Source organism: Paenibacillus alba (genome assembly GCF_013204855.1).
GTDB lineage: Bacteria > Bacillota > Bacilli > Paenibacillales > NBRC-103111 > Paenibacillus_E > Paenibacillus_E alba.
This window is the reverse complement of the sequence record NZ_JABMKZ010000027.1, coordinates 57672-112079: the sequence shown is the minus strand read 5'-3', so window position 1 is coordinate 112079 and position 54408 is coordinate 57672. Positions and strand designations below refer to the sequence as shown.

General features: G+C 44.4%; 38 protein-coding genes and 3 pseudogenes (1 of these 41 cut by a window edge). 8 read left to right on the top strand and 33 right to left on the bottom strand.

From position 1 onward, the window contains the following. The 6 genes from HQN90_RS26725 to HQN90_RS26700 form a co-directional block, all read right to left on the bottom strand. The coding region (locus HQN90_RS26725; RefSeq protein WP_173224380.1) for a fibronectin type III domain-containing protein at nt 1-1004 on the bottom strand (1004 nt) is incomplete at its 3' end. A 234-nt stretch (nt 1005-1238) separates the two neighbouring features. Beyond that, a complete protein-coding gene (locus tag HQN90_RS26720) occupies nt 1239-2222 on the bottom strand; it encodes an NAD-dependent epimerase/dehydratase family protein (protein ID WP_173224378.1) in 984 nt (327 codons plus the stop codon). Between the two features lie 476 nt (nt 2223-2698). Further along, nucleotides 2699-6061: an S-layer homology domain-containing protein gene (locus tag HQN90_RS26715; RefSeq protein WP_173224376.1), complete on the bottom strand. Its 3363-nt coding sequence runs from the start codon at nt 6059-6061 to the stop codon at nt 2699-2701. 349 nt (nt 6062-6410) lie between these two features. Next, nucleotides 6411-6815 carry a hypothetical protein gene (locus HQN90_RS26710; protein ID WP_173224375.1) on the bottom strand — a complete coding sequence of 135 codons (405 nt, stop codon included), beginning with the start codon at nt 6813-6815 and terminating at the stop codon, nt 6411-6413. A 286-nt stretch (nt 6816-7101) separates the two neighbouring features. Beyond that, the gene (locus tag HQN90_RS26705; RefSeq protein WP_173224373.1) at nt 7102-7449 is read right to left on the bottom strand and encodes a VOC family protein; all 348 of its coding nucleotides are present in this window, start codon (nt 7447-7449) and stop codon (nt 7102-7104) included. A gap of 192 nt (nt 7450-7641) precedes the next feature. Further along, entirely contained in the window at nt 7642-8226 is a 585-nt protein-coding gene (locus HQN90_RS26700) for a TetR/AcrR family transcriptional regulator (protein WP_173224371.1), read from the bottom strand. 400 nt (nt 8227-8626) lie between these two features. Here HQN90_RS26700 and HQN90_RS26695 point away from each other — a divergent pair, with 400 nt between their 5' ends. The 3 genes from HQN90_RS26695 to HQN90_RS26685 all read left to right on the top strand — a co-directional run bounded on the left by HQN90_RS26695 (nt 8627) and on the right by HQN90_RS26685 (nt 11458). Then, the gene (locus HQN90_RS26695; protein WP_173224369.1) at nt 8627-9532 is read left to right on the top strand and encodes an SDR family oxidoreductase; all 906 of its coding nucleotides are present in this window, start codon (nt 8627-8629) and stop codon (nt 9530-9532) included. Beyond that, nucleotides 9529-11037 carry an MFS transporter gene (locus HQN90_RS26690; RefSeq protein ID WP_173224367.1) on the top strand — a complete coding sequence of 503 codons (1509 nt, stop codon included), beginning with the start codon at nt 9529-9531 and terminating at the stop codon, nt 11035-11037. Before HQN90_RS26695 ends, HQN90_RS26690 begins: the two co-directional genes overlap by 4 nt. Nucleotides 11038-11260: 223 nt before the next feature. Next, complete coding sequence (locus HQN90_RS26685) at nt 11261-11458, top strand: hypothetical protein (RefSeq protein ID WP_173224365.1); 198 nt, start codon at nt 11261-11263, stop codon at nt 11456-11458. A 112-nt stretch (nt 11459-11570) separates the two neighbouring features. Here the strand turns inward: HQN90_RS26685 and HQN90_RS26680 are convergent, their stop codons facing one another. From HQN90_RS26680 to HQN90_RS26670, 3 genes are all read right to left on the bottom strand, one after another. Beyond that, nucleotides 11571-15419, bottom strand: coding sequence for an RCC1 domain-containing protein (locus HQN90_RS26680; protein ID WP_173224363.1), 3849 nt, complete (start codon nt 15417-15419; stop codon nt 11571-11573). 162 nt (nt 15420-15581) lie between these two features. Beyond that, on the bottom strand, nt 15582-19094 hold the full coding sequence (locus HQN90_RS26675; protein ID WP_173224361.1) for an S-layer homology domain-containing protein: 3513 nt from the start codon (nt 19092-19094) through the stop codon (nt 15582-15584). 205 nt (nt 19095-19299) lie between these two features. Further along, a complete protein-coding gene (locus HQN90_RS26670; RefSeq protein WP_173224359.1) occupies nt 19300-21858 on the bottom strand; it encodes a winged helix-turn-helix domain-containing protein in 2559 nt (852 codons plus the stop codon). 221 nt (nt 21859-22079) lie between these two features. On the opposite strand from HQN90_RS26670, the gene HQN90_RS26665 reads away from it, so the two are divergent. The 3 genes from HQN90_RS26665 (at nt 22080) to HQN90_RS26655 (ending at nt 23982) form a co-directional block, all read left to right on the top strand. Continuing rightward, complete coding sequence (locus tag HQN90_RS26665; protein ID WP_173224357.1) at nt 22080-22385, top strand: copper amine oxidase N-terminal domain-containing protein; 306 nt, start codon at nt 22080-22082, stop codon at nt 22383-22385. A 104-nt stretch (nt 22386-22489) separates the two neighbouring features. Then, nucleotides 22490-22786, top strand: a complete 297-nt coding sequence (locus HQN90_RS26660; RefSeq protein ID WP_173224355.1) for a sensor histidine kinase — start codon at nt 22490-22492, stop codon at nt 22784-22786. Between the two features lie 638 nt (nt 22787-23424). Further along, entirely contained in the window at nt 23425-23982 is a 558-nt protein-coding gene (locus HQN90_RS26655; protein WP_173224353.1) for a hypothetical protein, read from the top strand. A 181-nt stretch (nt 23983-24163) separates the two neighbouring features. On the opposite strand, the pseudogene HQN90_RS26650 reads toward HQN90_RS26655, so the two are convergent. The 15 genes and pseudogenes from HQN90_RS26650 to HQN90_RS26585 form a co-directional block, all read right to left on the bottom strand. Further along, nucleotides 24164-24548, bottom strand: a pseudogene (locus tag HQN90_RS26650) (beta/alpha barrel domain-containing protein); the annotation flags it as partial. A gap of 35 nt (nt 24549-24583) precedes the next feature. Beyond that, on the bottom strand, nt 24584-25060 hold the full coding sequence (locus HQN90_RS40040; protein WP_173224351.1) for an ABC transporter permease subunit: 477 nt from the start codon (nt 25058-25060) through the stop codon (nt 24584-24586). Between the two features lie 233 nt (nt 25061-25293). Further along, the gene (locus HQN90_RS26640) at nt 25294-26265 is read right to left on the bottom strand and encodes a metal-dependent hydrolase (RefSeq protein ID WP_173224349.1); all 972 of its coding nucleotides are present in this window, start codon (nt 26263-26265) and stop codon (nt 25294-25296) included. Between the two features lie 113 nt (nt 26266-26378). Continuing rightward, nucleotides 26379-27671 (bottom strand): ABC transporter substrate-binding protein, encoded by a 1293-nt coding sequence (locus tag HQN90_RS26635; protein ID WP_173224347.1) that lies wholly within the window; start codon nt 27669-27671, stop codon nt 26379-26381. Continuing rightward, nucleotides 27643-28080 carry a DUF6941 family protein gene (locus tag HQN90_RS26630; protein ID WP_173224345.1) on the bottom strand — a complete coding sequence of 146 codons (438 nt, stop codon included), beginning with the start codon at nt 28078-28080 and terminating at the stop codon, nt 27643-27645. Before HQN90_RS26630 ends, HQN90_RS26635 begins: the two co-directional genes overlap by 29 nt. 5 nt (nt 28081-28085) lie before the next feature. Further along, nucleotides 28086-28511: a hypothetical protein gene (locus HQN90_RS26625; RefSeq protein WP_173224343.1), complete on the bottom strand. Its 426-nt coding sequence runs from the start codon at nt 28509-28511 to the stop codon at nt 28086-28088. Continuing rightward, the gene (locus tag HQN90_RS40035) at nt 28508-29047 is read right to left on the bottom strand and encodes a MauE/DoxX family redox-associated membrane protein (protein ID WP_173224342.1); all 540 of its coding nucleotides are present in this window, start codon (nt 29045-29047) and stop codon (nt 28508-28510) included. Before HQN90_RS40035 ends, HQN90_RS26625 begins: the two co-directional genes overlap by 4 nt. Further along, the gene (locus HQN90_RS26615) at nt 29048-29482 is read right to left on the bottom strand and encodes a thioredoxin domain-containing protein (protein ID WP_173224340.1); all 435 of its coding nucleotides are present in this window, start codon (nt 29480-29482) and stop codon (nt 29048-29050) included. A 226-nt stretch (nt 29483-29708) separates the two neighbouring features. Then, a pseudogene (locus HQN90_RS40030) lies at nt 29709-29813 on the bottom strand (ATP-binding cassette domain-containing protein); the annotation flags it as partial. Continuing rightward, a pseudogene (locus HQN90_RS40025) lies at nt 29787-30239 on the bottom strand (ATP-binding cassette domain-containing protein); the annotation flags it as partial. The pseudogenes HQN90_RS40030 and HQN90_RS40025, both read right to left, overlap by 27 nt. A 1074-nt stretch (nt 30240-31313) precedes the next feature. Next, nucleotides 31314-31808: a hypothetical protein gene (locus tag HQN90_RS26605; RefSeq protein WP_173224338.1), complete on the bottom strand. Its 495-nt coding sequence runs from the start codon at nt 31806-31808 to the stop codon at nt 31314-31316. Between the two features lie 101 nt (nt 31809-31909). Further along, complete coding sequence (locus HQN90_RS40020; RefSeq protein ID WP_173224336.1) at nt 31910-32077, bottom strand: laterosporulin family class IId bacteriocin; 168 nt, start codon at nt 32075-32077, stop codon at nt 31910-31912. A 507-nt stretch (nt 32078-32584) separates the two neighbouring features. Then, a complete protein-coding gene (locus HQN90_RS40015) occupies nt 32585-33016 on the bottom strand; it encodes a transposase (RefSeq protein ID WP_173224334.1) in 432 nt (143 codons plus the stop codon). A 164-nt stretch (nt 33017-33180) separates the two neighbouring features. Beyond that, entirely contained in the window at nt 33181-33609 is a 429-nt protein-coding gene (locus tag HQN90_RS26590) for a hypothetical protein (protein ID WP_173224332.1), read from the bottom strand. A 143-nt stretch (nt 33610-33752) separates the two neighbouring features. After that, complete coding sequence (locus tag HQN90_RS26585; RefSeq protein WP_173224330.1) at nt 33753-34364, bottom strand: helix-turn-helix transcriptional regulator; 612 nt, start codon at nt 34362-34364, stop codon at nt 33753-33755. 1457 nt (nt 34365-35821) lie between these two features. Here HQN90_RS26585 and HQN90_RS26580 point away from each other — a divergent pair. Together HQN90_RS26580 and HQN90_RS26575 are read left to right on the top strand one after the other, a co-directional pair. Next, nucleotides 35822-36340: a hypothetical protein gene (locus tag HQN90_RS26580; RefSeq protein WP_173224328.1), complete on the top strand. Its 519-nt coding sequence runs from the start codon at nt 35822-35824 to the stop codon at nt 36338-36340. 69 nt (nt 36341-36409) lie between these two features. Next, nucleotides 36410-36910 carry a hypothetical protein gene (locus tag HQN90_RS26575; protein WP_173224326.1) on the top strand — a complete coding sequence of 167 codons (501 nt, stop codon included), beginning with the start codon at nt 36410-36412 and terminating at the stop codon, nt 36908-36910. A 775-nt stretch (nt 36911-37685) separates the two neighbouring features. Here HQN90_RS26575 and HQN90_RS38980 read toward each other — a convergent pair. The 9 genes from HQN90_RS38980 to HQN90_RS26530 form a co-directional block, all read right to left on the bottom strand. Beyond that, nucleotides 37686-42725 carry a golvesin C-terminal-like domain-containing protein gene (locus HQN90_RS38980; RefSeq protein ID WP_246362855.1) on the bottom strand — a complete coding sequence of 1680 codons (5040 nt, stop codon included), beginning with the start codon at nt 42723-42725 and terminating at the stop codon, nt 37686-37688. A 271-nt stretch (nt 42726-42996) separates the two neighbouring features. Beyond that, nucleotides 42997-44208 carry an SGNH/GDSL hydrolase family protein gene (locus HQN90_RS26565; RefSeq protein WP_173224324.1) on the bottom strand — a complete coding sequence of 404 codons (1212 nt, stop codon included), beginning with the start codon at nt 44206-44208 and terminating at the stop codon, nt 42997-42999. Beyond that, nucleotides 44205-46442 carry an FAD-dependent oxidoreductase gene (locus HQN90_RS26560; RefSeq protein ID WP_246362854.1) on the bottom strand — a complete coding sequence of 746 codons (2238 nt, stop codon included), beginning with the start codon at nt 46440-46442 and terminating at the stop codon, nt 44205-44207. Before HQN90_RS26560 ends, HQN90_RS26565 begins: the two co-directional genes overlap by 4 nt. 100 nt (nt 46443-46542) lie before the next feature. Continuing rightward, a complete protein-coding gene (locus HQN90_RS26555) occupies nt 46543-48168 on the bottom strand; it encodes a response regulator transcription factor (RefSeq protein WP_246362853.1) in 1626 nt (541 codons plus the stop codon). Next, a complete protein-coding gene (locus HQN90_RS26550) occupies nt 48165-49904 on the bottom strand; it encodes a sensor histidine kinase (RefSeq protein WP_173224322.1) in 1740 nt (579 codons plus the stop codon). Before HQN90_RS26550 ends, HQN90_RS26555 begins: the two co-directional genes overlap by 4 nt. A gap of 89 nt (nt 49905-49993) precedes the next feature. Further along, nucleotides 49994-51580, bottom strand: coding sequence for an extracellular solute-binding protein (locus HQN90_RS26545; protein ID WP_173224320.1), 1587 nt, complete (start codon nt 51578-51580; stop codon nt 49994-49996). Between the two features lie 76 nt (nt 51581-51656). After that, nucleotides 51657-52526 carry a carbohydrate ABC transporter permease gene (locus HQN90_RS26540; protein ID WP_173224318.1) on the bottom strand — a complete coding sequence of 290 codons (870 nt, stop codon included), beginning with the start codon at nt 52524-52526 and terminating at the stop codon, nt 51657-51659. A 12-nt stretch (nt 52527-52538) separates the two neighbouring features. Continuing rightward, a complete protein-coding gene (locus tag HQN90_RS26535; protein ID WP_173224316.1) occupies nt 52539-53486 on the bottom strand; it encodes an ABC transporter permease in 948 nt (315 codons plus the stop codon). Nucleotides 53487-53816: 330 nt separating this feature from the next. Next, on the bottom strand, nt 53817-54408 hold the 3' end of the coding sequence (locus HQN90_RS26530; RefSeq protein WP_173224314.1) for a purine/pyrimidine permease. Its footprint extends 704 nt past the window's final position; the window shows 592 of its 1296 coding nt (coding positions 705-1296); its start codon lies off the right edge, out of view — the gene reads right to left on this strand; the stop codon is at nt 53817-53819.

Here is a 54408-nt window from a genome sequence, read left to right as displayed (position 1 = left end):
CAGTTCAATGTTACTCCTGTGCCTGTGATGCCTGAGGTGCTGAGCGTGCCAACAGACACTACGGGTGCTGTGACGTCTAGAGTGACAACCTGCTTCGTTGTATAGGCCGTCTTATTGCCGGTTTCATCCTTCACGATTACGTTGAAGTAATAGGTCGTGCCTTCCGTTAGTCCCGTCACACTATATGTGCCGATATCCGCTGCGTAGCTGCCGATTGCCGTTCCGTTCGTTTCGATATTCGCTACCGTGCCTAGATTATTACTGCTGGAGCGGTACACTTGGTACTGCAGGGCGCTTTGCGCGCTGACCGCATCTGTGGCTTTCGCCCAGTTCAGCGTTACTCCAGTTGCGGTAATGCCTGACGTGCTAATCGTACCGTCAGATACCGTCGGTGGGGTGACATCCGCGCCAACCACATTGGCAATCGTAATATGATCAAAGTTTAAATTCGAAGGTGCCAAGGTGTTTGCGAATTTCCAGGTTATCGTTATTGAGGCTACATTGTTGTAATTATAAGTTGACTCTCCAAGCAAACTGCTCAATTGAGAAGCAGTAGTTGTAAGGTTTACAGTCCCCGACTTTGAAAGCGTAGCAATTGTAGCACCTCCCAAATCTTTTAAGACAACAGAAAGAGAGGTAAGATTCCCTGAAGTACCATAAGCGCTTATCCCCAAATCCTTAAAGGTAAATGTCTTGCACGTACTCGTACCCGCTGCCTTAATAACAAGGGTCCCTGTTGTGTCAGGAGCTTGCTGATTCTCCGACCATAACTGCGTTCCTGTAATGGCAAAACCATTGCTCACAACGAATTTATCAGCAAAGATCGCATATCCTGCACCTCCACTATTATTCACTTTCAAAGGACCGCTGAAGTCGTAAGTGCCGTCCGCTGTACCACTGGCTGCTGCATACACATTTGAAGAATTTATACTAAAAACAATTACAAATGCGAACGAGATAACAATCAATGACAGCAGGCTGAATTTCTTAAACTGTTTTTGCATGACCCTCTTACCTCCAAAACTTGATTTTTCTAATCATCTCTATTCTAGATCCCTGAGACTGACTCTGATTCGATTGGAGACTTCAACTCATGGATGGAATGATAAGACTTCATAATTTAAGTTTATAATAGTCAAATGAAAGAATAATGAAAGACTTGGCTGCTTCTCTTTTGAAACGCAAAAAACCAGCAAACTCAAGAGTTTGCTAGTTCCTTAACTTCATTTATTAATTGATCAATTACTTTTCACTGTTAAAATAGCACCATTTCTCCTCTGCAACGCGTGAACCGTAGCCGTGATTCCCTTTTCGAAGGTTGTTGCCCGCAACGGTCCAATCAGCCGCTCGTATTTGTCCCCGCTCAAAACAAGAGGCTCTTGCGTCAAATAAAGCATCTCCACAACTTCCTTCATAACGGGCACAGCCATACCTAGCAAAGACAACCCCACTCTTCCAAGTGGAATAACCAGCTTGGCGCTTCCGCTTGCCTGCTGGGCTAGTTGCACGATCTCGCTGCCAGCGATCAAGCCTGCGCCAGGAATATGCCAGTTCTGCCCATACGCATCATCCCTGTCAGCGAGCTCCACGATCATGAAAGCTGCGTCTGGTAAATAAATGAACTCACGGGGGACACGCATATTGCCAACGAAAAATGTCATCTTGCCAGCCGCAATTGCTTCAAGTGTAGAACCCAGATAAGAAGCCTCATTGGCCGTCGGGCCATAATAATCCGGCAAGCGGACGATCATAACCTTAGCCCGGCTCCACCGTGCATCGAACAGCATTTTCTCATAAGCGAGCCTGACTTTCCCCTTCCTCGTATGCGGCTGCTTAGGATGTTCCTCGGTCGCCCGAGCCATCTGTCTTCTTCCATAGGGATAAATCCCGTCAATGACTATTATTTTGATACTTAGCCGATCCGCAGCCTCCATCACCGATTCACCAAGAGGAACCAGCTTGTTTACCATCTCGTGATAAGGCACGTTCGCGCAATGGAACAGGACATCCGCACCCTCCGAAGCAGAAACAATATCGTCTGGCCGAAATGCATCACCTACGGCAATCATCAAATGCTCAGGATGACCCAGATTAGCTCTAAGATCCTCCAGTTTTTGGCGAGATCGCCCAAAGGCTACCGTCCGAATCCCTCGCTTGACTAGCTCTTCCACAACGGATGCACCTGTACCTCCTGTTGCTCCAACTACAATTGCTTTTTCCACAGGAATCACCTCTTTTTAATTTTGTGATTGATCAATCACTTACATAAAACCAATATAGCATCCAATAATTGATTGGTCAATCACTTTTTTTTGAACAGTGTCTTCCCTCACTGTAGCTATTACAGGTTCCGATAGTCTCTTGATGAGCCTCCTACTTTCTTTGAGCTCTAGCTCCAGTTGCTTTCTCTAAACCTGCAATTATACATCTTTTTTGCTCTTGAAATAGCCTCAACTAGTAAATTCCTGCGTTTGTGCAGGTTTTTGAGGCTTATTCTGGATGAGCGGCTGAAAAAGATAAAAATGCCTGCACAATTGCAGGCATTTCCACTTTTTAACCGAATTCGCCCGGAAATTCCTGTATTTACGCAGGCTTTTACACTTGGGTGAACTGATCTCAACTCAACTGTTCTGGAAACCCCATCATCTATCGACACTTATCTACCAAATTCGGCTTATTGGGTAGCCTCTATCCTACATTACTTAATAGTACCCAGAAGAGCATTCAAATCCGGATTTGCTTGCAAAACATGCAGCACAATAGTCAAAGCCTCTGCTCGAGTAGACTGTTTGTTTGGAGAGAACAAGCCGTTACCTTCTCCACTAATCAGGCCTGCGGAAGCTGCCGCTTCAATTTGTTCTTTGTTCCACGCGCCATTGATGTCCGTAAACACAGTCGTAGCTGGCGTGCTTCCCGCTTTAATCGTTATCAATTTGCTAATCATAGAAATAATTTCAGCACGTGTTATTTCTTTATTTGGTTTAAAAGTGCCGTCTTCGTAACCAGAAATAATTCCGCTTGCTGTTAACGCATTAATGGAAGATTCTGCCCAATGCCCCGAAGTATCCTTCAGCTTATTGCCAGATCCAGTGGCAGATAAGTCAAATACTTTGGCAATGATGGTCGCAAATTCAGCACGTGTAATACTTGCATTAGGATGGAAAGTGCCATCCGCGTAGCCGTTAACAACTCCAAGCTTCACGAAAATAGAAACCGTCGCATCTGCCCAATGAGAATTTGTGTCTTTAAATGTAACACTAGGAGCAACCTTAGCTTCTTCAATTTTTTGATTGAGCTTCGCTAAGACATTTGAAAAATTAACAACCTTATCGTTAAATTTCACTTCGGTTTTATTCTCTGGTTTATTTTCAGGTTTTGTTTCTGGTTTAGGATCGACTGAAGGAGGAGTAACTGAACCTGAACCTGAGCCCGAACCTGAACCTGAAGTAGTATCATCTGGCTTTTTGGCTACAGTAACAACTACACTACCCTTTATAGCCGCATTCTCAACAGACGTTGCAGTAACCGTAACCGTGCCTGCTGTTAAACCTGTCAGCACTCCTTCAGCAGAAATGCTAGCATTTCCGCTTCCTTGACTAACGGTCCAAGTAACACCAGTGTTTGTCGCATTACTAGGTGCTACAACGGCATTCAATTGCAGCTTCTCCCCTACGTATACACTGTATGTATTACTGCTCACGGTAATTGCTGTAACAGGAATACTTGCAGGAGTGTTTTCCAACCATCTCGAATATAAAATGGTGTCACCTGTTATGGCTATTGTTGATCCTGCTGCATAGCTGGTTCCGCTGCCATCCGTTTTTGTATTCCATCCTGCGAAAGTATAGCCCGTCTTCACTAAATCTACGTCTTGGCTATATACATTAGCCGTTACTCCCTTTGAATAGGCTTTGCCATCCGTCGGAGGCGTCCCGCTCGTGCTGCCGTTCCCATCATAGTCCACATAGAACTGTACATCTCGCAAGTAAGGGTACCCGTTATTTCGTGATGCGTGTATCGCCCATATACTAGCAAAATCCCATTGCTCATAGGTTTGTTGTATCTTCATTGCTTCAGTAGAGAGCCCTTTACCTAATCCATTATCCGTTTGCCCTGTTGTTTCGGTGTTGAAGTAACTATTTATGATTTCAAATTGAGAGTATGCGGTCAATCCACCCAAATTATTGGGAGTACTGTTAGGATGTGGTTTGATGTTACCTATCGCATATGAATTGCTAATTCCTCCATTACTGGAACCGGCCAAACCGCCGACCCCATTATAACCATAGACACTTCCCGCTGCATAGCTGTTGCTTATGGTTCCCTCGGTAGCGTTATTGCCAACTAAACCACCAGAACCATAGTCACTGCTTACGTTCGCTTCAGCAAAACTGCGGCTAATTGTTCCTTCGTTTACGCCAACTAAACCGCCAGCCGCTGAACTGGCTTCCACACTGCCTGTTACGGAACTGTTACGAATCGTTCCCTTGTTGTAGCCAACCAAGCCCCCTGCTTGGGAACTGCCAGCTACATTCATATCTTCCAAACGGATATGACTGATTTCACTATTCGTTTCCGTTACTCCGAAAAGTCCTAAATAACTATTCTGAGGTCGATTAATCGTTAAATTTCTGATTATAAATCCATTGCCATCGAAGTTCCCTTGAAATCCAAAATCGTTGTCACCAATTGGCTGCCAACCGCCTTCAACGCTAGGGAACGAAGTAATATCAGCAATCAATCGGTAATTCTTATAGGTATCCAAATGATATCTAATTTCGCTCAACTGCTCAGCGTTGGCAATTTGAAACGGATCACTTGGTGTACCAGATCCCCCTGCAAAGGCTTCAAGAGTCGGTTTAATTAATATCGTTTTAAAAGCAGCTGCTTCACTTTGGTCATTTGCGTGGGCCAATACGGTTATCGTGCCAGCTGAGGTGCCGGTTAACACGCCGCTTGCGTTAATAGTAGCCGAACCGGTGCCATTCTCAACGGACCACGTGACTGCCTTGTTCGTAGCGTCGATCGGTAAAATCTCTGCACTCATAGCCAAGGTATCGCCTATTGTCAAACTAGACACATTGCCAGGCGTGGTTATATTGATATCAGTTACAGGTGTCGATTGTATCGTCATTATTTTAGAACCGAACTTTGCACTTTCATCATTAGCTGCAGCTTTCACGGTTACTGTACCTGCAGAAGTGCCGGTTAACACGCCGCTTGCATTAATAGTAGCCGAACCGGTGCCATTGTCAACGGACCATGTGAATGTCTTGTTGGTAGCTTCTACCGGCATAATGGTTGCACTCATTGCCACGGTGCCGCCTATTTGCAATGTAGACACATTGCCTGCAGAGGCTACTGCCATACTCGTTACAAGATTAGTCCCAGTACGGAAAGGATCATTGGAAATTAACTTTGAACCGGAATATAAAGATAACGGTTCGGTTGTGATCGGATTATTAGTTGATTTAATAAGAAAGGTAGCTTCTCCATTCACTGTAAACGTGGAAAAGCCTTCATTCACCTCATTAACCCGATACCCGCTCTTGTCAAAAGGGTCCGTATTGTAAAAAATGGATCCAAGCTTTGCCGAATGAGCAAAAACCTCAGTTTGCCCATCCACAAGTTTACCTTCTTTATCATAGACGGCAAATGTGACAGATACATACTGGCCTTGAGTTTCTGGCGGTTTAGTTAACTTGACATGGTCGGCAACGAGTACAGGTTTTTGCGCAGCAATCCCACTAACATTTACCGCAGAAGGTGGATCTCCGACAAAAGAGTAATTAGGAACCCAACTTACTACCCCGTTACTTACATACCCTCCTACTATTGTTTTAGGCCCCGGATTATTTACGGTTGTCGTAGATGCTCCCGCATTGTAAGGCACTTGAGTTACGTTTCCATCCGAAAATCTGACAAATAGTTGCTCGGAATCGTTTAATTTATCATTCGGAAAATTAAAGGTGATTGGACTGGTGGAACTCACGCAGCCACTTAATACAACCAAAATCAAAGTTGAAAGCACAAATAAACTTCTTAATGAAAATCTCTTCATAAATAAACTTCTCTCCCTCACTTTATTATAGAAGTGAGTATACCACCCCTCAATGACAGCAAAATGACAAACTTCGACAGCAACAAGACATATTTCATTTGTCTTTTGCTGAATTAAAGCATTTTATGTATTCCCTCACAGCGTACCGTCCAGGTACCATCCTGTGGAAACCCGGGAGTTGTCGTATCAGGACCTCCCAACCAGCCGCTCGCCATCATGGCAACAGCCGTAAGTAAGCCAACATTGCCAGGCAGATAGATCGGCAGCCTGCTGGTCTGAAAGTTATGGCCGTTCGGCAGATTAAGCCGAGCCTCTCCTTCCAACGATTCGCTGTGGATAAGCCGAAAGATCAGTAAGCAAGCTCGAAGGCCTGATTCATCGTTACCGCATGATCATAGATTTCCTGCGCTGGTGCAAGCGGCGGCCCCAAAACATAACGCTTGCCAGCGTCATCCCATTCTGCGAAGGAAGCCATGAAATCTGCACTTTGGAAGACGATGTCGCTATAGCGTTCCAGCGTTTCACGATCTTGACCAACCGAGTACAGCAGTTCAGCAAAGTAGATGGGGTGCGGCTGCTGCCAGATCAGAAACGGCTCGATAAAGCATGGCGCATTAATCCCCTCCTCCGTTACGCACTTTGGCCAACGGGCCCCTTCGTATCCTTGGACTGTGCCAGTCCTTGCGCTTGAGGAAGTATCACACGATACCAGCCAAGTTATTCTCCAACAGCTCAGGACGGTTCCATAGCGCAAAATGCACGGAATGCCACCAATGCATCTCAAGATGAAATTTGCCAGCCCAGCTATTCATCGTCAGTCCCGTCTCCTGAGGCGGAAGCGATCCGGACGACTGGACAGCGGTTGCTTCTGGGCATGCCACATAAAGAAAGACCGGCCCAAAAGACCAGTCTTTGATTACATCGCTTGAATTTATGAAAGCTTATGTCCAGCACTCTGCAGATATCTTCTTGAATACCTACAATCGGTATCCCAATCGTCTAGAACCACTGTCGTCACAGTCAAAATGAATAACAACTCGTTATCTCTCCCAAAGCTCGACCAGTCGACCTTCAGGATCTTCAATCCAAATGAATTTCCCAAATTCACTCATCTCTTTTTTCTTTGCAAGAGGTACGCCAATATGTTCGAGATGCTTAATCGTCTCGTCTAGATTATGTACTTGGAAATTTAACATCACTTGTTGCTCAGTTGGAAAATAACTGTCATTTTCGGTAAAGAAAGAAAAGATAGTCTCATTTCCTAATTGGGGCTTTATCACAGTCCCATTCCAATTTTCTATTTCAATCTGCAACACTTCACTGTACCATTTTTTTATAGCTTCAAGATTCTTGGTTCTCCAAAATATTCCTCCGAAACCTTTTATCATCGTATCTAACTCCTGTCTGTCATCAAATTTTTAGTCACAAAATGATGCGCGATGTGCGTCAAACTAGAAAACCGTCTCTCGTTACCCGAGCGACGGTTATTTGTTTTTCGATCATCAGATCAAAAAACATATTCGGTTCCAGCCATTGTCCCAACAGTCAAACAGGCAAATCGGTCTCCTTTATACGCCAATTCATCGCAATTGTCTTGCCTGAAGGTCATAAATGAAGTTCTCAGCCAGTTCCCTCGGGACAAGCCCCGCGGGATCGCGTCCGCTCAGAATCCAAAAGAAGCTCGGTCCGATCAGCAAGGAGGTTGCCTGTTCGATCCGAAGTGACCGCGCTTCCTTCCCGATCACTTGCTCGAGCACGAATCGAGCACTGTCGCCGAGCGGGTCCTTCGCGGAGAGCAGTTCCGCTACAGCGAGGTCGTGCTGCGCTTCGCCGAGGAGTGCTCGGTAGGCGGCTCCGGCCGGTGAATGCGCAAGGAAGCGCACAAGCGCTTCCACGTAGGACGTTAGATCGTCCAATGGATTGCCTGTAATTGTAATCGCAAGTTCCTCGGCCGCATCGGCCGCGCTTGCCTCAAACAAGATCTCCGCTTTGTGTGACCACCACCGATAAACGGTCTGCCGAGACACTCCTGCCCTCTCGGAGATGCTCTTCATTGTCATTGCCGCATAGCCTACTTCGACCAAGAGATCGTCAACCGCATTTAGAATAGCCGTCCTCGCTTGCTCGCTCCGGGGACGACCGCCATGATAAAGTTCTTTGTCCATAGTTCAACTATACATGGAGAAAGTGCTCCTTGTCCACTTCCTAGACAAGTTGTCTCGAAATTGTAACGGCGTCAAACCGGTAGATTGCGTATTCTTTGGTCGCGGGACATCCCAATCGATGCAGCGGCATCATTTTCTCGGAACCTCATCCGCACGCGATGTCGCGCGACAAGAACACGGGCTACGGCGGAACCGCCATTTAAGCTCGTCCCCGGGGTCCTCACGCCGTTTTGTTCCTACCCCAAAATAATTACTGGACACAATGTATCGTTTCTTGTATATTAAGTTACACGGTGTCTCGTAATTACAGGGAGCGACCAACATCGCGAACCCAAACCATGCGAGTAACCGCAAAATTGAAGCCGTAGCCAGCAGAAGGGCTACTAAGGAGGAAATACGGATGAATGTATTTGTAACTGGAGCAACAGGTTGGATCGGATCGGCCACCGTAGATGAATTGCTGAGAGCGGGCCACAAGGTCGTCGGATTGGCAAGGTCGGACGCCTCCGCAGCGTCACTCGAGGCGAAAGGCGCGACGGTCCTGCGCGGGGATCTCGATGACCTCGATTCCCTCCGCCGCGGGGCGGCCGAGGCGGAAGCTGTCGTTCACCTGGCGAACAAGCATAACTTTGCAAATCCGGCGGAGTCTGACCGTGCTGAGCGGGCTGCAGTCGAAACCATTGCCGAAGCGCTGGTCGGTACCAACCGGCCTTTCATGGTCGCGACTGGATTGTCCGGTCTGTGTCAGGGGCGGCCGGTACTGGAGACGGACCCGTCGCCTGACGTGAGCCCGGACTCTCACCGAGGCGGCGCTGAGAACCTCGCTCTCGACTACGTCGGTCGCGGAGTACGGACTATCATCATCCGGTTCGCACCGACGGTTCACGGAACCGGAGACTGGGGCTTCATCAATTTTGTAATGTCCGCCGCGCGTAAGCAGGGCGTATCCGGGTACATCGGTGACGGCTCCCACGCATGGTCCGCGGTGCACCGTTCCGATGCCGCCAAGCTCATCCGGCTTGGACTCGAAAAGGCGCCGGCCGGATCACGCCTGCATGCGGTCGCAGAGGAAACCATCTCCACCCGGACGATCGCCGAAGCCATCGGACGCGCACTCGATATTCCGGTAGCTTCAATTGCGCCGGAGGACGCTAAAGCACACTTCGGATTTGTCGGCAGCTTCTTCAAACTATCCATGACAGGCTCCAGCGAACGAACTCGCGAACTGCTTGGATGGAAACCCGCCGACCTCACTCTGGTAGATGACATCCTAGGCGGCGCGTACAAGGAAGCCGGACAACAATGAGCGTCCCTCAGACAATATCCACTGTTACCGTGAACCCGTCACGGCAGTCTGGGTTGGTTCTGGCATGTGTGTGCGCGTGCACCATCTTGGTCGTGGGCCTTGTCGCCGCCATCAATCTGGCGGTTCCAATGCTCGCGGTCAGCGGGTTGCACCCGAGCTCTTCGGAATTGCTGTGGATCGTTGACGCGTATGTCGTCGTGTTCGCCTGCTTGGTCATCCCAGGCGGCGCGGCCGGCGACAACTTCGGACGCAAGGGCGTGCTGATCGCCGGGCTCATCACATTCGCAGCTGGTGCGGCGATCTCGGCCGCCTCGGCTAACGTGATAATCCTGCTCCTTGGCCGAGCCATAACCGGCGTTGGGGCGGCGCTAGTGCTTCCGAACTGCGTGGGAGTACTGGTTCACGCGACCGCGCCCGAACGGCGCGGCCGAGCCCTTGCCATCTGGGGCGCTATGACCGGCATGGGCGGGCTCGTCGGCAACATCGCCGGCGCGGCGCTGCTGACTGCCGGATCGTGGCGGACCCTATTCGGGGCCATCGTGCCAATCGCGCTTCTCTGTGCTCTCTGGACGGTAGTCTCCGTAAAAAGAAGCAGCCGTAGTCCGCGCAGCCTTGACCCGGTCGGCACCGCCTTGCTAGTCGCGGCAACTATTACTCTTCTAATCGGCATCATCGAAGGGCCGGAGCTCGGTTGGGGCAGCGCCATCGTCATCGCCGCGTTCGCAGTCAGTGTCTTGCTCGGTGCCGCCTGGGTCTTCGTCGAGCTGCGTGTTCGTCACCCTTTGCTAGACCCCCGCCTGTTCCTTATTCCACTGCTTAGTACTGCCAGTCTGGGCATGCTCGTGCTGTTCTTCGGCAGCTTCGGCCTGTTCTACCTCAATGCTTCGCTCCTGCAATACGGCCGCGGGTACTCTGTCTTACAAGCCGGACTCGCGATTGTACCTATGACGGTGCCAATGCTGTTGGGAGCACGATTCGTTCCCGACCTGGTGAGGCGCATCGGCATTCCCTTAACGCTGTCTGCAGCCTTCCTCGCCATTGGCATCGGACTGTTCGGCTTGACCTTCGCCGCACATCAACCGTACCTCGTCTACGCTGCCTGGCTCGTCCTAATCGGGACCGGCTTCGCGCTCGCTCTTCCATGCTTGACAGCCGAACTCACTGCGGCGCTGCCCGCCGAACAGGCCGGCGTAGCAGGTGGACTTCAATCTGCGACACGGGAACTTGGCAGCGCCCTCGGCGTCGCGATCGTCGGCACCGTGCTAACCGAGAGCTTTACCCGGCATCTGCCGGCAACCCTTCAGCACCAGGACCCAATCCCGCGCACGGTTGCTGAGGCAGTCGCTGCAGCCCCCTCACAGCAAGCCGCTATCATCGGCTCCTTCACAACTGGGGCCGAGTCCGCATTGCAGGTAGCGAGCGCCGTCACTCTCATCGCTGGCGTCCTCGTCGTCGCGGCAGCCTTTCAGACCAGCCGCCGCCGCAAGATAAGCTCAATCAATTGATAATTTGCAAAAAAATCCAAAATCCAGTTGGTGCTATGATACATTTCACTCTTGTGTAGCTAAGAAAACGGATGCCGTCGCGTATACCCAAACACTGCGATATTCGCATACTCCGACTACACAAAAACGCTACTGACAACAGGATGTCAGTAGCGTTTTAACATCTTTTCTATTCCTTCACTTTATCCGCCACGTCATGAATAAATTGAAGGCGGATTCGGAGGTGCCAATCATCCGAAGGCTGGTACTCTCTTCAGTTAAATGGGGCCGGCAGTTCGAATCGATCTTCCAAATCGAGAAGTTCGGTCATTCGGAACAGACGGAAATAGCCATCCATCAAGGAATATCCTGTGCCTGGGGCACCTATAATCCCTCTACCAAGGATCGGTTTTTTTCCGGAATTGCACCTAGACCGACGTAAAGGCAATTCCATATTTGATGCTCCAAAATAGAGCAAGAGGCTGCCCTCCCAGTAGAATGTTCTACTAGAAGGGCAACCCCTATTTTCATTATCTTTTTCATAAAAGCTAAGTTCACTCCGGAATGCCTGTAGCTAAAGGTTTTGCTGGGTCATTAAATAAATTGAAGTTAGCCACTTTACCAGGTGTAGACCGGTTAGAGGCTTCGCCACTTCCGAGAAGGCCATTAGTAGCGTCGCCCCACGTCCAAACATCACCATTGGACTGCAACGCAATGCTCGTACTTCCTTCTCCACCTGTTATAGCTAGAACATTGGTTAAGTTCGTTGTTATGAGAGTAGGCGTATTCCGGTTATCATTCCCGCCTATGCCTAGACTTCCATTCCAGTTGGCGCCCCATGAAAACATTTTGCCTTGATTATCAATGGCGAAAGAATAATAATTCCCAGCCCCAATTTGAGTTATGTTAGATAAACCCGCCACTTCATAAGGCGCTAATTGCTTATTTATTGTACCATTTCCAATTTGCCCCGCATTATTGAAACCCCACGTATAAACGGCGCCAGTTACACTTAAAGCTAAGGAATGTTGATCCCCATTTCTGATATCAATGATGAATGGCAGGCCCTCAACTTTGACTGGTGCCGGTTTATTTGCACCTGTTCCATCGCCAAGCTGCCCATTGTCGTTAGCTCCCCAAGCCCAAACTGTCCCATCAGCCTTTAAGGCAATTCCTGTATCGGACCATTCGCCTCGAACGGCTATGACATGATCTAATCCCTGAACTTGGGCAGGAGTTGCATAAATCGCAAATTTCCATACGGTACCGTCACTTTTCAAAGCAAAGACATTAGTTCCCTCTGCAGAAATGGAAACGACATGATCAATTCCAGTTATTTTTTTAGGACCCGTTATATCATAGTAGCCCCATTTCCAAATATGTCCATCAGCTGTTAGCGCTGCCGTGTATCCTTCACCAGCTTGTACGGCGATGATGTTTACAGACAAGTTTGGAACTGCAAATATTTGTGTTCGAGGCAATTGCGTCCCGTCTCCAATTTGCCCGCCATAGTTAGAACCCCACGTATAGACTTGACCATTTGTAGCCAGCGTGGCAATATGTGCTTGGCTTTCAGAAATCCGATTTGCTGGCAAAATGGAAATGGCATGGACGGTGTAGCTCACTCCTGCCGAGACACTGGACTGACCTGATGCATCTACGGACTTTACTTTTAGCGTGTGCGTACCCACTGTTAATGGATCAATTGCAATGGTTACTGACGCTCCTGTTGCCTGACCGGATCCAATCACAGACGTGCCATCTGTATCATTGACAGTAATCGTTTGACCAGCTGCTACATTAACAACCGTGATCAGCGGCATGTGATTAGATAGGCTGCCATCCACAGTAAATGTAGGAATGGGAGCACTAATAATAGCTGCTTGAAAGGCATTAGTAGCTGAGGATAGTGCCGCAATGGCCGCATCTACCTCATTTTGTGTGGCAATTGAAGAGTTTTGTACAGCAGTTGCTGCTGCAATTGCACTTTGGTAGGCGTCATGAGCTTCTTGCGAAACTTTCCCTATCTCTATCCCAACTGAGTGATTGCTAAGCAACGTAGTTGCTTGAGAGATGACTGAGATTAAATTTGTTTTGTTAACAGGAGGCAATTCATTTTCTTCGTTGACATCATCAATCATCAGCAATATATCTTCTGCCGTATCAAGGTCACCTGCCCCTGCAGCAAGAATAGCATTTCTATAGAAGGTTACATTAACGGGAATAGCTGTATTCCTTCCAGTTGCTGTATTGAGAACGTGAATCAAGTCTATATCTTCCCCATGGTAAGCTTTAATCGTTGCAATGGCCGCTGCTTGGGCCGCTACGTCGACTGCTAGCCGATGGACTTGAACTGAGTAGATGTCATAATAAGACATATCCGCATAGTTGACGTAAATTTGGACTTCATTAGATCCTACTAGTAACTGCTTAGTATCATCCTCATAGTTTAAATGTATGGATGCATGCTGATTCATCGGTGTAGCTGTTATTGTTGTGCTCGTTACATTAAACGGTACGGTTGCTTCATAATGCTGAATATCCGGTGAAAAAACCGGACTCAACGTGACATCGCTTAAATGTAAAGCAAGTAATCGACCATCCTTATCCGTCGTATCCTTCAATACCGTTGCCTCAAACTCTTTCGTTTGGGGTGTCCCTGCATCTTTGGTGATTGTCGCTGTCAAATGAACGGTACCATTGCCATCTGCAAAAGCAGGACGTGTAACCGCACCTGTATTCGCAACGATTGCCGTGTTGTCTGAACTCCAGGCAATGGTAGTACCATTTGATCCCGTTATACTTAGGTTCAAGTTTGCTATTACTGCAGTTAATGCTGTGTTGGTGTTGCGAATTGTATCTGCTGTAAGCAAAGCCTTTGCCGCTGTAATAGATTCATTAGCCGTTTCTTGCGGCGGGTTACTTGGTGTTGGCGTTGGCGCTGGTGTTGATGTTGGTGCCGGTGTTGACGTTGGTGCTGGCGTTGGCGCTGGTGTTGACGTTGGTGCCGGTGTTGACGTTGGTGCTGGTGTTGGATCTGACCTTGAATCTGATGATGAATCTGAAGTTGGTGCTGACGTCGGCGCCGGTGTAGGCGTAGTTGTGGTCGTTGTTTTGGTCGGAGGTGTCTCGAATGTAGAACCATCTATATTCATAGTTGCCAACACAATCGTACCTTTACCTAGCATTTTTATGATAGCATCTAGGACAAGATCATTAATTTTAGCTCCCTCGCTAAGGTTAAGTACCATTCCTGTCGCTGTCGATGCTACATTCATTTTCTGAATTGTGCCTTCGGGCATATCTATTTGTAATTGCTGTGAGCTCACGTTTACCGTATTGAAGGAGCCTGCCAACGTAACTTTTGAACCAGCCGGAAGTGATGAGCTAATGTTGACATTACCAAAACCATTCCCTGTTGAATTGGTTTCTTTTAGAATAGCCGAGGATTTTACACTTACTAAAGCAACCGTCGTGGTTCCTTCAGAAACGATACGTACTGTACCAGTCCCAGACTTCTTGTCAATAATAATGTCGACGAGTACCGAGTTATTAAAATGAATACTGTTATCGCCACCGCCTTGTACGATAACTTTACCAGTGACTTTAACATTCTCTAGAAACGCATCGCCATTGCCAATGCCCTCAGCCAATAAGAGATCACCCTTAATGACCATATTCCGAAGCGTGACGCCTGCTGCATTCACAGTTACATTCTTATTCATAGTCTCAACGCCAGTTTCCGGACCGTACGTACCTGCTGCTTGATAAGCCACGATTTGTGCGTCTTGAGCGCGATCTAAGGTAACAACCGCTTCCGCACGTGTAATAGGAGCCGATGGTTTAAAGCTATGATCGGCATCATAACCATTCATAATTTGTGAAGCCACCACTTCATCGATGGCGTCCTTGCTCCATGTTGCCATTTGGCTGGCATCTATGAAAGCTGCAGCCGTAGTGCCAGTTGCCGCGTTTAATGTCAATAATCGGCTTACGATTACCGCAACCTCTTGACGACTAATCGGTTTATTGATACCAATCGTTCCGTCTGCATAGCCAGTGATATAGCCAGCTTTAACAGCTTTGGCTACTTCGGCATGCGCCCAATTATCTGATGGCACATCGCCGAATGCGATATCTGACGCTTCTGTAAATCCAAACGAACGATTGATCAAAGCAATGAATTCTGCTCTTGTAATTTGGCTATCCGGCTTAAAGCTGCCATCGTCGTACCCTTTAATAAACCCTTTATCGATCCATGCCGAAATTTTACTAGCTGCCCAATGCCCTTGAATATCCGATGTCCCGGCTGTAGTAGCACCAAATGCGACACCAAACGACGAAAATAATAGGCATGCCATGACGATTATGGATAGCAGCTTTTTGACTAATGTATTCCTCACAAAATTTCCCCCTATGATTAACCTAGACTGTATCTCTTATTTTTCGGCAAAAAATTCCCCCATTCGGGGGAACCACCAATTAATTACCTCTGATTTAGACATAAAATTTAGAAAGTAATACGGATTCGTCTTGTTCAGGATAACTGTTTTTTACGGTTTACTTCACTTGCTTTTTTGCGCCAACACGTTCATCAGCACCGTTACAGCCTCTGCTCTTGTTGCATGGTCCTCAGGGGCAAAATGGTTATCGCTTTTCCCTTGCACGATGCCTGCTTGTTTGACGTAAGCAACGCTGGCTTTTGCCCACGCTGGTATGTCCTTGTCATCTGCGAAGTCAGTTGAAGCATTGACTGCAGTAGACTGACCCAAAGCACCGCCAATCATCACTGCCATCTCTGCGCGTGTAATGACTGCATCCGGACGGAATGTACCATCCTCATAACCTTTAATCATACCTGCTTGCACCGCTTGCTCGACTGCTGTCTGCGCCCAGCTTCCAATCTTTGCTTTATCTGTGAATGTTAGTGCCACTCCTGCTCCTTGCGGCTTCAATGTGTTCATTAGCATCACCGTAAATTCCGCACGTGTCACTGTCTTCCCAGGCTTGAACGTTCCGTCTGGATAACCGCCGACGATTCCTCTGCTTACCGCTTGCTTAATGATCGCCTCTGCCCAGTGCCCAGAGATATCGCTAAAGTTAATCGTTGGCTTTGTGTCAGGTGTTGGCACAGTTGCCGCTTGACCTACAGCGAATACTGCATACTTTGTAAAGTGGTCTACCTGTACGGTGATATAATTTTCGTTAATCTTGCCGCCGGAAACTTCCACCCATTCCTTCTTCGCTTCGTCAAAATAGTATACAGCTGCTGTTTGGTTGCCACTCAATTTGGTTTTGTCGAATGCAAAAGTCAGCGTAACCGGTTTACTGAAGTTCTCCGAGAAGTTTTTTAGAATCTCAAAGATCGGGCTGGCTAGAAAATGTTTATCCGTTATCAGGTTTTGAATGTTCACCAATTTCTCTATCGTTATTTTTAGTTCTTTAGCTGTCGCACCTGTGGGAATAGATACCGTCACTTCTTTTTGCAAACTGACCTCGCCTGATCTACCTACAGGAAGCGTTAATGTACCATCTGTGGAGGTAATTGGTGACATTGATCCTGTCGAACCGCCGCCGCCACCGCCACTGCTAGGTGGATCACTTGGTGCTATCGGCGTTGCGCTCACTTGGTTCGAAGCCGCACTGTCTCCTCCAGCATTGATCGCCTTCACGACAAAATAATAGGTCGTGCCGTTGGTCAGGCCGGTCACCGTACTTCTATAGACCGAGTCTGTCACATTATAGCTATACACCGAGCCGCTCACTGTGGTCACTTCGGTTCCATACGTTGCGGAATTTACACTTTGGTAGACTCTGTACCCTGTCGAACCATTGACCGGATTCCACGTAAGTGCTACATGCGCATTGCCTGCTACAGGTGTTGCTAACAACGGAACACCAGGTATTGGAAGTTGTGGCGTTACGCTCACTTCGCTGGAAGCCACGCTATTCCCGTCTATATTCGTTGCAATTACCGTAAAGGAATAGGTGATTCCATTCGTAAGTCCTGTAACTGTAATCGGACTCGTTGTCCCAGTCCCTGTCTTTCCACCCGGATTACCAGTTACTGTGTAACTGGTAATCGCGCTTCCCCCGTTATACGCAGGTGCCGTAAAGCTGATGGCAGCTTGTTGGTCACCAGCCATTGCCATTACGCCTGTAGGAGCATTCGGCACAACCCTCGTTACCAGCTTCTGTATGCGGTGGTTATTCGTATCCGCCACATACAGATTACCGTTGCTGTCTACCGCCACTCCAGTTGGAGAAGCAAACTGGCCTAAGTCACTTCCATATTGGCCTCCCCACTGGCTCCAACCCCCTGTGGATGCCGTCAGCTTCTGTATGCGATCGTTATCGCTATCCGACACATACACATTTCCACTGCTGTCTACCGCCACTCCAGTTGGATAAATAAACTGGCCTAAGTCATTTCCATCTTTGCCGCCCAACTGGCTCCAAACCCCTGTGGATGCCGTCAGCTTTTGTATGCGGTTGTTATCGTTATCCGACACATACACATTTCCGCTGCTGTCTACCGCCACTCCAGTTGGATAAGCAAACTGGCCTAAGTCATTTCCATATTGGCCGCCCAACTGGCTCCAATGCCCTGTGGATGCTGTCAGTTTTTGTATGCGATGGTTATACGTATCGGCTACATACACATTTCCGCTGCTGTCTACCGCCACTCCACTTGGAGCGGCAAACTGGCCTAAGTCACTACTATTTTCGCCGTCCAACTGGCTCCAACTCTCTGTGGATGCTGTCAGCTTTTGTATGCGGTTGTTATTCATATCCGCTACATACACATTTCCGCTGCTGTCTACCGCCACTCCAGTTGGAGAAGAAAACTCGCCTAGACCACTTCCATCTTGGCCTCCCCACTGGCTCCAAGCCCCTGTCGATACCGTCAGCTTTTGAATCCGGTGGTTATTCGTATCCGCTACATACACATTTCCGCTGCTGTCTACCGCCACTCCACGTGGACTATGAAACTCCTTCGGAGCAGTACCTGCACCTATTCCCATGGTGCCCCACTGCTTCCAGCCCCCTGTGGCTGCTGTCAGCTTCTGTATGCGATTGTTATTAAAATCCGACACATACACATTTCCGCCACTGTCTACCGCGACTCCAGTTGGAGAAGTAAACTGGCCTAACTCACTTCCATTTTCGCCGCCCAACTGGCTCCAAAGCCCTGTGACTGCCGTCAGTTTTTGTATGCGGTTGTTATCTGTATCCGCAACATACACATTTCCGCTGCTGTCTACCCCCACTCCATTTGGATAGTAAAACTTGCCTAACTTATCTTCATCTCCATTTTGACCGACCAACTGGCTCCAAGTGGATGCCGTCAGCTTCTGTATCCGGTGATTATTCGTATCCGCCACATACACATTTCCGCTGCTGTCTACTGCCACTCCACGTGGATAAGCAAACTGGCCTAAGCCACTACCATATTTGCCGCCCAACTGGCTCCAAAGCCCTGTATCTACGCTTAGCTTCTGTATGCGGTTGTTATATGTATCCGCCACATACACATTTCCGCTTTTGTCTACCGCCACTCCAAATGGATTCATAAACTGGCCTAAGTCACTTTCGTATTGGCCGCCCAGCTGGCTCCAAACCCCTCCCGCTGTTCCTGTGGCTCCGGTTGCCCCAGGATCACCAGTATCTACGCTTAGCTTCTGTATGCGGTGGTTATTCGTATCCGCTACATACACATTTCCGCTGCTGTCTACTGCCACTCCACGTGGATTAGCGAACTGGCCTAAGTCACTTCCATGTTGGCCGCCCCACTGGCTCCAAACCCCTGTGGATGCCGTCAGCTTCTGTATGCGGTTGTTATTCGTATCCGCCACATACACATTTCCGCTATTGTCTACCGCCACACCGCCAGGATTAATAAATCCTCCTAATTCTCCACTTGAAACCGGTACTGGCTTTCCATATTGACTCCATTGTTCAGTTGCTTGTACCGGGTTTGCAAACAACCATGCACCTATTAATATGAACAGCGCAAAGCTCAGCATGTACCATTTGGTTTTTTCCCGTTTTATTTTACTTTGATTCGTGTTGGTCATCAGGTTTCTTTCCCCTCCATATCTACTGAACTTGATGAAAGTTAGCAGTAAAAGTCAAACTTCTGTTGCTTTATGTCACAATATGTCGCTCCTTTCCTAACTTTAAGACTATTTCGGCAAAAAAAAAATCCCCCGAAACACGGGGGATAAGAATACAGAAAAAGGGGTAGAACACAGAAAAAGGGGGGGATATCAAGGATTCCCTTCATGCCAGTGTCATTATTTCTTTGGCATGCTCCAACGCTTGCGCTCGATTGTTGACACCGAGCTTTCTGTATATGTTTTTAATATGCGACTTTACCGTTTCACCCGAGATATTCAGACGATTGGCGATTTCCTTGTTCGACTTTCCATCGGTGATCAATATGAATATCCTGGCTTCCCGCTCGGTTAGTATCTCGTTAAGAGAGAGTTCCTCTTTCGAAGTGACATGCAGAGCTTGAAGCAGTTGCCCTACGTACGCTAATGAAACAGAGGGGGAGCTCTGTATGCGAACACCTAACTGCACCTTCATATAAGCGGATAACAACTCCGTCATCACAGCGCCTTCGTCCATAAAGCTGCGAATGTACCCCTCTGGTTCGGCTAAAAGTAGGGCTGTCTCCAACTGAACGAGGGCATCCTCTTTCTGACCTAAACTATAAAGCGCTACACTTTGCATAATCAACACCTTGATTCGATCCCGAAGACGATCTTCCCTATTTAACAAACGCTCCAACCGTTCCAACAGATACAGCGCTTCATCCATCCGTTCGCTTACTGAAAGCACTCTAGCCAACGCTAAATGCTCTGCCATACGATTCAGCGAAACCTCGTCCGTATGCGCCAGACCACACCTTTGCAACCAATCAAGCGCATCTTGACGCGAGCCTTTCTTCACAGATAGGCAAGCTTGTTCCGCTTCAATTTTCAACCTAAATAATTCAACATCTGGCGAGTTAATCTGCGACTTCAACTGTTCCAACAGCTCGGATGCCCGGTTTATATTGCCTTTGGCTTGCTGAATCCGAGAGGCGCTAATGGCATTTTGCATCAAAATCCGCGCATAAGGCTGTATATCCTCTCGACCAAGCGCCTGATTGACATAAAACTCTGCCTCATCCAATCGATTCCACTCATACAACAATTTGCTATAAGAGGCATATAAGAATCCAATGAACGGATATTCTCGCTTGTCTTTCCAGATTGTAATCCACTTCAACAGGAATGCATCCGCTGCATGCAGATCGTTAATAAGCGCCAACTGATCATCGAACGAATCATGGCCTTGATACCGGTTGCGCCCCACCGTCTGGAAAAAGCTGCCTTCCGGCATATATCGTTCTACCCATTCGAAGTATTCTGACGTTCGCTCCAAATCCTTCTGAAGATACGAGGTAACCGCCATAAAAAAGTAAATATTGCCCATGGCCTGCTTCCACTCTGCATCGGTCCAGTTCCCCTCCTGCGCTTGAAAGCGGCTTGCGGCTTGCTCCACTCTACTGAAAGCGGCCTTCCATTCCCCTACACCCAGCAATACGGATATATAAAACAGTTCGATCATCGGCTTCTCCACAAAGGAGTCTTCCGGCAATACAGATACCCATCGGATCAGCAGCACACTTTTGGATTGCACGAACATAGGCAGCTTCTTCTCAATCAACCGAACAGCATCCTCGGTCTGTTTTCCCTCTACATAATGGTCCACCGCTTCTTCATCAAAATCATGATTCTCCAGCCATTTCGCAGCACGAATATGCGCTTGCATCCATTTGTCCGGATCGGTTCTAAGCAGCATTTGTTGCAAAAAATCGGAAAGTAACTGATGGTACCGATACCAACTCCTGTGATCGTCCAGAGAGATGACAAACAAGTTCAGCTTCTCTAATCTCTCCAGAAGCTCTTGACTGTTCACTTGACCCGTTACAGCTTGGCATAAGGAACCATTCATCCGACTCAATATGGAAGTTTCCAATAAAAAAGCACGCATAGATTCCGATTGATGAAGGAACACTTCTTCCAGCAAATAATCAGCTATATGATGCTGGTGACCGCTGAATTGTTGAAGAGTCTCGCCTATATTCATACTGCGCTTCAGAGAGAGCGCCGCAAGCTGCAAGCCGCTGATCCAACCTTCGGTCTGATGGAACAGCACTGTCACTTGCTCTTTGGTTAGTAACAAATCCGTCGTGTCACTGAAAAAGGCATGCCCCTCATCCAGTTGAAACCGCAAATCCTGCATCATGATTTGAATTAATTCACCTTTTGCCAGAAGCCGAGCCGTAGGTATCACCATATCACTGCGACTTGCAATAAACAGATGAATATGGGGAGGTAAATGCTCAAGTAGATAGATCATGGAATGTTGAATATCCGAATCATCAATGACATGATAATCGTCGAGAATGATGACCAACTCACCGGTTAATCGATTAAGCTCGTTTAGTAATGCCGTAATTGCAGGCTTTAATGATAGCAAGGGCCCTTTTTCAAGAAGAGGCTCTACCGTTTGACCAAAGCCTGAGACCCTTTCCTTAATGGAAGCTGTGAGGCAGCTCCAGAACTGACTCCAGTCATTGTCCTGCTTATCCAGCGAAACCCACGCTACAAGCGCGCCGCATTGCTTCACCCATTCACTTAACACGGTTGTTTTCCCGTAACCAGCTTGCGCGGAAACAAGCGTCAGCTTGACTTGCAGCCCCTCATTCAACTTGTGCATCAGCCTCGGCCTAGACACCAAGACCTTACGCACATGGGGGATATGAAGTTTCGTACTTACAATCAATAGAATCCCTCCGGGCGAAATTGAACTTTAAGTTCAATCTATTAATCATAGTATATCAGACAAGACAAGTTCGCGCCCTATTTGAGCCATACTGTCACATCTCATTCGAAATCGTCTATCCCACGGTTTTTCCACATTTCGTCCAAAGTTTTGCCTATGTTGAGCGGTACAATGAATCATGTAAGGCAAATAAAAACTTAACTTTAAAGGAGCTGATACCATTGAAAAAAGTAATCTTTGCGTTCTCACTCGGTCTGCTGATCGGATCAGCAACGACGGCCTTGGCCGCGACGAACGAGACGGTGCAGGCGACTGTTACGAAGTTCGTTATTAAGGTCAATGGAACCGAGAAGGCGCTGCAGACCTCGCCTATCGTCGTGGACGGCAGGTCCTATCTGCCAGTCCGCGAAGTCGCCGGGCTGCTCGGTGCCGAAGTAAACTATGACGATGCAACACGCACGATTTCGTTGCAAATACCCGTTCTCATGGATGATAGTAAGAAAACGAACCTGGGTAGATTAAAATAATCTTTCAGATTGGATTTCCCGTAATTGAACAAAAATCTGTGTATGAAAGCTGCTACGATGATCTATGCGGACCGTGAGAAACTGCTGCAAGCGCTCATCAACACTTGGGCAACGCGGCTCGATATGCCAAGGAAACGATTCGTATCCAAGCTTCCGCTGACGCCGAAGGGATTGACATCGGAATCACCGACGACGGCCAAGGGATTCCCGAACCGTTATTATCCCAGCTTTTTGAGCGGTTTGCGAAAGGAAAGAACGGCGAGACGGGGCTCGGCCTCGCCATTTCCCGCGCCATCGTTGAGGGGTGTCGTGGCCGCATTTCGGCCCATAACGAGCCGGGCGGCGGTGCGGCGTTTGTTTTGCGGTTTCCATCGCTACAAGTGAATGCATATACATTTTGAAACTCCCGAGTACAAGTTCGGTTATAAAGCAGCTCATTGAGCTTTTCTTCTATATCGCCACTTGCTTATTAGAACGCCTCGGCTATGCCTTATGAGCTGCGAGCGTACTTCGAAACATATTTGTCCTCCAACACCTTGTTATCAATTAACAAATAAGTGCAGGTGTAACATTATTTTCATTCCCAAGCTTCTCCGCCATTTGCTGTGAGGTATGTTAGCGACGACTTATTATTGTCTGTTACAAATTCAATAACAATGGAGCCATTTTTATTATCTGTAAATATTGGAGGATTTTCATTGCCGTACTTGAAGCCACTAGAAATAGGTATGGTTTGTATTCTCCATGTCTTTCCCTCTATCGATTGTGTGGTATAAGGAAAGTTTTTGTGTATCAGATGATTTGTATAATTGCCACCTTTCTTCCTTAACCAAATTTTTAAATATTATATCTTCTTTTTAATAATTGCGCAGGTGAATGTGATGTTTATTTTCAACATGCATTTAGCAATAAATAGCATATATAATGTGACTCAATACGGTACAACGTAGTTGCATATAAAATTAAAAAATACAAAATTTGGATAACAGTCTTTTTGTTAGTTAAGATATATGTATAGAACATTTTGGGAGGAAGGAAATTGAAATTCAAATTTGTAATTCCTATTCTCGTCACAGCCTCCTTGTTAACTGCCGGATGTCAGGCAACGACTAGTAGCGCACCAAAAAAATCAAATGTAACTGAGTCGTCTGCTTCGCCAACCGTTGGAACCGCTAAAAGGAATCCTATACTTCTATACAGCGTAGTAGACCTGAAGATTCCTTTAACAAGTATCCCCTATTATTCCCGCAGAGAAGTTTCTGTGTTACCTGAAACTACATTTAAACAATACGATGAAGGTCATATGCCAACTCTTGGGGATTCTTTTACATGCGCTGTAATCAAGACGTCTAATTTAACCTCCGAGGATATTGTAAATGTTAACCCTAGTGAGGCTAAAAACACGAATACCATAACAACTAAAGAAGGAATTCTTATCAAAAGAATAGATAAAAACACATTTATTGATGGTGATGAAAGAAAAGCTGAATATGATATTACGGTCCCAGATGTAGGTGAATATTTAATATCCGCCGAGAAACCAGCTGGAACTGACATCTTTTTTATCACAAAGATTTCCTTAGTGTTGCAAGGTTAGAATTCATATTATATAGAAAAAAGACTACCATTGGGATTATTTTTATGTCTGTGTTCGATTGCAATATCTGAATTGTTCAGCTCCACCGATGACATATAAATTCTGATATTACAAAAAACGGGCACTCCCACTAACTCGGAGTGCCCGATCAAATAATCAAAAAATTAGAATTACAACAGAATCAAGATAGCGAACTCAGCACTTCAGGGCTGAAAGGTTTCAGCTCGTCAAGTCGGCCATCGCGGTCCTTAGCCGCCCATGCCGGATCAACCAGCAGCGCACGGCCGACTGCAACCAGATCGAACTCTTCATTGTTAAGCTTGTCGGTCAAGGCATCCACGTTCGCCGTACCTCCATTTTCCCCTCTAAACGAAGATAGAAACTCATTATCCAGACCTAGAGCCCACAGTGATTGTAGGTTTGCCGATTAATTTTTTAACCCAGCCTGCAAAATTCAGATCAGAACCGACGAACTCCGGTTCCCAGAAGCGGCGGGTCGAGCAGTGGAATACATCAACGCCCGCTTCTACAAGCGGCGCAAGGAATTTGGCCAGTTCATCCGCGTTCCAGGATGTCAGCGACCATTTGACGGGTACCGCCTTCAGGGAGATGAAACCCACGCATAGCTGCATAAAGCAGCATACAAAGCGGAACAATCAATCTGGCGGATGTAGCAACAAGTGTAAAGGCGTAGCTGCGAATCATCCAAATCCGGTGCTCGGAGCATTGCTTGGAAACCGCGTACCGGAACCCTTTCAAAAGAAATTCCGACACAAGTCATCCAAAACAAAAAGATACCTAAATATTTACCGATGACAATTGCCATCTTCGATGTTTTTGTGACTAGGAATCGAATTGTTTGATTCTCAATTTCTCGATTAAGGAAGTCATGGGAATGAGTTAGTACAAATAAAAACCCGAGCACGTTTATTAAAAATCGCATCCCGGACAAATACGGATTCGACTGATTGCCGAACCCTTCAAGTAGAGCTTGATTGTTTTGCACAAACTTTGCTATGGACATTGACACTACAACGAATAGAAGAATAATTGCTACTGACTTAAAACTTTTGAACATGCTTATAAATTCTTTTTTCACAATTGCGAAAAAATGGCTTCTCTCCTTCTCTAATTTTTAGAGCTGTTCTGTGTAGCTTTTCGCTTAAATACAAAGGATGATATATCCAACAATACCAATGACCATTATGATATAAGGCATTCGTTCTCCTAGACCATCATGTGAATTACAGCTCCCTAGAATATGGGCACCGCTGCCTTTTTTGTTTCATGAGATGTAAGCTTACGAGGTCCCTATCGTTTATCGATTAACTTCATTGACATATAGGTAATCAGCGTTTCTTTTAACTGACCATTGACTTCAATCCACTTGTCGTCTAACAGAGCAAACACAAGTTCATGCGTGGAATCATTTGCAAGAATATAGTGCTGCTGATTATAGTACGTTTCATAGTTAACAGAAAAATATTGCTCTGTATTAGATGAACCTTTTCTGTATACTATGTTGTTCACGTTTGTAATGATACCTACATGCGGAAAGATAACATTGAAATTTGTGTTTGCCGATCCACCAAAGAGTGGAACAGAACCTGTGATTACCCTATACTCCCCAATTACTTCAAAAGACCAGCTCAACCAGTCTAATGGATTAAGCTCCTCGATTAAATTAGAAGTTCGTGGAATAACTACATACTGTGTAGAGGACTGATCGGGATATAGAGATTTAATTAAAGCCTCCGTATTTACTTTCGAGCATACCCTTAAGCCTGTATATACAAAAACGATGATAAGGACTGTATATAAAACTAGAAGACGTTTAGGTGAAATGAACACTATAAGTACGCCTACTGCCAAAGGCAGCCATATCCAAGGATCTCCAAGCAAGAGGATGCTAGCGCTTATTTCCATCTTACTAAGCGGGAAGAACAAAGCAACCTCATGCCCTAAATAATCAACTAATAAGTGTCCAATGATAAGAGCAGTTGTAAAGGAAAGCCAGACTCTTATAAGGCTTTTATCTTTGTAAACTATCCTGGAAACTAGAACAAGAGGTATGACAAGAATTGGCGAAAGAAAAATAGAATGACTCCACGTGTAGACTGTCCCTGGTCCTAAAATGTCTGGAAGAACACCTGCAATGCTTCCTGAGATGATAAAAAATAGTCTTCGTCTTATCGTACTAGTATTTGAATTCCTATCTAAAATCAAAATAACTAAGCTTGCGCTTACCAACATGTGCGTTAACACATGGCCGAATAGAACCATATTTTAAACCTCCACAGCATATATCCACTATTTCCAAAAACCTAAAAGGAGAAAAGAAAGCTCCTCTTTCCAAGTTTCTGAAGAGAATAGAGCTTTCTTAGCTTTCTACTAAACTATTCTTGTTCAATGAACAGTTTGGCTTGTTCCTGGAGATATTTCACTGCACGATCTCCGCTTGTATTTCCTTTTACTATCTTGCTTATTTCCTCTTGAACCGCAGCATTAAATGAACGGCTAAAGTTTAAAGGTACGTTAATAGACCCATAACTTCTGGTGTCATAATTAAGCGAGTAAAATGGTTTTAAGGAATGACCATACTTTTCTTTAGAGTAGTTCACTCTTGTAAATAAATTATTAACTGATTTTGATTTAATTTTAGCAACTTCTTCACTATTAATAAATTTAATGACATTCCACGCCTGTTCTTTATGTTCAGAATCGGAGTTCACACCAAAGATAACATTAGGTCTTAGTGTATATGTGGCATCACGCAAACTTGGGTCAACTGGAAAACTAACTATTCCTACGTCTAGTTTGGTCTTCTGTAAACGATCTAGCAATGCTTCCGATTCCACCGTCATTGCAGCCTTTCCATCTACAAATAAATCTGTAAATTCGGGGGTCAGCTCCCCTGTTTTTTGCTTTTGAGGATAATAAACAGTATTTGATCTGTAAACTTCGGCAAGTGAATCTAGCAAGTTCCCCCAAGCTGCGCTATCGGACATCACCTCTAAAGGGGCTGACTGATTTTTATGAAGGATACTTAGGCCATTTGTTCTACCCAACATATTAAGTAAATCATACGGAGAATACACCGTAGAAAATCCATATATCCCTTTATCATTACCGTTGAACCTCTTCGATAAGTGAAATATCTCTTCCCATGTCATCTGATCATGAGGATAGTCAACGCCATAGGTACTAAATAGCTGTTTATTATAATAGATAACATTACTTGAGAATGTTGGTGCCAATCCAAAGATACTTCCTTTTTCCTTATCTCTAAGAATAGAAATAATACCTTTTTGCATGTTCTCGATATCCAGCTTATCCTTTCGAATCCAAGGATCTAGATCCATAAGTAATCCTTTTTCGATATATTCTAAATACTCATCATAGCTTCTTACAAAAATAACATCTGGCTTTTCATCTCGAATAAATTGAACGATTTCATTTTCTGGATTTTTTGCGTTACGAACCATTTTTTTTATAGAGATAACTTCAAACTCCAAATTTTTAAAATTTGAACTTAACAGATCTCCATATTCCTCATTGAACAGCTCTTCATTGTAATATAATATTTTAACCTTTCCTTCTAATTTACTTGACTCAGGCGTAGAAGAACAACTAGTACAAATAACTACAAGAAGTATGGCATTAAGAAAAACTAGAAGTTTGTTCTTCATATGCAATCTCCTTCTGTTCATAAATCTCTTCCACCATACGAACGTGGATGGGGTAAATTGAAATCAAAGCCCCGTCTACAAACAATTCAATCATGTGGTTTCCTGTCTTGCAAAAAATAGTAGTTAGTCTAACACAAAAGTCTAAACCTGATATCTGATCGTTACTCCGTGGGTTATATTGTGTAATAGTTTCGGACTTAGTAATATCTTTTTGATTATCATCTTTGATCACAATTTGTATTTCAACTGGTACGTCTATGGGAATAAAACTTAGCTTTATAAAAACTTCTAGCTTATTTACAAAGGGCAAAGCATTAGTTTCAAGTTTATTCAACACCCTGTCAAGGGTGTACATTTTAAGACTGGGATTAAAATTTGCCTGATTGGTAACTATCATTTGACCGTACATTATGTTCACTCCTTAAAGATATGAATAGAATGATCTTTTACTAGTCCCGCATTCCTAAACAGGGGATGATAACTGATACATGTTGGGAAATTTACAATACCTAGCAACTGTGAAATTTGCCCTTTCTCATCCTTCAACACCGTAAATTGGAAGTTGTCATATTTTTTTAGAGCATGGACTTTCCAGTCAGGGCCTTGATAAACAATAATTATCTGATAATCTGGCCAATTCTGCTTTACTGCTTCAAGGAAGATTACATTTCTCTTATCCGTATAAATCAGGAATAATAATATAGTTTTTCGTGGTAACGTTTTACTATCGCTAACTGTCTTTTGACGAGATAATAACAATGAACCTATTTTTTTAGATTTAATATAATAAATGATAAAACCTATACATAACCAAGAGCAGCCATAGAAAATATAAATCATTGGGCATCTCTTGAAATCGAAATTACTTTTTGATATCGCTTCGAAACATTAGACTCCTTGTATAACTGAAACAAGCATGCGATCGTAACGAGTGGCAATGTCAACTGCAATGATTCTACCTTAATCTGATCATTATACGCCGGTGCAATTGAGCCAGTAATTGATACGATAACTAGAATCAGATTTCGAATGATCGAATGTTTTATATTTGTTTGCTTTGTGCTTGATCCGAAACAATTGCAAGTTACCTGCTTTTGTTGACGTTTTGCATGTACGAATAAAATTGTAAATAACAACATTAGAACAGCAGAACCAATGAACGCCAACCTTACATGGATGTACTCAATAAAACTTACACCTAATCCAATCTCGATAAAAATTACAGAGCAGCCAACAAATACGATCAATCGCCCTTTAATAATACCAAAACTTTTAATAGAATGATAAAATTGGATAAATGAAAGAGATTTAGCTGTAGCGCTAGATAAATACATAAACCCTAGTAACATAGCTAAAAAATTCGAAATTATAGACATTTATACAACCTCTGTCATTTGGGTTAGTTTAATAAAATCTTCTGCATTGTAGATAATCCCCTTACTTTTAACGATCCCATAACCATCGACGACAATAACAAATGGATGATGTGAAACTTGAAAACAAGAGAACATTTGGTCTATGGAAAGCAAAATTAACGAGAAATCCCATTGAAAATACTCACTCAGCTCTACCAAATCTTCCTTGTCTCCATCAATAAAAAGGTACACTTCCAGCCCACTTTGTTCCCTGATAACACTTATTTGAGGTAATAAATCTACGCAATGTGAGCAATACAGCGACAAACAAATTAGTGTAGCACCATTTGAGGCAAAATTAAGTTCAATATCATTCCCATCATAGCTTCGAAATGTTTGAGTTAAAATCTCTTCGCCTTTCTCTGGGCCTGTGTCTTTGATTAATTGACTTTTCATCGGCAACCCTCCACTAGGATTCATACCATTCTTTCTGTTGAATCCACATTTGATAATAATCTCCCTTTGCATGCAGTAGCTCTTTATGACTCCCTTGCTCTTTTATTTCTCCACTCTTCATATGAATGATCCTATCAACTTTACTGGAGATACCAACTCGGTGAGAAATAATGATTACCGTTTTATTTTTAGTTAAAGATAAAATGTTATTGAAAATTTCCACTTCACTTTGAGGGTCTAATGCTGCAGTGGGTTCATCCAGCACTAAAATTTCAAAATCCCGAAGCAATAGTCTGGCAAGTGCTACTTTTTGCCACTGCCCTCCTGAGAGCTCTACAGAATTCCTGTCGAAATCACCCAATGGCGTATCGAGATGTTGATGGAGATGGTATAAATCAAGAAGTTTCAGTGATCTTAATAAAGAATAGAGGTCGTTATCGTTACTAGCATTATTACCTATAGTAATGTTATCCCGCACAGACATCTTATACTTCATAAAATCTTGGAATATGGCACCACAACGTTTCCATATGGACGCTTTATCCAGATCATTAATGTCAACATCGTCATAGAAAACGGTTTTGGAGGGAGATTCATACAAACCGAGCAGTATTTTAGTCAACGTTGATTTCCCTGCTGCATTATCCCCAATTATTGCTACTTTCTCACCCTGTTTGATTTTGAAGTTAATCCCCTTTAAAGCTGCTGTTGTGCTATTGGGATAGTAAAAAGATAAATTTTTCACTTTAATGCTCATCTTAAGTTCAAAACGCTTTGAAGCATTTACATGAAGTGCAGGTATGGGAACAGCAACCTTATGATATTCTTCAACATATCTTAAGTTTTCGACTAAGCCTTTGATATCTAATAAATAATTTATGATGCTTCTATCAGCAAGAAACGCAGCCAAAGAAATGGAAACGTAGTCCCCAATTGTCATGCTCCCTTTTTGGGTTAAATAAATAATTAGAAAAAGGATAATCAACTTACTGAAAAATGTTAATATTACACTTGTTATTGAAGGAACTAAATTAACTTTGGCAGCACCTAATGTTAAGTTCAACACGTCTTTCTTTGCTCTCATCCATTTACTTTTAAAATATGCAGTAGCGTCAAAAAGTAAGAATTCTTTCTGTGCATCTTTACGCTTTAAAAGACTGGAAAAATATTCACTGATATTATACTTTCTCGCCATTTCAAGATTAAAATTTACAAGTGGATCAATAACTCTATAGACCACCATTCCGCGGAATAGGGAAAACAAAAGAATGATTACTGCGAATAAATAATCACTTTGTATGATCAGGAACAATGAGATAGCTGCTGTAAACAATGACTTAACACTCTGTGCAGTAATTTGAAAAGTCGCTTCCAACTTAGACATTCCTAAAGACCACACCTGCATATTACCTAGAAAAGCAGGATTTTCTCTTTCCAATAAAGGCATTTTCGAAATCATTTCGATCAATTTCTCTTCTTTAAATACAGTTAGTTCTTCGCTCCACTTCTGATTCTGGTACCTCAATATGATATCAATTAACTCTTCAATGAGTCCTATAGAAACCATTATCGCTACAAAAATCATCGCCATATCATATTTAGATGCTGTAAGATTATCTATAATGTACTTATTCATCTGAACGGTGATATTTGATTGGATCGCCATAATTACACTTGTACCAATTGCAAAAATTACATAGAGGGGCTTGTAGTTCCATATATATTGTAATGAAAAGTGCAATAATTTCAGCATTTGTGGGATTTTAACGAGTATACTAAAAGCCGTTGACTTTTGATTTGTTTTCAAATTATTTTCCATTATAAGCTTCCCTTATTCCACAGGGACAGAGTAAAAAACCTCAAGAAGAGGCCACATCTTCTCCTCCAGAGATACCTTTTTATTATAAAAGTTTCCACAAGAAATAACCTGCCCTTTTTTATTGAGGATAATAACAAATGGGACTGAATCAAAGTTAAATACCTTGCGTATATGAGTAAAATCTGTCCGTATAATTGGAAATAAAAAAGCATGCATACTTAATAAAGTCTCTACACAATCTGGAGCCCCATTTAAGAGCATACAATATGAAAAAGAACTATAGGATTGAACGATTTCCTCTATAGCATCATAACGGCAAGCTCCACAGCTTTCGCTCATCACGAAAATAACCGTTCCACATGCCTGTTGGGCTACCCAGGCAAAGTCAATAGGTTCTTGGTCTTCAAAAGCTCTCAGTTTAGCAGGGAAACCAAAACCAATTTCATAAGATAAATGTGTTGATTTTTTCAGGAATTTTCTATGATTCTTTTGGTCTACTTGCATCATCTCTCACCTCAAACATAATAATAGTTTAAGGGCGCTCTACACCACGTGTGGATTATAGAGCGCCCAACAAAAATATCAAATATCTGAAAACGTACTATTTATTAGCAAGAACCTTTAAATTCTGTTTTGCAGTATTGATTGCTTCCACTGTTGCAAACTTGGTATTGATGACGATACCATTGTTTTCGATCCAAGTGACATATGTATCCCTCAGCTGGATCATAAACCCACTCTTTTACACCATCTGGACAAGTAGTTTGACAAGCCATAGAATAAAACCTCCAATTAATTAGTAATAGTATTAGTTCATATAGGAAAAGGAATCACTACTACATTAGAGTTTTGTAAAGTTACCTAACCCATGGATAAGCGAGCGCGCTATAGGAACTTTACTCTCTAGACTAAATGTATGATGGAATATACAGTCATTCCAACAAGCTTCGTCCTCTACCTATTAACTATACTATCAGATTTACCATTATATAAATATAACCCATATTAGGTATTTTTTGGTTTGTTGATTTATTTTACCACTTATTAAATTCATGGTAAATATCGGTAGTTTTCCAGTTTTGTCTTTACCCAAAGAAACATGGCGTAATGCTTGGGCCAATATAAATCAATAGTCTTGCAAGCTGCTATACCTCTGTGTCACAATCAATAGAGATTCGCTTTATGCCATTGTTGGTGTTGACGTGGATCTGGCAACGAGTGTGTACGGCCGCGAACCATTTCACCGTGGATGTAGCCTCTATCATCACTTGTTTTTTATTTGTTTAATTCGTGAAGTGCCACAGAGAGTATCGTTTCTGCTGTAAACATGAGCTCAAAATTAGCATGGTGATGCGCCTCCGATTCGAGTGGCATTTTTCAAAAGCCAATTCCTGTTTGGCTGTGCGTAAAAACACTTCAATCCGCCAGCGCTTCACGTAGGTCCGTAGTGCTTCCTCAGAGGCATTAAAACGGTTACTACTCAGTAGATATGCGCCTTTGTACGTTACAGGATTCTCGTCTTCTAGAGCTACTTCAGCTTCAATCTGAGTGATCTTACAAAATAATGAAGTATTTCGCTTCGCTTTTGTAACCCAATCAAATTCGTGTTCCTCCAGAAATGCCAAAAACTCCTTACATAAATACCAACGATTCATGGTGACCCACAAACGGGAAGCCTTTGATTCGCGCAACATGAGTAGCATTTGTTTAGCCAAATCGATCGATGTTATGTCTTCGCCTTTTGTTCAAGCTTATGCCAGACACGATAAAACAAGAGATACTCTAGGCCACTTTGTAACACGGCCTGCAGGACAACCAGGTTCATCGCCCACACTTAACTTTTCTTCGATGAATCAAATAACAAGGCTAGAAAGGGAAGCTACTTGGCATAAGGATGGGCAAGATGCGTATCGTCCAGATTAATGACATCGCCATCTTGAAGATTAGTAGTGTCAACCTGCTGCTGACGTTCCTCACGTTTTCCCCAAAACGTCGTCCACGTAAAAGAATTCGTAAAGAAACGGCTTATCGTATATTGAGCAAGCTTCCATGGCTGAAACATTTCTTTGAGCAAAGCGTCTTTGTCTGCTAACTTCGACATTTGGATGACCGAGGCGCAATTGGAGACGAGACCCGTGACATAAAGAAAACAGATCAGCCAAGATGGTGCACCGCTACGCTTCATAATCCCTGACTGAGTGAGAAACAATGAGAAATCAAAATCATCCCACATTCTTTTCAAAATAGGTGCGCCTGCACATTCGCCATGATTTAAATCCTTAAATTTCGGTTTTTGTAACACTGACATTGGAAACCCCCTTATAATCTTGAAGATATACCTTGTTTGAAAGGTATCCTTCGTAATTATTAGAGTCATTCTGAAATGACAAGCATTTTCTTGTGGAACGCCATACATTTACTTCAACTGCATAGGTCATGTTTATTTATTTGCTAATATGACTGGACTTTTCTAATAAAGTCAATTCTATTCCTCACGCCAGTTTTGGAATAAATACGTTTAATATGTGTCCGAACTGTTTGAATAGAAATAAATAAATGATTTGCAATTTCTTTTAATGCTACATTTTCATATAAGTAATTTGCTACCTCTTTCTCTTTTTTAGTCAGCCTAAAATGCTGACATACATCAAGCAATTTATGATTACTCTGATTACGTGATTCATGTTTCCCCACATTTCTTACAATATAATCAAGAATTAATTTTATAAACTTTCCCTCTACGGGCGTTTGGCAAGTAAGGCACAAAAATACATCTTGCATTAATTTCATATTAATCGGAACCCAATGGCTAATCCAACTAGCATGAATTGATTTTCCTTCATTTTGTATAATTCGTTTTTTTACACTTTCTACTATATCTTCATAATAATTCACATCTAGAACTACAGGTGATTGAATATAATGAATCGTTCTTTCTTTGGCACAAATTAATAAAAAGCAATAATTATTAACTAAATAGGGGTGGATAAAATGAACTTCTTCTCTTATTAACTCTGTTAACCAGTGAATATCCAACATATTATTTACTTCTTGCAAATACATTAAATTTTACACCTCAATTCAGGTAGGTTGTCCTTCCCTATAAGAAATTACCAACATTTCCCAATTAATTAAATTATCTAGTAGGACCTATGCAATTAAAGATATATTTTGGTAAAAGACCGCAATGGATAGATAACACTTGACTTTTTGAATTCACCACAATAATTGCGAAGGATGCCTTATCCAAGTTGTTATTTCAAAATTATAGGTGTTATTCTAATGAAAACGCTACAAGAATCGAAATATCGCGATTTACAGCTGAGTGAGTGTACGGGTGTCCCTATGTTACGTACTTATTTGGAAATATTAGAAACTCTTCTACTCTTATATTCAGTCTGCCATGATGAAGTGCAGTGGAACTCCGACCTGCTTGCTATGTTTTCTCTACGTTGTGGGTCTCATTTCGAATTGCTCTTCCGTTGTCCAAAAATGGCAGATATGGCTCAAAAGGACTGTAATTAAAACTCATGTTTAACTCATGGACTCTTGCACAGTATACAATGAGCCGCTTTTTCATCACTTCATTTGCGTGGAAGACGTTTGGGAAAAAAGCGAATCGAACGCCTTTAGTAAGATGGGCAAACTCGGCTGCAGGAAGGAGATGTTGTGAATTTAGATGACACTTCCTGTGCTCATCCTTACCATAAACAACTCCCGTTTTTGTCACGGTTCTTCGATCATTCTACTAAAACTTATTCTTGGGGGATGAATCTGGTCGTGATTCAAGCTGTCTTGAAAAGTGGGCTAGAGTATCCTTTGTTTTTATTCGCTGTGGCACAAACCTGAAACCAAGGGTGAAGGTCTTACGAAGTTGGATCTCGCAAAATAAACGCTCTTGCTGCTGCGTGAATCTGTGAAATGCCGATTATGGGTAGCCATGAATCGTTGATATTTGTGTAAGGATTTTTTCGCATTTCTAGAATCGAATCAGTTTGATTGGGTGACCAAGGCAAAGCGTAATACGGCTTTATTTCGAAAGGAAATCGAACCCTTGACTCCGATCATGCTTATTCGAGAAGTGTTTAAGCAGATAACTAGTTAAAAGACATCAGGTCTGGCATCCGTCGCGATTCCAGGTATTTATATGAAACAGCCTCATGCCGTAACCAATGCCACGGGAAAACAAGTTACTAAACAGAGATATGTTCAGATTGCTGCTGTTGTGTCCATACGCTTGAAGAAAGACGAGCAATCTTTAAACGTAGAAATAAAGTGCCACTCCGAATCCAAAAACATAGCATTACATCCTTTTTTTACCAATATATCATAGTATGAACACATTGGGCTATATTTGTTTTAATTTATCATTATTCATGAGTTATGCAGTTCGAGATAAATATTGGTAAAAGCCAAAAAGCATAGTTAGATAAAAAATACTTGACTTTTGGAATTCGCCACAATAATTGCGAAGGATACCTTAACCAAGGTATTACTTCAAATATGCAGGTGATTTTCCAATGAAATATCGTGATTTACAACTGAGTGAGTGTGCAGGTGCCCCCATCTTACGTACCCTGTGGGAACGTTTTGACATGTCGCTACTCTTAACTCAGTCTGGCATGATGAAGCGCTGCGGAACGCCATCCTGGTTGCTATGTTTTCTCTACGTTGTGGGTCTCATTTCGAATTGCTCTTCCGTTGTCCAAATGGCCGATATGGCTCAAAAGGACTCGTTATTAAGACACATGTTTAAGTCACGGAAACTTGCCCAGTACACGATGAGCCGCTTTTTCACCACTTCTTTTGCATGGAAAACGTTTGGTAAAAAGCGAATTGAACACCTACAGCAAGATGAGCAAACACAGCTGCAAGAAGGGGATGTTGTGAATTTAGATGATACTCACTGTGCTCATCCATACGCGAAACAACTCCCGTTTTTATCCTGGATTTTCGATCATTCTACGGAAACATACGCATGGGCGATGAATCTAGTCAAGATTCAAGCTGTCTTGAAAAGTGGACTCGAGTATCCTTAGTTTTATTCTATTTGGCCTAAGCCAGCTACCAAAGGTGAGGGCCCTTCGAAACTGGATCTCTCTAAACAAATGCTCTTGATGCTGCGTGAATCTGTGAAATGCCGATTATGGATTGCCATGGATCGTTGGTATTTGTGTAAAATTTTTTTTGCATTCCTAGAGCTGAACCAATTTGATTGGGTGACGAAAGCGAAGCGCAATACAGCTTTATTTCAAAAGGAAATCGAGCCTCTTACTCGAAGAGAACGTTACGTGCCGCTTACGCCCATCATGCTGATCCGTGAAGGGTTTAAACCGTTGACACGCCAGGCTACAGTCGGCCTAGCATCTATTGCGATTCCAGATATCTATCTGAAGCAGCCCTATACCTTAACTAATCGCAAAGGGAAACAAGTGACCAAACAGAGATATGTTCAGATTGCTGCGATTGTCGCCATGCGTTTAAAGGAAGATGAGGCTTCTTCGAACGCTGAACAGCTAGACGACGAGTCTCCAGCTACCTACAAAGGTGCTTACCTCATCATTAGTAACCGCCATGTCGCCCCAGGAAGCTTTGCAGACTTATGTTAAACGGCTGGCGAATTGAGGTGTTTTCCGCACAGCTAAACAAGAACTAGCTTTTGAAAAGTGCCACTCTGAGTCCGAAGCACATCACCATGCTCATTTTGAGCTGCTGTTTACAGCGGAGACCTTGCTAGCCGTTGCTTTATTTGAAATGAACAAAGAAAAAACGAGTGATGATAAAGGCTGCACCCACGGCGAAATGGTCCGCGGCCTTTTCCATACTCGTTGCCAAACCCGCACAAGAAACCACATGGGTCAAGAGTGAACGTTAACTTTGACATAGAAGTGAAGTGGTTTGCAAGACTTATTCGTTTATTTTGGACGCCGCATTATTTAATGCTTCTTTGGAATACAACGAAACCTCAGAATTACCATTCGTTACCACGAAGTGCATAACTCATGCTATAAAATGGAATAAGATTGATTGACCTATGTAAAGTCCTTTGACTATTAAACATCTCCAAAAGTGAAATTCTTGATTAGAACAATAATTTAATTAAAAAAACTATGTAACAAATGAAAACACCATATAAAATGATTGTTTTAATTCGTTTTCGTTTATTCATAATACCTCCATTTTTCATTTCACCCCTGCTTATTCTCTGACGTTCAGTTTATAAATGAAGTTCACGGCTATACACTCTTCTTCGAGAAATGTGATTAGTTTACCTTCTTTATTTCCATGAGGTCGTGTACTGATGCATTCCGAAATAAAAAAAGCCGAATGGATCGTTCTCATCCACTCAGCTCTTAGGGTTATTTTACAATCATTTGTATAACATCACTTACCTTTATTCCGCAATGCCGGACTGGCGGAATGCCGTTCGAACTTGACGGCATCAGCCCTCGTATAGATCATATCGGCAGGAAGGGTTGGCGGATCTACGGTTGTCGGAGTCTCCCTGGTTAAACGAACATACTCGCTGCCGTCTCCTGTAAAGTCGAACGTTCCCAGATTAACCCAACCCGATGAGCCGATTGTCGCGTCGATATACGTAGCCTCGGTAACCGACTGATGCTTCACTTCCACTTTGACATGATTATCGTTTGCCGTTGTGTGGACGAGCTTGTAAATGGAGACCGTATATCTTCCCTCAGGAAATTGAGCCTTCCACGTCGCCGATGATCCTTGTACGGTAGAGTACCGAGACTTAACACCAATTTTGTAGCCGGCTAAATTGCTTTGGCTCCAAGACCCTTCCGTAGTGTATAACCCGGTGGTATTCGTGCTGTCGACAATAACCGTCAGGTCCTTGATCGTTATAGCCAAAGGCGGTGTCGTTAAGGTCACTCCCTCCAACGTTACAGTGGCCCACACCGTGATATGGTCTGTGGCTCCATCAAGGCTTTGAAGGGTCAACAAACCGCTGCTGTCCACTGCAGCCAGATCGGTTCTATCCACATAATACTGCACATTGGCATGTGCCAGATCACCGATCAGACCGTTATCCAAATGACCGGTTACACTCAGTTGAGCAGCTCGAGTCATTTGCAGCTCATCCTGATTCGACAGGATGGCCACCGATTCCAGCAGCGGTGTCCGATTCGGATCCACCCACATCATCGCATCGGCAACTACCCGTGACTTATTGGCATTGTTGGTTAATTCGACATACCCACTATCGCCTGCTGCAAAAGGGTAAGCCCCCAGGAACACCCAAGTCCCATTGGCCGTTGTCTCATCAACGGTAACCGTCTGTGAACCACCGCTGTAATAAACGGTAAAAGCGGCATTGGTTGCCCAATTTTCACTTGTGGCGGTTATTTGCGGAAGCTTGTAATACACGCTATAAGTGACACTTTCCGGCAGCACGGGCCGCCAGACAATCTTGCTAGTTGCTGTACCTGAAGTTGATTTGGCATACACATAGTTATCGTAGTAATAGTCATTAGCCGTTGTATCTCGTATCCAGACGCCTTCTGTTTCCGCCTCTGTATTATCCACAATGATGGATGACCCCGCCTGCCAATCCGGTTGGACCGGCGTCGCCGTTACCTGATCAGGCAGATATAGCGTTCGCTTGCGGGTCTGTTTCCCATCCGATTCCACATAATAAGTGAAGGTTTGGGATAAATCGTTTACCCGTATCGACCATTCCATCGGATAGATCGTATCTGGAACGGTTGTGTACGTGACCCCGCCGTCCAATGAGTAATGGATCGTCGCTGGTTTCGTCGTTTTGGCCTCTACATAAGCATCGTAGGACGTTTCGTCGGGCTTGACGATTAGCATGCCTTTAACGGCATCAATGGGACTGTGAACATCGAAAAAATAGCTTGCATCCGATGTATCAGCCGTTCTAACCTGATGCAGCGGCACATCAATGTGAAGACCTTCCACAATGATTGCTGTCATTCCCTTGCTTGAAACTGTGGCCTGAATGATTCCGCCACTCATAACCGCTTGCTCTGGTGTGCCATTATCGCGGATGATGGTTACGTTATAATCTTGTGCTGGGTTGAACCCAATGAGCTGCGCATTCAATTTGATTGGAGTCTGTACTTCAGCAGTCGATTCGTTGCTTAATCCAATGTAGAACTTATTTCCGCTCTCACCTGTTATCCAGTTCAATTGCGGATGGTTGGTCTGGATAATTCCTTTGGGCATCCAGAGCCAAACGTTCGAATTGCCGTAGAATTGACCTGGTTTATTCCCATAGAGGTGATATTTAAACCATAGAAAATTAGTTTCGAAAACAGATGGAAATGTAATATTCCCATTCGATTTCAGCGATTGTTCGCTGATCAAATAATCCATCGTTTGCCCGAGCTGCGCTGGCATGTGGTGATAATAGATGGATGTAGCCCCGCTGGGACCTTCCAAAGCAAAATCCGGTTCCAGCTGACTAACGGCGAAGCCCTTATAGTAATAACCTGGATAACTGGAATAGCGTCCAATGACCGCATTATGGGCGATATCCTGCAACAGTTTATCTCCTGTGTAGAGCGACAATCTCAGCATGAAAGGAGCTTCCTGCGCATTCATCCGATAATAGCTGGTTGTACTTCCCGCCTCAAACGTCAACCCGTTGGGTGAAACAAGCCAACTGTCCGCTTGTACGCCACCGGCTACGTCTTCAGGGAGCTTGCTCCTGGGATAATTATACTTACCGCTTTCTGGCCAATGGAACGACTCCGCGTAATTATACGTCTCCGGCTGCGGAATGGTTACGGTGCCTTCAGGCACCGGACGAGCAACGAACATGGTCGCGTACTGTTTGGCTTCCTTGTAAGCGGCATTCAAGTATTTGGGATCCTTTGTTTCTTCGTAAAGCTCCAAAATCTCCATCCACAGTTTGCCATAATAATAAATAAACTCATTTTTACTCACATTCACAGTTTCAGGAGTATCAATATTTTGAAGGATATAACTGTCAGCTGCATCCTTCGCAGCCTGTAAATACTGCGCATCCCCGGTCATACGATACATCATCAGGGGCTGAATGACAGGCCCGCGATCTTTCTGATCCGGATTGCGCACAAGGTACTCTTGTTGTCCCAGCGCCCCAATTCCAGGCGAAGTGCCCATCATCTGATTGACAGCGGCTACGCTAGAAACATCGAACGGCAAAGTTGCCATTTTCCATAAGGACGGTACGCCATATACGGGCTTCTGTGTCGGTGACCAACCGATACCATTTCGCGATACACCGTACTGGATGGACGGCAGCGCCCTCGTATCGTAAAGCTGGTCGTCTCCGGTCAAATAGTAAGCTCCCAGAAGAGCCGCATTCGATGTTGTTCGAACGCTATCCTCATTCTCGATGTCAATGAAGCCCTTGGCCCGATTCCACCACCCGCTGGGCGATGGTACATAATTGACAGAGTCGTCACCCTGAGGCTCAATCTTGAGCAGATCGATCATATTGAACATCGCATCCGTAAGCGACTGTTCAGCGACATTTTCCCGGTAGGCCGAATAACCGTATTCACTGCGAAGAATATCCCCGTAGGCCTTATACAGACTGCTGCTTTGAGCGATTAGCCCCATATGGAATTGATACGTGCTTTCCGCAGTCATTTGCGAATAATTTCCTAGTTGAGGAGCATACAGGATCGGCTGGACGCTTCCTTCGTTGTTGACAAGACTCATGCCCAGCCGTTGTTTCGCAACGCCTCCTGTCGGCTCAAATTCAACCGGAAGTTCGTCCGACGGTACAAAAACACCATAGGTCAAAGCTTTCCCCGCACCATCATTCTTTTCAACCAGACTCATCGGAGCGCTCAGCTCTCTTAAGCTTGTTGATTCCACCGAACCTACCATTTTGGCATGCGATCTGAAACCATTTAGCACTTCATTGATGCCAGAGATTTGCTCTGTCGTGAAAGACTGATAGCCGATCACATAATTGCCATCCCGGCGAGGGGTAAAAGCGAAGGAAACATCTAGTTTGTCCCCAGACAGGGACCAGTTCACTTGCAAATCGTAATCGCTTCCATGCGAAGAATCGGTTAATACCGCCGTGTGGCTATCAGGGAAATTGATCCCGTCGAATGTAATCCAGCGTTTGTTCATCGTATCGTAGTAATTGGTACGACTTCCCGCATTCCCATCCAACAAGACCCATTGTTCTTCAAGTCTTTCCGCCACATTATTGATTGCCACCCAGTTTCCCGTATCCGTGTCCTTGTAGAACAAATCACGAACGATGGATTTGCCTCCATCCCAAGCAGCTTCATAGAAAGTCGCCTTATAGTTGGCGTTCTCGATGCTGCCTTTGTCCGTATAACTAAGATTCGCCAATGTGCGGCTGCGCAGTGGAGGCAGCGGTGGAGCCTGCTGCCGAATATTCCCTTCGAACTTGACCGCGTCGGCTCGCGTAATGATGGTCCCCGTCGTTGGCTGCATGCGGGTCAGTCTGACAAATTCAGTATCATTGCCGCTGAAATCATACGATCCCAAATCAACCCATCCGGCAGTTGGTCCCGATGAGGGCCTGAGATCCATAAATATGACATCCGTAATCCCATTGTGCACAATTTCGATTTTTACATTACTATCTGCTTTATCCGCCCAATTCAGCTTGTTGAACGATATTCTCGCCGTTCCTGCTTCCAATCGCGGATTCCATGTGATGCTTCTTCCCACCGCATCTGTGTAGCTGGAACTCGAATTATTATACCCCTTCACTCCTGTACTCGTGCTCCAATAAGGAGCCGAATATCCGTTATTCTTGTTATCCACATCAGGAGTGACGACACCATTAATCGTGATGCTTCCATCATCAATGATGATCGTCTTATGAGGCTCTTTCTGCTGAATATTCCCTTCGAACTTGACCGCATCAGCACGTGTTAGAACCGTACTGCTGCTGCTGGCAGACCGAGTCAATTTAACGAATTCCTCGCCAGACCCAGAGAAATAATACTCGCCCAAATCAACCCATCCCGCAGGCGCCCCGAATGAAGGTCTCAGATCCATAGAGACAACATCAGTCATCCCGTTATGAACGATTTCGATTTTCACATTACTATCTGCTTTGTCCTCCCAATTAAGCTTGTAGAACGATATTCTCGCCGTTCCAGCTTCCAAGCGCGGATTCCACGATATGGCTCTGCCTGCTGTGCTCGTATATTGGGAACTGGAATTATTATACCCCTTCACTCCTGTACTTGTGGTCCAATTCGGAGCCGAGTATCCGTTATCCGCATTATCCGCGTCAGGGGTCACAACCCCATCGATCGTGAGGCTCCCGTCATCGATGATAATGGTCTTAAACGGTACAGTCTCCGCACTAGCCGTCCTTATTCCGAATAGGCTTAATGGAACTATTATTGTCATGATGACAACGATTAAGCAAAACAGCTTCCTTTTTATCATACGGCTCACTTCCTTTCCTTATTTTGGTAACGCTTTCAGAAATTCGCAACCCCCTTTATTCACATGATTGCAAAGAAGCAATTATCCGCATCCTGCTGGTTAATCCCCCCTTCGTCTTTGATATCATAGCATGCCGCTTAACCGTGAAATTTCTTTAATTTCTAGAATTTCTTATAAGATTTTAATAACAAATAGACCTGCAACGTATTCATCTGCCGAGCAGCAGTCAGATACGTTGCAAGTTTTACATGAGGAACCAAACGGCATTAAACTACACTAATGGCGGCTGCACCAACAACAGCTTGCCAAGCTGAATCACGGTTTGATCGTACCAATCCGGATGCTGCCGAACATGCTCAATGCTTCGTTCATTACCGCATGCCTCAAACACAGCCGCTTTGTCTGTCTTCTCGGCATCGACTTCGAAGCGAACCGTATGTTTCCCATTCGGGAGCTCCGGCAAGAAAACATACTGATTCCGATTATGATCGTTATAGAGTGTGAATCGATCCACTAGGAAGGGATCCCCGCCGTCCACCGTCACCTTCAATCTGCCGGAATCCGGCCCCCCGATATCGAATAGTCCAATGTGTGTGCCTTCAAATTGCACCGTGATAGCCTCCCCCGGATCGACCGCTCGCCATAAGCCAGAGAACAACCAGTCGTACTCGCGGGCCAAAGCTGAATCATCGGGAGTTACGTAGGACCATCCTGCCGATAACTGGGCATGACCATCCAGCGGCAGCATTGTCGCGTACTCCCAAGGATTCGCCGGGACCAAAGTGGCCAGAGGCAAATTATGTTCGACTCTTCCCAAGGGACCACGATGTTCACTCATTTTCTCTAACGATCGGGTGATCGTATCCGTATAAATCTGGTGTCCTTCGGGAATTGTCGGATGGACCGAATCATGCGTAAAAACAATCGCTCCGGGAATGGACTTGTCTGCCCCTGAGGTAAAAATGAGTTTTCCTTCGGACACCAAATGGCTGACCGCTACGCCCAGATGAATCGAAGGAATACCGTAATAATCGGCCACTTCCTCTTGCATAAGCGCGCCCTTCTGGTATTCCCCGGATTGAAATAAGGCCACATCCCGCTCCTTCAGCGTATAAACGAACAGGATATCGGTAAACAGGCTCATCTTGCGGATTTGACGGACGATCCCTTCGATACGAGCCTTGGACTCGGGCACTCCGCCATCGTTGCCGACAAATTCAACAAACACGAGATCAGGCTGATGACGCAGCACATCCCTCTCCACACGGGCGCAGCCCAAATCCGATCCAGTTCCGTCAATGCCTGCATTCACACAGCGAATATCCGCCTTGGGATATTGCTCACGAAGCCAATCCGCCGTCATGACTCTATATCCTTTAGAACGCGTATTACTGCCGCCAAAATAGACGATGGTCACGGTTTCCCCATTTTCCAACTTCTGAATGACATTAGGCAGCCCTCTTCGAGGGAATAATTCCTTCATCGCGACTTCACCTGACCCTCACTTATCGTTGTAGGAGCAAACAATTTTACAGCAAACACTTCATGATAAGGCGAACCGAAAGTCGCGCATAAATCGAAGCGGATTCGGGTTACGCCTTCCGCATCCACCTTATGTTTATTCAATGTGAGATAATTGCCACGAATTACGATTTCCCTCTCCGTTCCGTCTTCTAAGGTTAAGATCACATCATAATCTTGGATAAGAGACTCGATTGGATCGTCGAAATGCTCCAAATCCAACTGCGAATTGAAAACCAGATGGATTTCGTCCAGATTTTTGGGGCTTGCAAAAGAGAATTCCAACCATTCCCGTCCTTCCGTACGTTCGGAAATCCAGCCATTCGGCAGACCATAAGGTCTGGAGTAGCCATTGACGACATTCTCGGGATTATACATATTCTGAAGTGGAAGCAGGTCCTTAAAGCAAATACTCTGATTAAATTTCTTCAGCTTGGACGGCACTTCCGGCTTATAATGGAAGCTAACCGCGCCTGTAATCTTCTCTTCGTTGACATAAACGGCTAACCTAGCCGTACCTTCTAACACGATGTAGATTTTGTCGTCCGCCGGCTTCTCGCAGCTCATGTCCAACGTAATCCAGTCATCATGATCAGCTGCAATAGCCAATCGGTAGTCTTTCAACTCGCAAGAAGGAATGTAATTTTCCTTCCGTTCCCCGCCAGACAGCTTCACATGCAAAGTTTCCGAATGCTCGGACATATTTTTAATTTTGATCTGTACGCTTTCTGCCACGGATGTCTGAATCGGAAGGACCAAACATAACCCTTTCTCCAAAGGAATCGCTTCGGTTGGATGAGGATTGGCATAGCTGCGCTGAGACGAGGCACGAATATGTAATCCGTCAGCGAAGTAAGGATCCAATTCCTCTTGAAGTCCTACAATCGTTTGTCCGTCTCGAAGCAGCAGCGCCTGCAGCTCTCCCATATGAGATTCGACTATGGCTGCGGGGTCTACCTCATATTTCAAACATAACGAAGCTGCCGTTCCAACCGCCTGCCCCATACAACCGCAGGTAGCCATTACTCTTGTAGAACCGAAAGCAACATGGGTAGCACTTATATTGCGACCAGCGAACATGAGATTGGGAATATTCTGGGAAAATAAACTGCGGAACGGAATATTGTACAAGCCAGGCACGAAATTCCAAGCTGTAGCTGGCCCCTCATCATAGATGCCTTTGGCAGCATGCAAATCCATATACCATCCCCCGACGGATACCGCATCTTCGAAATGCGGCTTTGTGGTAAGATCGTTCTGAGACAACATGTGATCCCCTATAAATCGCCTCGACTCCCTTTTCCCCGGAATCGGGCAGACATAATCCAAAATGAGATTGTCCACATCGTCAAATTCGCCGCTATTTTTGATATAATCCCAAATCCCATAAACCAATTTCCGCAGCTCCAATGCGATGTCTTCATTGTTGGCGATAACATCCATATGTCCGCCGTATTCCAGCCACCACAATCCGCCGAGCCCGTTGATTTTTCTAGGAAAAGCCCGGTGGTTCAAGCCTTTTCTGATACTATCAAAAAAGTCCAACTTCGTAATATCATACGCAAAGCCAGGCCGCTTGTACGGAACGGAATATTCGACGTCACGGGCTTGAAACAGGATCGTGTCTCCCATGGTGTAATGATCCGCCACTTCGGGAGCCAAGTCTTCCTTGTATTCATGCCTCGCTTCTCTCCCCCATCGGAAGAGCGCACCTGCCTGATATCCGACAACCCCGTCTCCGGAGCAATCGATGTAGGTTCGGCTTTCAAAACGGAATTTCCTTTCGGAAGCTAATTGAAGACCTTCCACCCATTTAATTCTTCCGTTCTCCATTCCCGTTTCATGCACGCAGGTATTCAGAAATAGAGAAATGTTAGGCTCCGCATAGACCATATCCAATAGGACCGTATCCGAAAGCGAGAGCATAAGCTTCTTGTTATATAGCGGATTATAGTGGAAAATCCTCAGTTTGAGTTCTTCCACCAACCCGCCTTCACGCGCATAATAGGATGGACTGTTTCCAAGATAGGCCGACCCGTTGATATGAACCCTGACCTCGCTGCTGGCATTTCCCCCAAGAACCGGTCGATCATTAATAAGTGAAACTTGCAGTCCTTGACGTGCGGCAGCAATGGCGGCGCATAGACCAGCAATACCTCCGCCTACGACGGTTACATCCGCTTTAATAAGCTCCATTGTGATAACCTCCATGATTAGATACATCTATCATGGTAATCCTTTTGAACCCCGTTTTTTTACATGATTTCGCGAAAAATTCATACATTTTTTTGCAACCTTATTTGGATTCATACCGTGTCATTTTTATCCGATATTGTTTAGGTGTATCACCTGTATATTCTTTAAATAATTTGCAAAAATACCCTTCATTGACAATTCCGACTTCCTCGCACAATTCCAATAAAGAATAATCCTGAACGTTTAACAGCTCAAGCGCCAATTGAATTTTTTTACGGTTGATGTAGCTGATAACGCCTTCGTTCATTGTTTTTTTGAAAAGACTGCTAAAATACGATGGAGCTAAATTCACTTCCTCGGCAATAGCCTCCAACGTTAAACGCTGTTTCAGGTTTTTCTCTATAAATCGCATGGCACTCATGATTTCTGCCCGATGTAAAAGTTGGCCAGCGTGTACATATTCGAATGTGAAATCGCCAATATAGGCCAACTGCTCCCGAAATGCCATGAATTGGGTGGGAAACTCTGCTGCATCTGTGGTCAACGTGTTCCCCGATTTAAATTTCGCAACAATATCTCTATACAAGTCTCGAAGCATTGGTGCCATGATGGACTTATGGATTTTGTGATCCATAACAAATTGGTTTAAATCCGCAAACTCTTTCTCCAGCTCGTCCTTGGAAACCTTTCTTTGCAGCCAGGCAAGCAAATCAGCCAGCTTCTGCTGAAAGTCCTCCTTTTTGTCATTGCTGTAATGGAACCGATGCGCGGGTGTCTTCACTACTTTCTCTGCATGATAATAGAAATCGTCACTCACATTATTAGCTTCCGTGTAAGCTTGTTTAATGGATTCCCAGCCTCGGTGCGGACCGCCAAAAGCGACGGATACCCTTTGATTCAAATATTGATGCAAATGAGAGACGATCTGACTCCCGAGTGTCTGGCAAGCATATTCCGTATCCATCCTACTACGATTATTTTCCCAGGAAAGAAAGCCAATAAAACGATTATCGGAGAGATCCGCAGCTACCCCCCTGCCACAATTCATCACCGTTTCTTCGATGACATTCGTAATCGCATATTTCAAGATGTTTTGGTCAATCGCTGAATATTCATGGCGAAAACTTTCATACAGATTCATTTCAACAATAAAACAGCAATAGTTGGCTTGAAAGAAGTGGAACTGCATACGATTCGCGAAATCGGATGCCCGATGAGAAGGGATTTCGCCTCTGATCAGCTCGTTAAAAAATTGTTTACGGACTCTATATTTATTTTCAAGAACGGATACGTTTAAAGATTGAAATTCCTCTTCTTTTTTCTTAACCTCATCCCAAATTCCGGCTGCCTTATCCAAAGCTCGCTCCAAATCCGCTTCCCGCAAGGGAACCTTAACGATGTACTCCAATACGTTGGCATGAATAGCTCGCTGAGCGTACTCAAAAGACGAATAGGCAGTCAAAAGAATGTATTGGGTATGGGGCAGCTGCGGCTTTAACTGCTCAATCATGGAAATTCCATCCATCCGCGGCATAACGATATCGGTTATTACGATATCCGGCTTAAGCCGTAAGATCTCCTCGATCCCCTTGTGCCCATTATTCGCTTTGCCTACCAAATGGAATCGCCCTTCCTTGGGGGAGAGCTCGCTAAAAAACAGTTCCAATCTTTGGATGATTAGGTCTTCATCATCAACGATGAAGCAGGTGTAGTCTCTCACCATCATGCATCTCCTTTAAACATCCCTGCTGGGAATATTGCGCGGACACGGGTTATTTCATTCGGTATACTAATGATTTGCAGCCCGAACTGTTCGCCGTAGTGAAGTCTTATTCGACCATGAATATTGTTTAACCCAATTCTTTTCCTTTTTAGCTCTAGATCACTCGGTTCTGAATCTAGAATGTGCTTTATTCGATCCGCTTGAATTCCTTCGCCTTGATCAACAACTTCGATCATGACGATGCCGCCCTGCTCGTAGGCATGAATAGTAATCGAACCTTCGATTCCCCCTCCGTTATAGCCATGGAAGATGCTATTCTCCACAATGGGCTGCAGCAGCATTCGAAATACGGGAAAATCCATTAATCCCTCTTCGATATTCTCAATCAAGTGGAAGTGCCTGTTATAACGGATGTTCTGGATCGCGATATAGTCCGCTACATTTTGCAATTCCTGACGTAGTGAAACCTTCTCCGAAGCGTCGGCTATCCCATATTCCAATATGGAAATGAGAGACCCGATCACCACATCTACTTTCTCTATTTGTCCCAGGCGTATAACATTGCTAATAGATCCAAGCGTGTTATACAAAAAATGAGGATTTATTTGCGATTGCAGGACTTGGATCTCCAGCTTCCGCTCAAGTTCATTATGAAGCTCTGCTCGCCGAATCAGTTCCACAATTTGTTGCAGCATACGGTCGAAGGCTCGGGAAAGGTCGCCGAATTCATCATTTCGGTTCATCGTCACTGTCGTTGTCAGATGGCCTTGCTCCACCCGCTTCATTTTTATTTTGAGCGCATAGAGCGGATTCCTTATATATTTGGCAACAAAAAAGGAAATGAACAGACTTAATACAAGACCGGCAACCAGAAGCCCAATATAATAGGTTTCCAATCTGGACAACGCAGCTTCCAAGCGAGATTCATCGTTGATCGAGATGATGGACCAATTGAACTTCTCTGTCGATTTCTTCAAAATGGAGACCGGTTTGCCATTCTTGGTGTGCAGTTGAAGGCTTGTTCCTGTCGTATCAAGAATCTGTTCCGCCGACATTTCCCCGATTGAAAACGTATGATCTTGAATATTCAGGGGTCCTCTATTCTCTGAAAATCCGGCAATAATTTTGCCCGATGTAGTAATCAGGGCCAGATTCATTTGTTCTTCTTTATTAATCTTGAACAAGGTTTCTTCAATGGCATTTAGATCCAAATCGATCGCAATGGCCATAGGAAACGGAGAGCCATTCAGATATCGAACCATCGTAACGGTCCAGCCGGAATACTTGGATTTATAAGGATCACTGACAAAGGTAGTCCGTTTGTTCTTGTCGGCCGCATCAAACAATGGTTTTCTGTCAGATAAGGGTTCATCGAAAATTCGCGTCAGCGTACTTCCGCCTAGAATGGATAAATCGCTATTGATCAAGTAAAGGTTACTGACGTAATTACTATTGAGCTCATACAGCTCTCTTAATTGCTTTTTAATCACTTCCGTATTGTTAATGTTTGCTTTCACCGATGTTTCCACCGAGAACAAGATCGTCTGGAAAGAGGAGAAATTAACCGTTAAATACTGGTCAACTTTGTCCACTATTTGTTTTGTGTAATAAATATCATTGGTCCTTATTTCTTTTTGGACATAGCGATAGGACAGTTGGCTTATCAAGATGATGCAGCTTAATACAAATGCAAACACGATCAAAAATAGTTTTAAAGGCAAGCTGATTCTTCTTCGCATCGGTCATCTTCCTTTTAAATCTGTATTAAACTAAGAATAGCATAGGACAACAAAGAGAGGGGCTATTAATCGCCTCTCTCTTTGTTTATTTACTTGATTAGGCCTGCTTCTTTAAATTGCTTGATGGTTGTATCCTTATATTTCTGCATGTCAAACTTGGTATCCAAGGTTTTGAGGAAATTATCCCAGTTGGTAAGAGGGTCTTTGCCCGTCATAAATTTGACTAAGCTCTCATTAATGAAACGTGTGCGGTCAGCTGCCAAAGTGTCGCTTGGGTCTGCCGTCAATAAATTTCCGGGCAAAGTAGGCCCCACATATTGCTGATTGTTCGTGAAAGCTTCTGCCGTCTTCGGATTCTGGAAGCTGAAGTACTCGGCATCATCGCCACGGCGTGGCATTCTATAATGATCAACCCATAGATACTTTTCTTTCATTTCCTTCGATAACTCAGAGGTTTTGTTTTTGACCTTGCCATCCACGATATCCCAATGAATCCCTTTGATCCCGTATGCGAAATTCGGATAGGCTTCCTTGTCCGTAAAGAGATATTCCAGCATAGATAAGATCCGAATGATTTTGTCCTTATCCGCTTTCTTGGAAATGGCCCATGAATTGCCTTGGAACGATTTTCTCTCCACGATTTGATCGCCATAAGGCCCTTTCATTGGAGGAATGACGATCCATTCCGGCACTTCTCCGCTGATTTCTTTCATTTTCTGCTGATAATCCGGTTCCAGTCTGCGGGCATCTCTGATCATGAAACCAACTTTGCCTTTAAATAACTTTTGGTCCAACAAATCGGGCGTATTCATCGTCACCCAGTCGGGGTCTACAACTTTGGCTGTCATCATTTTATTGATGTAAGCGAGCGCTTCCTTCATTTTGGGATCGATAAACAAGTACACCGGTTTATTGTCTATCACATCAATGGCTGAGGGAGGATTGACGCCAAACATCCACATTAAGCTATCGAAGCCGTAGGTTTGCAAATTGCCTTCTTTATTCATACCGCCTATGAATCCGTACGTATCGTTTTTGCCGTTTCCGTCCGGGTCTTTCTCCGTAAAGGCTTTCATCACTTCGAACAGCTCATCAGGGGTTGTCGGCACTTTCATATTCAGCTTTTTCAGCCAATCGTTGCGTATGAAGAAGCTTCGACTGATTCCGTTTACATTATCATAACCTGGAACGCCAATGGTTTTCCCCAGATATGACATCGCATCCCAGGAGTCTTTGCCGAAACGCTTCTGCAATTCGGGAAATTGATCCAGGTACGGAGTCAAATCCGCAAGAACGCCTTGGTCATAATACTGCGCGAGATCAGACCGACTCTTCAAGAAGATCAAATCTGGAATATCCCCGCCTGCAATGAGCGTATTCAGCTTGGTTGTTGCTTGCCCAGCTTGAGGAATCATCATATCCAAGTCGATATTCATCGCCTTTTCCAACATTTGGCGCTGAATATCTTCATCACGCGGAGGTATTGGAGCGGCAGCATTGAAAGTACCTTGGTTAAACATCGAAATTTTCATTTTTTTCGCAAACTTGTTTGCCTCGGATTGAGGGCTGCTTGAAGTTGTCGGCTTCCCTACTTCTTGGTCCCCGCATCCTGACAATAGCGTTCCCAGCGCTACTACAGCAGCCAGAACAGTAAATGAAAGCTTTGTACGTTGCATATTGACCTCTCCTTTTGCTTGTATATATATTATCATGGTGTCCCCGTAACAACCTAGGTAGGAATTGCCTTTAACCTTAACCTTTAATCGATCCCATGAGCACCCCCTTCGTAAAATGCTTCTGCATAAAAGGATAAACGATCAAAATCGGAACCGTCGTCACGACAACAGCCGCCATTTGCACAGCGAACTTGCTGACCGTCCCGGAATTGGCAATCGAATCAGCGCTTTGTGTTGCGACGTTAAGCAGAATGTTGCGCAGGACGACTTGAAGCGGCATTAGGTTCGAATCATTCAAGTAGACAATCGCATCGAAATAACTGTTCCAATGCCCTACTGCGTAAAATAAGGAAACGGTGGCAAGAACGGGCAAGGACAGAGGTAAAATGATTCGCCATAGCGACTGAAGTTCACTGGCGCCGTCAACCCTCGCCGATTCCTCGATTTCAGCAGGCAATTGCTCGAAGAAGCCTTTAATGATTACTAGATTAAATGCACTAATGAGCTGCGGTATAATCAATACCCACGGACTGTCTAGCAATCCCAGAGAGCGAATTAACAAATACGACGGAATTAACCCTCCGCTAAACATCATGGTAAACACAATGAATAGTAAAAATGGTTTGCGCCCCGGTAAATATTTCTTGGATAATGGATAGGCTGCTATGATCGTAAAAAGCACATTAAGCGCAGTGCCTACAATCGTTCGAAACAACGTAATTTTATACGCCTGCCCGATACCATGAGAAACGAATACTTCTTTATAGGCTGCAAAAGTAAAGGATTCTGGAATAATAACAATTCCTCTTCTTAACACTTCCGATTCTGGCGTCACGGAAACAGCAACTACATATAGAAAGGGAAGCAAACAAAGTAAGGATAGCACAATAAGAATAATGTACACGGCTGCTTGCCATACTTTTTCCCCGATTGTCAAATTAATCATACGAAAACCACCTCACCAAATTTGCCCATCGAATTTTTTGGCGAGCTTATTTGCAGCCAAAACCAAAATAAATCCGATGACAGCTTTAAACAATCCTACAGCAGTAGCCAAGCCAATCTTAAGACGCTCCAACCCTTCACGGTAAACCCATGTGTCGATAATATCAATCTTCTCCTGGTTAAAGCTGTTGGCAAACATGAATATTTGGTCAAAGCCAGCGTCCAGAATATGGCTTAATTTAAGAATCAGCATCAGAATAATGACCCCTCGAATGCCGGGTAAGGTGACATGCCAGAGCTGTCTCCATTTGGAAGCGCCATCAATTCGAGCCGCTTCATATAAGCTTGGATCGATTCCTGCTAATGCGGCAAGGTACAATATCGCTCCCCATCCAATATCCTTCCATATTTCAGATAAGATAATCAGCAGTCTGCCCCAGGCAGGTTCCGTTAGAAAGGAGATCGGCTGAGCACCATTTTCCTTCAAAATCATATTAAAGAGGCCATCTCCTGGGGCTAATAAGGCCACCATCAGTCCATAAACAATGACCCATGACAGAAAATGGGGCAAATAAGTGATAGTTTGCACGATTTTCTTAAACCATTGGGTATATACTTCATTAAGCAGTAAAGCGAGTACGATGGGAGCGGAGAAACCGAACAACAACTTATACAGCGATATGATAATCGTATTTCTCATAATGTCCCAGAAATAAACGCCGTTAATAAAATCTTTAAAGTTTCTCAATCCCACCCATGGGCTATCCCATAACCCCAAAGCCAGATTATAATTTTTAAAAGCAATAATGATTCCCGCCATAGGAATGTATTTGAATACAGCAAAGTAAACTAATGCCGGGAATAAAAGAGCATACATCACTTTATGCTTTTGTATCGTTCTTATCCATGAATTCCGCTTGTGGGGGAAGGGAATGGCGTCCTCTGCCAATTTCGCTTGCATATCATCACCTCGTCTTTATTTCTATTTGTATAATAGCATCCCCCTATCGGATAAATTTCTGTAATTTCAAGAATTTCTTATAAGATATTAAGTAAGTGGGGCTTGGATATTTCAAATACAATATCGGCCCCGGGTTGACTGACTTGCTTCCATACGACTATGAACTTCCTCCATACAAGAAATTAAATAGACGTTCACCCAATAGAAGAGTGAGCGCCTATTTATTTACAATGCTTAATTTGTCACTTCAGGACTTTGTTTGTCACTTCAAAACTTATTTGTCAACCATCACTTTCATACCGAGCTCGGCGGTAAGTGCAATTTACTCCCTCATTCTTCGGTTTTCCATAGTTGTTCAAGCAAGATCACGATCATCGTGCCTACAAGCAGTCCATTGCTGAATACATATTGCAAAATAGATGGAAGCCCTTGGAATATTGTCGTGGGTAGAAACATAAGTCCAATACTAATCAGCAGCGTGATACCCAAAATAGTCAGTCGGCGTTGATCCAGTGTATCCCTCAAAATAGACTGAAAAGCGATTCCAATCATTTGGACAAAGGATGCCAGTAATGCAGCTGTAGCGATTGGTCCTGGAAGCAGCGCCAAAAAGTTAACGATAGCCGGAACTAATGAAATACCTGATAAAGCCAGACAAGCCACAAGGAATGGACGAACTCGTGTCTGTTCGGTTAGTCGAATAAAACCCGCGGAGATCGGTAACGGAACGACACCGATCGTTGAAAACAAAGCACATAGCATATGAGAAATTCCGCCTGCTATTCCGCCGCGATTCAGCGTTTCTTTCAAATTCCTCGGAGTTTCCGGCACGACTTGACTGACTGCCGAAACCGCAGCAATCGTATTGGAGACTAAAATAAAAGTAAACAGAATCGCTGTGATCACAATACCGGCATTAAAT

Bases quoted from the DNA above. Each gene is read 5' to 3' on its own strand.
- HQN90_RS26715 (WP_173224376.1), bottom strand. From the start codon at position 6,061: ATGAAGAGATTTTCATTAAGAAGTTTATTTGTGCTTTCAACTTTGATT.
- HQN90_RS26705 (WP_173224373.1), bottom strand. From the start codon at position 7,449: ATGATAAAAGGTTTCGGAGGAATATTTTGGAGAACCAAGAATCTTGAA.
- HQN90_RS26700 (WP_173224371.1), bottom strand. From the start codon at position 8,226: ATGGACAAAGAACTTTATCATGGCGGTCGTCCCCGGAGCGAGCAAGCG.
- HQN90_RS26695 (WP_173224369.1), top strand. From the start codon at position 8,627: ATGAATGTATTTGTAACTGGAGCAACAGGTTGGATCGGATCGGCCACC.
- HQN90_RS26690 (WP_173224367.1), top strand. From the start codon at position 9,529: ATGAGCGTCCCTCAGACAATATCCACTGTTACCGTGAACCCGTCACGG.
- HQN90_RS26675 (WP_173224361.1), bottom strand. From the start codon at position 19,094: ATGACCAACACGAATCAAAGTAAAATAAAACGGGAAAAAACCAAATGG.
- HQN90_RS40040 (WP_173224351.1), bottom strand. From the start codon at position 25,060: ATGTTCAAAAGTTTTAAGTCAGTAGCAATTATTCTTCTATTCGTTGTA.
- HQN90_RS26640 (WP_173224349.1), bottom strand. From the start codon at position 26,265: ATGGTTCTATTCGGCCATGTGTTAACGCACATGTTGGTAAGCGCAAGC.
- HQN90_RS26635 (WP_173224347.1), bottom strand. From the start codon at position 27,671: ATGAAGAACAAACTTCTAGTTTTTCTTAATGCCATACTTCTTGTAGTT.
- HQN90_RS26630 (WP_173224345.1), bottom strand. From the start codon at position 28,080: ATGTACGGTCAAATGATAGTTACCAATCAGGCAAATTTTAATCCCAGT.
- HQN90_RS26625 (WP_173224343.1), bottom strand. From the start codon at position 28,511: ATGATTTATATTTTCTATGGCTGCTCTTGGTTATGTATAGGTTTTATC.
- HQN90_RS40035 (WP_173224342.1), bottom strand. From the start codon at position 29,047: ATGTCTATAATTTCGAATTTTTTAGCTATGTTACTAGGGTTTATGTAT.
- HQN90_RS26615 (WP_173224340.1), bottom strand. From the start codon at position 29,482: ATGAAAAGTCAATTAATCAAAGACACAGGCCCAGAGAAAGGCGAAGAG.
- HQN90_RS26605 (WP_173224338.1), bottom strand. From the start codon at position 31,808: ATGATGCAAGTAGACCAAAAGAATCATAGAAAATTCCTGAAAAAATCA.
- HQN90_RS40020 (WP_173224336.1), bottom strand. From the start codon at position 32,077: ATGGCTTGTCAAACTACTTGTCCAGATGGTGTAAAAGAGTGGGTTTAT.
- HQN90_RS26590 (WP_173224332.1), bottom strand. From the start codon at position 33,609: ATGTCAGTGTTACAAAAACCGAAATTTAAGGATTTAAATCATGGCGAA.
- HQN90_RS26585 (WP_173224330.1), bottom strand. From the start codon at position 34,364: ATGTATTTGCAAGAAGTAAATAATATGTTGGATATTCACTGGTTAACA.
- HQN90_RS26580 (WP_173224328.1), top strand. From the start codon at position 35,822: ATGAAATATCGTGATTTACAACTGAGTGAGTGTGCAGGTGCCCCCATC.
- HQN90_RS26575 (WP_173224326.1), top strand. From the start codon at position 36,410: ATGCTCTTGATGCTGCGTGAATCTGTGAAATGCCGATTATGGATTGCC.
- HQN90_RS38980 (WP_246362855.1), bottom strand. From the start codon at position 42,725: ATGATAAAAAGGAAGCTGTTTTGCTTAATCGTTGTCATCATGACAATA.
- HQN90_RS26565 (WP_173224324.1), bottom strand. From the start codon at position 44,208: ATGAAGGAATTATTCCCTCGAAGAGGGCTGCCTAATGTCATTCAGAAG.
- HQN90_RS26560 (WP_246362854.1), bottom strand. From the start codon at position 46,442: ATGGAGCTTATTAAAGCGGATGTAACCGTCGTAGGCGGAGGTATTGCT.
- HQN90_RS26555 (WP_246362853.1), bottom strand. From the start codon at position 48,168: ATGATGGTGAGAGACTACACCTGCTTCATCGTTGATGATGAAGACCTA.
- HQN90_RS26550 (WP_173224322.1), bottom strand. From the start codon at position 49,904: ATGCGAAGAAGAATCAGCTTGCCTTTAAAACTATTTTTGATCGTGTTT.
- HQN90_RS26545 (WP_173224320.1), bottom strand. From the start codon at position 51,580: ATGCAACGTACAAAGCTTTCATTTACTGTTCTGGCTGCTGTAGTAGCG.
- HQN90_RS26540 (WP_173224318.1), bottom strand. From the start codon at position 52,526: ATGATTAATTTGACAATCGGGGAAAAAGTATGGCAAGCAGCCGTGTAC.
- HQN90_RS26535 (WP_173224316.1), bottom strand. From the start codon at position 53,486: ATGCAAGCGAAATTGGCAGAGGACGCCATTCCCTTCCCCCACAAGCGG.